Genomic DNA, 57,671 nt, shown 5'->3' with positions numbered 1-57,671 from the left:
CATCGAGAAGATGATCGCCGTCGCGGACACCCTCACCGACGACCTCGTCGACTTCGCCCGCTTCTGGCGTCCGGACATCGTGGTGCACGACACCGCCGCCGCCGCGGGCCTGGTGGCCGCCGCCGCCGTGAAGGTCCCGGCCGTCGGACACACCTGGGGCGTCTCGCTGGGCGTGCACTGCGAGAGCGAGGCGGATCTGCGCCCCTCCTACGCCCGGCTCTTCGAACGCTTCGGCGTCGAGCCCGTGGTGGGCCCCTCGGTGTGGATCGACCCCTGCCCGCCGGGACTGCGCCCGCCGCACGGGGTGCGCCGCGCCGACATGCGTTACGTCCCCTTCGCCGGCCCGGCCGCACTGCCCGGATGGCTGCGCTCGGAGCGCCCCTCGGGCCGGCCGCTGGTGTGTGTCACCGGCGGGGTGACCACCTCCGCCCTGGACGAGGTGCGCGACCACGTGATCCGCTCACTGCTCGCCCTCGACACCGACGTCGTGCTCGCCGTCACCCCCGAGCAGGCCGCGAACACCGGCCAACTCCCGGACGGCGTACGGATGGTGGAGTCCTTCCCGCTGGACGTGCTGCTCGCGCACTGCGACGCGCTCGTCCACCACGGCGGCGTCGGCAGCGGTCTCATCGCCGTCACCCACGGCCTTCCCCAGCTGCTATTGCCGCGCAACGCCTTCCAGGAGCACTGGTCGGATCTGGTGCGCGCGTCCGGTGCGGGCACCGCGCTGCCCGCCGACGCCGAGGAGGGCGCGGTCGGCACGGCCGTCCAGGACCTGTTGACCCGGCCCTCCTACCGCGAGCGGTCCCGGGCGCTGCGCGCGGAGACCGACCGGATGCCCACCCCCGACCGGCTCGTGGGCTTCCTGGAGGAGTGCGTGAGAGCCGGTCGCACCGACGTACCCACACCTGAGGAGAGAGGAAGACGATGACCGTACTCCTTGAGCCCACGACGGCGACGCGCGCCTTCGTGCGGGGCGCCACGATGCACGGCCTGTTCCAGGACGCGGCCCGCCGCTTCCCCGAGGCGATCGCCGTCTCCCACCGCGGGGCGGGCGTCTCCTACCGCGAGCTCGACGCCGCATCCGACGGGTACGCGGCGCTGCTCCAGGCCCGCGGTGTGCGCCCGGGGCACCTGGTGCCGGTGCTCATGGAGCGCGGCACCCCGCTGATCGCGGTGCTGCTCGCGCTGTTCAAGTGCGGGGCCGCCTATTCGTTCCTGGACGCCCGGTGGCCCGTCGACCGGCTCGAGGCGGTGATCGCTCAGCTCGAAGCGCCGCTCCTGGTGACCGGCGGGGAGGGCGACTGGCCGGTGCCCGTGTGGGCGCCGCCCGCCGAGGAGCTGACCGTCACCGCGGCGCGCGGTCTGAGGCCGGCGCCGGTCGCGGTGGACGGCTCGGACGCCTGCTCGGTGTTCTTCACCTCCGGCTCCACCGGCACCCCCAAGGGCGTGGTGTCCCGCCACGAGAACGTGGTGCGCCTCTTCGACGGCGACGACTTCTACGCCGAGCTCGGCCCCGGCACCGTGATGCCGCAGACCGCCCCGCCGACCTGGGACGGCTTCGCCCTCGACTGCTGGAGCATGCTCCTGACCGGCGGCCGGACCGTGCTCCTCGACGAGACGGTGCTGGTGCCGCGCACCCTGCGCGCGCTGATAGCCGAGGAGGGCGTGAACGCGGCGTTCATGACGACACAGCTCTTCAACATGCTGGTCACCACCGACGTGGGGGCCTTCGCGGGGATGAAGTGGCTGTCCATCGGCGGCGAGCGGGCCGCCCCGACGCGGGTGCGCGCCTTCCTCGCCGAACACCCCGGCATCCGGCTCCTGAACGTGTACGGGCCCGTGGAGTGCGGGGCGGTCGTCACCGGGCACCCGGTGCGCCCCGAGGACTGCGACGACCCGGCGGGCATCCCGCTCGGCCGCGCGCTCGCGCACACCGATGTGTACGTCCTGGACGGCACCCGGGTGTGCGCCCCGGGCGAGAGCGGGGAGCTGTGCCTGGGCGGCCCGGGCCTGGCCCGCGGCTACCTCGGCGACCCCGCGCTCACCGCGGAGGCCTTCGTCACGGTGGAGATCGACGGGCGGGCCCAACGCCTGTACCGCACGGGCGACTTGGGCCACCGTTCGGCGTCGGGCGTCTTCCACTACACCGGCCGCGGCGACCGCCAGATCAAGGTCCGGGGCCATCGGATCGAGCCCGCCGAGGTGGAGCGCGCCGTGGAGCGGGTGGCGACGGTGACCGGCGCCGCGGTCGTGCCGATGCCCAAGCCCGACGGCTCCTACCACGGGCTCGCCCTGTTCTACACGCGCGGCGAGGGCGGCACGGGGCCCGAGGCGCTGCGCGAGCGGCTCGTCACCCTCCTTCCCGAGTATCTGGTGCCCCGGCGCGTCCATCTCCTGGACGAGTTCCCGCAGTTGGCGAACGGCAAGGTCGACCGGCGTGCGCTGGCCGCCAGGGTCCGCCCGGCCCACGACCGGCCCGAGACGGCGCAGGAAGCGTTCGAGGGCACGGCGGCGCTCGTCGCCGACGGGTTCGCCTCGGTGCTCGACCTGGACCGGGTGCCGGGCGATGTGTCGTTCTTCGAGCTCGGCGGCAGCTCCCTGGAGGCGGCCCGCCTGTGCCAGCACCTGGACGCGGTGCTCGGCGCGGCCGTCCAGCCCTCGCAGATCTTCCGCACCCCGAGCGTGCGCCGGCTCGCCGCCTGGCTGGACGCCACCGACCGCTCCGCCCGGGCCGCCGACGCACCCGTACCGGGGCTCGCGCCCGGCGAGATCCTGCTGCCGCCCGAGCAGTCCGGGTTCCTGTTCGCCGCCGCCCACGACAAGGACGGACTCGGCGGGCTGTGCCGGATGACCTGGTGGCTCGGGGGTCCGGTCGACCTGGAGGCCCTCACGGCCGCCGTCGGCGACGTCCACCGGCGCCATCAGGCCCTGCACGCGCGGTACTTGATCCGTAACAACGAGATCGGGTACGCGGTGGTGCCGGAGCGGCCCGCCGAGGCCGAGGTGATCCGGCTGCCGGACGCCGCGGACGAGGGGGCCGCGGCCACCGCCTGGCTGGCGGCGGCGTTCACCCCGCTCGCCGTCCGCGAGGCACGGGTGTGGCGGTGCGCCGCCGTACGCGCGAAGGACACCGGGCGCACCCTGTTCGGCCTGGTCGCCCACCATGTCGCCTTCGACGGGGCGTCCGAGACGGTGCTCGCCCGCGATCTGTCGCTGGCCTACGCCGCCCGGCTCGCGGGCCGCGCCCCCGCCTTCGCGGCGCCGGCGCCGACCCTCGCCGAGGTGTCCGCCGACCACCGCCGGGCGATCTCCCGGGTGGATCTTGCGGCGCAGGCCGAGTACTGGGAGGACCAGCTGGAACTCCAGGAGCCCCTGGAGCTGCCGGGCCGCGCCGACAACGACGTCAACGCCGGACCCGGCTACTCCCCTACAGGGACCGTGACCCGGGCCGAACTGGTCCGCTGGGACGAGCGGGCCCGCGCCCTCGGCACCACCCGCTTCGCCCTGCTCGCCGCCCAATTCGGCCTGGTGCTCAGGGAGTTGACGGGACAGGCGGACATCGCGGTGAAGGTCCCGGTGGCGCGGCGGGGCAGTGAGGTGCTCGCCGGCGCCGTCACCTGCCGGGTCGATCTGCTGTTCCTGCGCTTCTGGCCGCCGCACAAGGACGACGGCTCGGGACTGCTCGAACAGGCGGTCACCCATGTCGACGAGGCGCTGGCCGCCCAGGAGACCGGCGGCGCCCGCCTCTCGCGCACCGTGGTGCTGACCGGCGGCGGCGAGTCGCTGCGCCCGATGCCCAGCTTCCTGATGCAGGACGACCCGGACCCGCTCCTCGAACTCGCCCACTGCACCGCCGAGTTGTCGCGCATCGGCGCACCCACCATGTTCACCGAGCTGGAGCTGGATGTCCGCACCACCGCGGACGGCGCCCTGATCACCGCCTCGGTACGCACCGACCGGATACCGGCCGAGATCGCCGACCGGGTGGTGACCGCCTACGCCGAGTGCCTGCGCCGCGGCCCCGGCGCCCGGGCCGAAGCCCCCGCCGCCTCCCTCACCTCCAAGGACGCCTCATGCGTGTACTGATCCTGAGCAGCCCCGAGTCCACCCACTTCACCTGCATGGTGCCGCTGGCCTGGGCGCTGCGCGGCGCCGGGCACGAGGTACTGGTCGCCGGACAGCCCGACATCATCCCGATGGCGCGTTCCGCGGGACTCAACACGGTCTCCGTGGGGCGGCAGTTCTTCGGCAAGGACCTGCTGAGCCCCCCGCTGCCGCCGAACAAGCGGCCCATCGAGATCGTCGGCCCGCTCACCCCCAAGATGACCATGATCGGCTCCCGGGTGTGGGTCCTGCACACCCGCTACATGGCGCCCAAGTACCTCGAAGTCGCCCGGATGTTCAAGCCGGACCTGGTCATCTCGGAGATCTTCGACTGGGCCGCCTGCCTCATCGGCGGCGTGCACAGGATCCCGGTGGTCTCGCACCGCTGGGGCGTCGACCCGATGAGCCATCTGATGCGGGCCACCGCCGAGGACCTGCTCCAGGGCACCTGTGAACGGCTCGGCATCGAGGGCGGTCTGCCCAAGCCCGATCTGCTGCTCGACCCGGCCCCGCCGCAGCTCCTCGTCGAGGGCGCGCCGGTCGGCGCCCCCATCCGGCACATCCCGTTCAACGGCAGCGGCGCGGTGCCCGACTGGCTGCGCCGGCGCGGCGACAGGCCCCGGGTCTGCGTGACCATGGGCCGCCAGACCATCTCGCTGGGCGGGCTCCCGATGTTCCGCGGCATCGTCCAGGCCTTCGGTGACCTGCCGGAGACCGAGGCGGTGATGACGGTGCAGGAGGAGTTCGTCGACGAGCTCGGCACCATCCCGTCCAATGTGCGCGTCATCGCGCCGACCCCCCTCAACGCCTTCCTCGACACGACGGACGCGGTGGTCACCCACGGCGGCGCCAACACCCTGCTCACGGTCGCCGGTTTCGGCGTCCCACAGCTGATCATGCCGCAGCTGGTCGACCAGTTCGAGGGCGGCGATCTGCTCGCCGCCGCGGACGCGGGCCTCACCCTGCGCACGGCCGAGGCGCAGAACGACCCCGCCCAGGTGGCCGAGGCGGTGCGCACCCTGCTCGCCGACGAGCGGATCGCCAAGGGCGCTTCCGTGCTCGCCGAGACCATGGCCGCCATGCCGAGCCCCGCCGCCGTCGTCCGTGACCTGGAGAACCTCCGATGCGCGTACTGATCATCGCCACCCCCGTCGACACGCACTTCCTGCCCATGCTGCCCCTGGTGCGGGCGCTCACCGGCGCGGGCCACGACGTGCTCGTGGCCGGGCAGCCCGATGTGACCGGGCCCGCCGAGGCGGCGGGCCTTACGACCGCCACGTTCGGCGAGGCCTTCCACTACCAGGACCTGCGCCGGGGCCGGCGTCCCGAAGGCCTGCGCCCCCTGGAGGTGGTGGGCCGCCCGCCGGCCCAGCAGATCGACGGCGCCGCCCAGATGTGGCGCAACCACGCCCCCTACTTCCTGTACGACTACCTGGAGCTGGCCCGCGAGTGGCGGCCGGACCTGGTGCTCGGCGACCACATGGAGTTCGCGGGCCCGGTCATCGCCGAGGTGCTGGGCGTCCCGAGCGTCTGGCACCGCTGGGGCACCGCCCCCACCAGCGCGTTCATGCTCGGCCAGACCCGGATGTGGCTGGGCCCGCTGTGCGAGCGGCTCGGTCTGGACTCCGTACCCGAGCCCGATCTGACGCTCGACCCGGCGCCGCCGACCCTGGCGAGCACCGAAGCACCGCCCGCCCGCCCGATCCGCCCCGAGCCGCACACCGGCGACGGCACGCCCTGGACGTACACGTCCGCCCCGGGGCGCCGGGTGGCGGTGGCGCTCGGCGGCTACACCCTGGATCTCGACGGCGCCCCGCTCCTGCGCCGCGTCCTGGACGCGCTGGCCGCGGCGGGCGGTGTGGAGGCGGTCGTCTCGGCGGCGCCCCGGCACCGGCCCGCGATCGGTGCGCTGCCCGACGGCATGACGTACACCGAACGCACCGAACCGGGCCTGCTCTTCGCGGGCGCCGACCTCGTCGTCCACCACGGCGGGCCCGGCTCCACGCTGGCCGCGGCCGCGTTCGGCGTCCCCCAGCTGGTGCTGCCGCAGCTCGACGAGACGTTCATCGCGGGCGACCGGGTCGCCGCAGCGGGCGCCGGCATCAGCCTGGACACCGCCGAGCTCCAGAACGACGACGCCCAACTCGCCTACGCCACAACGGCGTTGCTGACCGAACCCCGCTACCGCGAGGGCGCGCGGCGCCTGCGGGCGGAGGTCGAGGCCATGCCGACCCCGGCCGACACGGTCACCCTGCTCGAACAGTTGACGACACGCCAGGAGGTACTCGCGTGAGCACCGACGTGACCGCCGGAGCCGCCAGCGGCACGGCGACGGAGAAACCGGCCGCCCTCAAGGAGGCCAAGGAGGCCAAGGAGAAGAAGCCGAACCCGTACGGCATGAGCGACGTCAAGGTCCTGGTGTTCATCGCCTGCGCCATGGCCATCATGACGCTGGCCCTGCTCGACGGTTCGATCATCTCCTCGGCCGTCCTGCCCATCGTGCGCGACCTCGACCCCGCGCACGGCATCGACCGCTTCCCCTGGCTGATCACCGCGTATCTGCTGGCCGCGACGGCCGCGCAGCCGCTGTACGGCCGGCTCAGCGACAGCTACGGGCCGCGCCGGGTCTACCTCGCGGCGCTCGCCACCTTCCTCGCCGGTTCCGCGCTGTGCGCGACCGCGGGCTCCCTCACCCAGCTCATCGTCTTCCGCGCGGTCCAGGGGCTCGGCGGCGGCGGCCTGATGAGCATGACCCTGATCGTGATCGCCACCCTGTACCCGCCCAAGTCGCGGGCCGGGCGCTCCAACGCGGGCGGCGCGCTCATCGCGGCCGGCATCATCGCCGGGCCGATGATCGGCGGGCCGCTCAGCGAGAACCTGTCCTGGCGCTGGATCTTCCTGTTCAACGTGCCGGTCGCCGGTCTCGCGCTGGTGGGCGTGGCGTGGGCGCTGCGGCTCCCGGTGAAGGGCACCCGGCAGAAGGTCGACATCCTCGGCTCGGTCCTCATCGCGGCCGCCACCTGCGCGCTGCTGCTCGGGGTCAAGGAGTACGGCGAGTCCCACTCGTTCTCCGGCCCGGTACTGCCCTACTTCTACGGCGGCGTGCTGATGGCCGGCGGCTTCGTGACCCGGCAGCTGAAGGCGGCCGACCCGCTGATGCCGCTCACCCTGTTCAAGGACAAGGTGTTCCGGCCCGCCGCGATCCTCCAGTTCGTGGGCGGCTTCGCCCTGCTGTCCCTGCCGGTGTTCTTCATCAACTATCTGAACATCGTGCGGGGCGTCTCCCTGGACGCCGTGGGCCTGCACCTGATCCCGCTGGCCGTCGGCGTCGTCCTGGTCTTCCTCGGCTGGGGCAAGTTCATCGCGCGTACCGGCAAGTGCAAGTCGGTCCTGGTGGCGACGACGGCGACGGCGACGGCCTCGGTCGCCGGGCTCGGCCTGACCGTGACCGACGCGCCCGTCTGGCAACTCGACGTCCTGCTCCTGCTGCTCGGCGTGGGCCTCGGCGGGGTCACCTCGATCGCCCTGTTCATGACCCAATCGGCGGCCTCCGCCGACCAGTTGGGCGTGGTCACCACCACCTCGCGGTTCGCCACCATGCTGGGCACCACCATCGGCGGCACGGTACTCGGAGCGGTACTCAGCGCCCGCTTCGCCTCGGCCGCGGGAGCCTCGGGCATCAAGGACCCGGACACCGCCGCGGCTCAGCTCGCCGGGCTCGACGCGATCCACCGCCACCTGGTGCGGGACGCCTTCGCCCACGCCACGTCCACGCTGCTCCTGACGGCCGCCGGGCTCCTGCTGATCGCCCTGGTGACGGCCCTGGTCATGAAGGACGTCGATGTGAACGCGCTGGCCGCGGCGGCCGAGGCCGAGGCCGACCAGCCCACCGGCGCCACCCCGAGCCGGCTGAACCGGCTGAATCGGCTGAACCGGCCGAATCAGCTGAATCGGCTGAACGGGCTGAACCGGCTGAGCCGACCGAAGAGACCCCCCGAACGTCCGAGGAGGACGACGACGATGCGCGTACTGATGCTGAGCACCCCCTTCCCCACCCACTTCACCCCCATGGTGCCGCTGGCCTGGGCGCTGAGGGGAGCGGGTCACGAGGTGACGGTCGCCGCGCAGCCTGACGTCACCGACGCGGCCCGCGCCGCCGGGATCTCGGCCGTCGACATCGGCGACCGCTTCCACGGCCTGGACGTCCTTCAGCGTCATCTCCCCGACGGCGTACGCCCGTTGGAGCTGATGGGGCCGACCCCGCCGGAGAAGATGGCGGGCACGACCAAGCTCTGGGAGACCCACGCCCGCTACCTGGTGAGCTCCTACCTGGAGTTCGCCCGGGGGTGGGGCCCCGACCTGATCGTCTCGGAGCAGATGGAACTGGCGGGCCAACTCGTCGCCGGCGCGCTCGGCATCCCCTCGGTGCAGCACCGCTGGGGCGTCGACCCGCTGAGCGGCCCCTCGCGCGCCTCGGCCCGCAACTTTCTGTACGGGACCGCCGAGCGGCTCGGCCTGGACGGGCTGCCCGACCCGACCCTGCTCCTCGACCCGTGCCCGCCCGCGCTGCGCCACCCGAGCGCGGCGCCGGGCGCGCCCATCGGCTACGTCCCGTTCAACGGCACCGGCACCGTGCCCGACTGGCTGCATCAGCCGGCCGCGGACGGGGTGCGCCGCGTGGTGGTGTGCCTGGGCCGCCAGACCCTCGTCCTCAACGGCACCGGCCTGTACCGCTCGATCATCGCGGCGTTCGAGGGCCTGGAGAACGTCGAGGGGGTGGTGACCGCGGACGCCGCCTTCCATGCGGGCTTCGGTCAACTCCCCGCCAACGTAAAGGTGGTGGAGCCGGTCCCGCTCAACCTCTTCCTGCGGGACTGCGACGCCGTCATCCACCACGGGGGCGCGAACACGACCCTCACGGCGTGCTCGTTCGGCCTGCCCCAGGTGGTGCTGCCGCAGATCGTCGACCAGTTCGCCTCGGCGGAACTCCTCGCCGCGGCCGGCGCCGCGCGGGTCCTCGGCGAAGCGGCCCCGCAGAACGACTCTGCCCAGGTGCGCGAGGCGATCCGGGACGTGCTGGATGATCCGCGGTACCTGAAGTGTGCGGGGGAATTGGGGGCGGACATGGCGGAGATGCCGAGTCCGGCGGGGGTGGTGGGGGATCTGGAGCGGCTCGTGGCGGCGGCCTGAGCCCCGTCCCTTGTGAGGGCCCTCGCCCACCGGGCGGGGGCCCTCCCGCATGCGCGGAGCCCTGCGGAACCGCCTCCGGCTGCGGCCCGGCGTTGCCTTTTTGCGCAGTTCCCCGCGCCCCTCAACCCGCTCTCGGCCTGCGAGCCGTGGTCGCTTTTGCGCAGTTCCCCGCGCCCCTAAACCCTCTCGATCCTGCGGGCCGTGGTCGCTTCTCGCGCAGTTCCCCGCGCCCCTAAACCCTCTCGATCCTGCGGACCGTGCTCGCTTCTCGCGCAGTTCCCCGCGCCCCTAACTACTCGGTGCTGGCCCGCATCGGCCACCCCAGCCCGTCCGGCGATTGAGGACGAGCGCCGTTCAGGCGCGATACGGGGTCTGGGGCGGAGCCCCAGGAGGCCCGGGCCATCCAACCCTGCGCCTACGGGCGGGTGGGTGGGCAAAGGGGCTCGGGGTCTGGGGCGGAGCCCCAGGGGCCGCACCCTTCAACCCGCTGTACGGGCGGGTGGGTGGGCAAACGCCCGGGGGCTGGGGCGGAGCCCCAGGGGGCCGAACCGAGCAACCCGCTGCACGGGCGGGTGGGTGGGCAAGCGGCTGGGGCGGAGTTCCAGGCGGCCAACCCTTCAGCCCGCTGCACGGGTGGGTGGGCGGGTGCCGTCGCGCATGCGGAAAGGGCCCGCCGGACCTGGTGGTCGGCGGACCCCTTCGGGGACGGCGGCTTACGGACTAGCCGCGACGCTTCTTCAGCGCATCCCCACCAAACTTGATGACGAGGCAGACGACGACGGTGACGGCAAGACCGATGATGAGGTGGCTCATGGTGTCCTCCAACGGACGTTAAGGGGTGGGGGGTTGGATGGTGCGGCGGAAACCGGGGGTCAGGCGCGGGCGCCGGCGCGCTGCGCGGCGAGGACCGCCCACAGCGCCCCCGGAGTCGCGAAGGTCGCGCCGGTGAGCTGACCCTCGGGAATCTCCAGGTCGTACTGGTCCTCAAGACGGACCAGAAGCTCGATCGTGGCCATCGAGTCGAGGCCGACGGCCTTCAGGTCGAGCGCGGGATCCAGCGGGCTCGTGACACGCGGCAGGACCGAGGTCAGCAGCTGCTCGAAGCCGGCGTCCCACGAGACGTCAGTGGTGGTCATGGCTCAATCTCCTTACGGGAGCGGGGCGGGGCGGTGATTACTTCTGTTCGCGGCGCAGGCGCTGCTTGTCGGTCTTGCCGTTCGGGGTGAGGGGGAGCGCGTCGAGCAGATGGCACGCGGCGGGGACCTTGGCGGCCTCAAGGCGCTCGGTGAGCTGCGCGAGCACCTCGTCGGCCGAGAGCTCGGTGACGGCGTACAGCGTGAGGTCCTGGCCCTCGGCCGGGGCCAGGGCGGCGGCGGCCGTGACGCCCTCGATGTCGAGCGCCGCCGTCTCGATCTCCAGGGTGCCCATGCGGACGCCCTTGCGCTTGAACAGGTCGTCGCGCCGGCCCTCGAAGTAGAGGTGGCCGTAGGCGTCGAGATGTCCGTAGTCGCCGGTGTGCAGGGTGGTCTCGCCGGTCACCGGGTCGGGGCGGAACCGCAGGGCGGTCTGCTCCGGGGCCTGCCAGTAGCCGGTCATGATGTGCGGTCCGCGTACGCAGATCTCGCCGACCGTGCCGGACGGCAGGAGCCGGCCGTCGTCGTCCAGGATCAGCACCTCGGTGCCGTCGAGGGCGCGTCCGACAGAGCCGGGGCGTACGAGGTCGCCGTCCGGTTCGAGGACGGTGATGCGCTTGCACTCGGTGGTGCCGAACATCGGCGAGACCTGGGCCTTGGGGAACGCGGCCCGCAGTTGGGCGATGACGGGCCCGGTCAGAGCCGCGCCGGTGTTGGTGAACAGCCGCACCGGGGGCGCCTCGCGGCGGTCCCGCTTGGCGAGCGTGAGCAGCATTTCGCCGAGCGAGGGCACCAGGGGGACGACCGTGACCCCGTACTCGTGCAGCGTGGACAGCAGCCGCACATGGCGGTCCGGTGAGGTGAGCACCACCTGGGCGCCCGCGATCACGGACAGCAGGATCTGGTAGAGCCCGTAGTCGAAGGAGACCGGCACCGCGACGAGGACGACATCGTCCTCGCGGTAGTCGAGCCGGGCCTGGATGGCGCGGGCGGCGAAGACGATCGGGGCGTGCGTGCTGACCACGGCCTTGGGCGCGGAGGTGGAGCCGGAGGTGTAGATGAGCAGGCCGAGGTCGTCGGGGGCGACGGGCGCCTCGTCGGCGGCGAGGGACGCGTCGTACAGCGCCTCGGCGCCGCGGCGTACCACGTCGAGCTCGAAGACCGGACGGCCCGTCAACTTCCGTAGGATTGCGGTGTCCTGGGCGTCCTGGCCGATCACGAGGACCGGGTCGCAGTCCGGCACGACGGTGTTCAGGTGGAAGCGCTTCATCGCCGGGTTGACCGGCACGAAGGCGATGCCGCGGCGCAGCGCGCCGAACATCAGGGCGGTGAATTCCCGGGTGTTGCCGACGCGGACCAGGATCCGGTCCGCGTGTCCCACACCCTGGGCGGTGAGCCAGTCGGCGTACGCCCGTGACCAGGCGTCCAGTTCCGCGTAGGTCCATACGCCCGAGGCGTCGCGCACCGCGGGGGCGTCGGGCCGGGCGGCCACGGCGGCCGCGAGCAGTCCGTGGACGGTGTCGGTGCCGGTGTCCGCGGCAACCAGCGTCTGAGTCGTCATCCAGCAACCTCGTGGTCATCGGAACGGAATGTTGGTCACCCTGAGCGTGGGGGGGTTGTCTCGACCCCGGGTCGAGGGGCGGTGGATGCGGGCTGCGGAGCGGGGTGGTGCGGTTCGGTTTCGGCTGCGGGCCGTGCGTGGCTGGGCGCGCAGTTCCCCGCGCCCCTTAGCAGCGTTGCGCTTACCGGGTCGGGTGGTGCGGTTTCGGCTGCGGGCCTTGCGTGGCTGGGCGCGCAGTTCCCCGCGCCCCTAGCAGAGCTGCACTTAACGGTCGTGTGGGGCTGGGCGCGTAGTTCCTCGCGCCCCTGGCAGCGCTGCACTTAGCGGGCCGCCTCCTTCGAGCCTCCCTCGGATCTCGCTCGAATCCATCACAACCGAGCCGCCTCGTGCGGGACTTGAGGGCGCCTTGAGCGCCGCGGGCCTGCCCGGGACTCGAGTCCGGTGCGAGGGGGCGTCCCATGGTGTCGCCGGGCAGCAAGCCCCCATGGTGACGACCCCGCCGCGACGACGTCCGACGGGGAAGGAGGCAGCGCTAAATGAACGCGGATTCCCGGCAGACCGGCAGCCACGGTGCGGACGGCTCGGCAGGTGAGCGGCCGCTGGACTTCGGTGTCTTCTTCTTCGCCGCGGTCGGCGACCGGGCTGAGGAGACCTACCGGCTGATGCTGGACGCGGCCCGCCGCGCCGACGAGCTGGGCTTCGGTTTCGTATCGACGCCCGAGCGGCACTTCCACCGCTTCGGCGGCGCCTTTCCCAACCCGGCGGTGACCTCGGCGGCCATCGCCGCGGTGACGAGCCGCATCCAGATCCGGGCCGGCAGCGTCGTGACGCCGCTGCACCCGGCCGCCCGCATCGTCGAGGACTTCGCGATGGTGGACGGCATCTCGGGCGGCCGGGTCGCGATCTCGGTGGGCTCCGGCTGGAACGTCAACGACTTCGTGATCGCGCCGGAGAAGTACGAGACCCGGCGCGAGCAGATGATCAAGGATGTCACCGACATCCGGACCGCCTGGCGCACCGGGCACTGGACCGGGCCCAACCCGCTGGGCGTCGAGACCACGCTGCCCGTCTTCCCGCGCCCGGTGCAGGACGACCTGTCGGTGTGGGTGACCGCCTCCCGCAGCGAGGGCACCTTCCGCGAGGCGGGCCGGCTCGGCTGCAACATCCTGACGCATCTGGAGAACCAGGACGTCGAATCGCTCGGCGACAAGATCGCCCTGTACCGGTCGGCGCGCGCCGAGGCCGGCTGGGACGGGCCGGGCAAGGTCACGGTCATGATGCACACCTACGTCGCCGACGACGCGGCGACCGCCCGCGAGGTGGGCGGCGGCGCCCTGCGCGACTATCTGCTCTCCGCCATCGACCTGGAGGCCCTCGCGGTCGAGGCCGGCGGCCGCATGAGCGGCAACAAGCAGGGCCGCGAGGTGCTGTCCGCCGTGAAGGCGCAGCGCAAGCTCGCCGAGCTCGGCGTCAACCGCTACCTCTCCGGGAACTCCCTGATCGGCTCGGTCGAGGAGTGCACCGAGACCGCCCGCCGGGTGCGCGCGGCCGGCGTCGACGAGATCGCCTGCCTGGTGGACTTCGTCGCCGACCCCCGTCTGGTGCTCGCCTCCCTGGAGCGCGTCGCCGCGGTCCGCCGCGAGGCCGCGCGGGCCGCCGAGCCGGTCCTGGCCGCCTGACCCCGGGCGGCCCGCCCGCCCCCGAACCCAAGCGCCTCTCCCCATCCTTGATCAGGAGGTTGTCCATGGCGACGATCCTCGCCGTCTCCGGCAGTCCCTCGCCGGTCTCCAGCACCCACCAGGTACTCACCCTCGCGGCGGACCGGCTGGCCGACCGCGGGCACCGGGTGGAGACGCTCGCCGTACGCACCCTGCCCGCGGCCGAACTCCTGCGGGCCGATGCCCACCACCCCCAACTCGCCGAAGCAGCGGACCAGTTCGCGCGGGCCGACGCCATCGTGCTGGCCACCCCGGTCTACAAGGCGGGCTACTCGGGGCTGCTCAAGTCCTTCCTGGACGTACTGCCGCAGTTCGCCCTGGAGGGCAAGGTGGTGCTGCCGCTGGCCACCGGCGGCTCGCTCGCCCATGTGCTGGCCCTCGACTACGGGCTGCGGCCGGTGCTGATGTCGATGAAGCCGCGGGCGGTCTCGGAGTCGTTCTTCGTGCACGCGGGCGGCATCCGCAAGGGACCGGGCGGCTTCGCCGGCCTGGAGCCCGACACCGAGGCCCTGCTGCACGAGGCCACCGACACGTTCGCGGGTCTGGTGGAGAGCCTCACCCAGGCCGCCCTTTCCTCCGTCCGGCTGGTGCCCGCCGCCTGACCCACGACCGCGGGGGCGTACACGGCCTCCAACGTCCCCCATTCATCCGCCTGTTGATGCGTTGATCACGACAGAACCCGGCAAGAACCCCACAGAAGAGGACCCCTCCATGAAGGCTCTGGTTCTGAGCGGCGGTACGGGAAGCCGACTGCGCCCGTTCAGCTACTCCATGCCCAAGCAGCTCATCCCGATCGCCAACAAGCCCGTCCTGGAGCGGGTGCTCGACAACATCCGCGACCTCGGTGTCACCGAGATCGGCATCATCGTCGGCAACCACGTCGAGGAGATAGCCGAGGCACTCGGCGACGGCTCCCGGCTCGGCGTCGAGATCACCTACATCCCGCAGGAGAGCCCCAAGGGTCTCGCCCAGTGCGTGCAGCTCGCCCAGGACTTCCTCGGTGACGACGACTTCGTGATGTACCTCGGCGACAACATGCTCCCGGAGGGCATCACCGAGGCCGCCGCCGAGTTCCACGCGCTGCGCCCGGCCGCCCAGGTCCTGGTCGCCCAGGTCGAGGACCCGCGCGCCTTCGGCGTCGCGGAGGTCGACGCGACGGGCGTCGTGGAGCGGCTCGTCGAGAAGCCCCCGGTGCCGCGCTCCAACCTGGCGCTCATCGGCGTCTACTTCTTCACCCCGGCCATCCACGAGGCGGTCGACTCGATCGTGCCGAGCGCGCGCGGCGAGCTGGAGATCACCGACGCCATCCAGTGGCTGGTCACCAACGGCTCGACCGTCCGGGCCCAGGAGTACCGCGGGTACTGGAAGGACACCGGCCGCGTCGAGGACGTCCTGGAGTGCAACCAGATGCTCCTCGACGGCATCGAGCGCCGGGTGGACGGCGAGGTCGACGACCAGAGCGTGCTGATCGGCGCGGTCGTCGTCGAGGCCGGCGCGAGGATCACGCGGTCCTTCGTGGAGGGCCCGGTCGTCATCGGCGCGGGCACGGTCCTGGAGGACAGCCACGTCGGGCCGCACACGTCCATCGGCCGGGACTGTGTCCTGTCCGGCACCCATCTCGACTACTCGATCGCCCTGGACGGTGCGACGATCTCCGCGGTGCGGGGCCTGCACGGCTCCCTGCTCGGCAGGTCCGCGGCGGTCACCGGCATCGACCTGGCCAGCCGACACCACCGCCTGGTGGTCGGCGACCACACCCGCGTGGAGGTCGCGGCATGACGCACCCCGGCACGGACAAGAACGGCACGGACGAGAACGGCACGGAGAAGAACGGCACGGAGAAGAGCGGCATGAACAAGATCCTGGTGACCGGCGGCGCGGGCTTCATCGGCTCGCACTACGTCCGCACGCTCCTCGACGGCGGCTACGAGGGCTACGAGAGTGCCGAGGTCACCGTCCTCGACAAGCTCACCTACGCGGGCAACCGTGACAACCTGCCCGCCTCGCACCCCCGCCTGGCCTTCGTCGAGGGCGACATCTGCGACCTGGAGCTGCTTCTGGAGCTGTTCCCCGGCCACGACGCGGTCGTCCACTTCGCGGCGGAGTCCCATGTGGACCGCTCCCTGGAGTCGGCCGCCGAGTTCATCGCCACCAACGTCGGCGGCACCCAGAACGTGATGGAGGCCGCCCTGCGCGCCGGCGTCCAGCGCGTGGTGCACGTCTCCACCGACGAGGTGTACGGCTCCATCGACGAGGGTTCCTGGACCGAGGAGTGGCCGCTCCTGCCCAACTCCCCCTACGCCGCCTCCAAGGCGGGCTCGGACCTGATCACCCGCGCCTACTGGCGCACCCACGGCCTGAACGTGTCGATCACCCGCTGCTCCAACAACTACGGCCCCTACCAGCACCCCGAGAAGCTCATCCCGCGCTTCGTGACCAACCTCCTCGAAGGCGAGACGGTCCCGCTGTACGGCGAGGGAGCCAACATCCGCGAGTGGCTGCACGTCGACGACCACTGCCGCGCCATCCAGCTCGTCCTCACCAAGGGCCGCGCAGGCGAGATCTACAACGTGGGCGGCGGCAACGAGCAGACCAACCGCCAGATCACCGAGCGTCTCCTGGAGCTGACCGGCAACGACTGGTCGAAGGTGGTCCGGGTCGCCGACCGCAAGGGCCACGACCTGCGCTACTCGCTCAGCGAGGCGAAGATCGCCGAGGAGCTCGGCTACGCGCCGCGCATCTCCTTCGAGGACGGCCTCGCCGAGACCGCCGCCTGGTACCGGGACAACCCCGGCTGGTGGAAGGCGGTCAAGCACGCGCCGCAGGAGGGCCAGAAGTGACACAGCTCGACGCGACGGCGCCCGCACCCCAGGTGCTGGTCGTGGGCGCCGGCCCGGTCGGTCTCAGCGCCGCCCACGAGCTGGCCCGGCACGGCGTCCGGGTCCGGCTCGTGGACGCGGCGGCCGGCCCGGCCACCACCAGCCGGGCGCTCGCCACGCACGCCCGCACCCTGGAGACGTACGACCAGATGGGCATCCTGGACGAGCTGCTTCCGCGCGGCCAGCGCGTGGAGCACTTCACGCTGCACCAGAACGGCCGGCGCCTGATCCGCTTCGACACGGACTACAGCCGGCTGCCCACCCGCTTCCCCTTCACGCTCATGGTCGACCAAGTCATCACCGAGGAGGTGCTGCGGACCGCGACGGCCCGCCGGGGTGTGGAGATCGAGTGGGGCGTACGGCTCACGGAGTTCGAGGACCTGGGCTCCGACGGCGTACGGGCCCACCTCGTCCACGCCGACGGTTTCGCCGAGACGATGACGGTCGACTGGCTGGTCGGCACGGACGGCGGCCACAGCACGATCCGCAAGCAGCTCGGCCTGAAACTCGAAGGGGAGTCGAGCGAGACCTGGCTCATCGCGGACGCCACCGTCCACTGCGACCTGCCCAAGGACAGCATCCACTGGATGCGTACGCCCACCGGCACCGTGATGATGGTGCCGTTCCCCGAGCCCGGCAAGTGGCGCCTGCTCGACACGGCGGAGACGTCCTACGGCGGCGACGACGCGATGGTGGCGCGGCGCTTCTCGGCGAAGATCAGCACCGGCACGGGCAGGCCCGCGGTGGTCGAATCGCCGTCCTGGGTCTCGGTGTTCACCATCCAGCAGCGCATGATCGGCCAGATGCGCAACGGCCGTGTCCTGCTGGCCGGTGACGCCGCGCACGTCCACAGCCCGGCCTCCGGGCAGGGCATGAACACCGGTGTCCAGGACGCGGTCAACCTGTCCTGGAAGCTCGCCACGGTCCTGCGCGGCGAGGCCCCGGAGGCCCTTCTGGACAGTTACAGCGACGAACGGGTGCCGGTGGGGGCGGAGTTGCTGCGCACCACCAAGATGGCGACGATGCTGGTCCAGTTGCGCAGCCGCAGGGCGGCGGCCGCGCTGCGCGCCGCGTTCACGGTGCTGCGTTCGCTGCCGCCCGTCAAGGGCCGCATCCAGCGCAAGATCATGGGCGGCATGTCGGCGCTCGGCCTCGGCTACGCGGCGGGCCCGCTCGCCCACGCCTCGACCCCCTCCGCCGGGGTACGCCCCGGCGAGCGGGTGGCCCGGGTCACGGCACCGGACCTGGCCGCGAGCCCCGGCTGGCAGGAGCTGGTGTCCGAACTCCAGCGCCCGCAATGGCTGTTGCTCACCTTCGGCCCGGCCCCCGAGGACCACTTCGGCCCCTCGGTACGCGTCCGCACGGTCAACGCCCCCGGCCCGGACGCCCTGTCCGACCCGGCCGGCCACCTGTCCACTGCCCTGGGCGCCCCCTCGGGCACCTGGCTCCTGATCCGCCCCGACGGATATCTGGCCGCGCGGGGCACAGCGAAGGAGTCCCCGTCGACCGCCCTGACCACCCTGGGAATCCACCCTGCGCCGTCGCCCCAACTGGCCTACTGAGAACACGACTTGGGCCCGCCCTCGGCAACCCCGGAGGCGGGCCCAAGCGACGTGCGCGCCGGCAGCCGGGGCTCCGCCCCAGACCCCGGGCGCGTCTTCCCACCCACCCGCCCGTGCAGCGGGTTGGTTGGTTCCGGGCTCCCTGGGGCTCCGCCCCAGACCCCGTTCGCGCCTCAAGGGCGCTCGTCCTCAATCGCCGGACAGGCTGAAGTGCTGCCCAGCGCCAAGTGGTTAAGGGGCGCGGGGAACTGCGCGACCAGCCACCCACGGCCCGCACCCGAAAAAGGGGCCCTGGGGCTCCGCCCCAGACCCCGATCGCGCCTGAACGGCGCTCGTCCTCAATCGCCGGACAGGCTGAAGTGCTGCCCAGCACCGAGTAGTCAGGGGCGCGAGGAACTGCGCGACCAGACACGCACGGCCCGCAGACGGCAACGGGTTTTCAGGGGCGCGGGGAACTGTGCAAAAAGTGGCCGCGGCCCGCAGACGGCGTACACGCGCCCGACGGCCGAACCTACGCGGCCCGCCGAGAACCCTCGGAACCCCTCCCGTAGAGGGAAACGCACTGCGCATACGTGGGCAGCAACCCGAGCCCCGCAGCCTCACCCACCGTAGGCGCCCCCGCATCCTTCTCCGACAACACCGGCTCCCCCGTGAGCCAACGCGCCCAGGCAATCCCCAGCTCGGGGTCGAGCGCCCGCAGATCGAGCTGCGTACCCGGCACGTACTCGGTGGAGCAGAGATAGCTGATGCACGTGTCGTCGGTCAGCGCCACGAACCCGTGCGCCAGTCCCTCCGCCACGAACATGGCCCGCCCCTCCCGCGCGTCCAGGATCGTCGTGACGTGCTCACCGAAGGTGGGGGACCCCACGCGCACGTCGACGACCACGTCGAGGAGCGCCCCGCGCACACAGCTGACCAGCTTGGCCTGGCCCGGCGGGATGGTCACGCCGTGCAGCCCGCGCACCGTATTGCGCGAGGACGCCGAGTAGTTGACCTGGCGCGGCACGAACGCGTGCCCGGTCTCGGCGGCGAGCAGGTCATAGCGGTACGACTCGTGGAAACTGCCGCGGGGGTCCGTCAGCAGCTTCGGCATGATGCGGTACGCGTCCGGTACGGCGGTCTCTTCGATCCTCATGCTCCCGCACGGTAGGCGCCCCGACTCAAGTTCCGGTAGCGCCATCCACCACCTCCAGCGGTGCCCGAGCGTCACCCGTCACAGTGCCGCTCAAACCGCGCATACAGGAGGTAGCCACGGTGTCGGTGAACGACCGAAGAACAGGCGGCAGAGAAGGTGGCGGCGCCGGATCGGTGGTGGTGCTCGGCGCCACCGGGTTCGTGGGCCGGCACATCTGCGAGGTGTTCGACGCTGTGGGCTGGACGGTGACCGGCGTCGCCCGCAGCACCCGAGAGGCCTCAACTCCGTACAGCGTGCGTGCACTTGACGTGGTGAGCGCCGAGCCGGAGCACATCGCGGCGCTGTTCGGCGAGTGCGGCGCGCGGGTGGTGGTGAACGCGGCGGGCGCCGTGTGGCAGGCCACCGAGGACGACATGACGCGCGCCAACGCCGACCTGGTGGAGCGCCTGGTCGCCGCGACCGCCCCGCTCGACGCGCCGCCCCGGCTGATCCAGCTGGGCTCGGTGCACGAGTACGGGCCGGTGCCGCGTACCGGCATCACCGAGGACACCCCGACCGCGCCGGTCACCCCGTACGGCCGCTCGAAACTGGCCGGGGCCCGCGCGCTGCTCGACGCGGCGGCAGCGGGGCGGGCCCGGGGTCTGGTGCTGCGGGTCTCCAATGTGTCGGGGCCCGGCACCCACCGGGCGAGCCTGCTGGGCATGGTGGCCCACCACCTCGTCACGTCCGCCCCCGAACCCCTGCGGCTCGCCCCGCTCCTTGCCCACCGTGACTTCGTGGACGTACGCGACGTGGCGGACGCCGCGCTCGCCGCGGCCGGCTCCGAGGCGAGCGGCCAGGTCCTCAACATCGGGGGCGGGCAGGCGACGTCGGTGCGCTCCCTGGTGGCCAGGCTCACCGAACTCGCGGGCGCCACCGCCGAGATCGTGGAGGCGCCGAGCGCGGGCGGACGTCCGCCCGAGGCCGAGTGGCAGCGCATGGACATCGGCCGGGCACACCGGCTGCTCGGCTGGTCACCGCGGCGGAGCCTGGACGATTCGCTGCGCGACCTGCTGGCCCACGCCCGCCTCGCCGCGCATCGCGAGCCGTTGTCCAGTGCCTTTCAAGTCCTCCCCACAACGATGGCCGTGTCGGATCACCGCTGAGGGCTTCGTGCCGAACTGACGACCATGGAGGCAGCCAAGATGAGTGACACCAAGGCACGGATTCTCGAACAGGTGCGGGAGTACCACCTGGAGAAGGAGCCGTCCCGTGAGTTCGTGCCGGGAGTCAGCGAGATCTGGCCCTCCGGCGCGGTCCTGGAGCCCGCCGACCGGGTGGCTCTGGTGGAGGCCGCGCTGGACATGCGGATAGCCGCCGGCACCAGCTCCCGCAAGTTCGAGTCCCGCTTCGCCCGCTATATGAAGCGGCGCAAGGCCCACCTGGTGAACTCCGGTTCCTCGGCCAATCTGCTCGCCATGTCGGCGCTCCTCTCGCCGCACCTGGAGGACCGCCGTCTCAAGCCCGGCGACGAGGTCATCACGGTGGCCGCCGGCTTCCCCACCACGGTCAACCCGATCCTCCAGAACGGTCTCGTCCCGGTCTTCGTCGACGTCGAGCTGCGGACGTACAACACGACGGCCGAGCGCATCAAGGCCGCCGTCGGTCCCAAGACCCGCGCCATCATGGTCGCGCACGCGCTCGGCAACCCCTTCGAGGTCGCCGAGGTCGCGCAGATCGCCGAGGAGAACGACCTCTTCCTCATCGAGGACAACTGCGATGCGGTCGGCTCGCTGTACAACGGTCAACTCACCGGCACCTTCGGCGACTTGACGACCGTGAGCTTCTACCCCGCGCACCACCTGACGATGGGTGAGGGCGGCTGCGTGCTGACCTCGAACCTGGCGCTGGCCCGCATCGTGGAGTCGCTGCGCGACTGGGGCCGGGACTGCTGGTGCGAGCCGGGCGAGAGCGACCGCTGCTTCAAGCGCTTCCAGTACCAGCTGGGCACCCTGCCGGCCGGCTACGACCACAAGTACATCTATTCGCACATCGGTTACAACCTGAAGGCCACCGACCTCCAGGCCGCGCTCGGTCTCACCCAGCTCGACAAGGTCGACGACTTCACCGCTGCCCGCCGCCGCAACTGGCAGCGTCTGCGCGAGGGCCTGGAGGGTGTGCCGCACCTGATCCTGCCGGAGGCCACCCTCGGCAGCGAGCCCAGCTGGTTCGGTTTCGTCATCACCGTCGACCCCGACGCGCCGTTCAGGCGCAAGGAGTTGGTGAACTTCCTGGAAGAGCGGAAGATCGGCACCCGCAACCTGTTCGCCGGCAATCTGACCCGCCAGCCCGCCTATGTGGACGCACCGCACCGCATCGTGGGCGACCTGACCAACTCCGACATCATCACCGAGCAGACCTTCTGGATCGGCGTCTACCCGGGGCTCACCGACGAGCACACCGACTTCATGACGTCTTCGATCCGGGACTTCGTCGCCGGCTGGTGACGGACCCCCGACACCCCTCCACCCCAGCATCCTGACGAGGAGAGAGCGTACATGTCGTCGACACTTGCGGAGCTGACTGAGCTTCTGCCGGTGGTCCAGCCCCGTGAGCCGGTGTCGGTCGCCGACCGGATCGCGGCGTCCGCGGCCACCACGGGCGGATCCCTGTCCACGTGGGACTTCCACCAATGGTTCGCCGAGCGCAGGAGGACGGGCGGATTCCGCATCGAGCGGATTCCCTTCTCCAAGCTGCGCGGCTGGTCCTTCGAGCCGGGCACCGGGAACCTGGTGCACTCCAGCGGCCGCTTCTTCAGCGTGGAAGGGCTGCACGTCACGACCGACGACGGCCCCCACAAGGAGTGGTTCCAGCCCATCATCAAGCAGCCCGAGGTCGGCATCCTCGGCATCCTGGTGAAGGAGTTCGACGGCGTACTGCACTTCCTGATGCAGGCCAAGATGGAGCCGGGCAACCGCAACCTGCTCCAGCTCTCCCCCACCGTGCAGGCCACCCGCAGCAACTACACCAAGGTCCACCAGGGCACGGACGTGAAGTACATCGAGTACTTCACGGGCACCGGCCGGGGCCGGATCCTCGCCGATGTGCTCCAGTCCGAGCACGGCTCGTGGTTCTACCACAAGAGCAACCGCAACATGATCGTCGAGGTGGACGGCGACGTCCCGCTGGACGACGACTTCTGCTGGCTGACGCTGGGTCAGATATCCGAACTCCTGCACCAGGACAACCTGGTGAACATGGATTCGCGCACGGTCCTGGCCTGTCTGCCGGCCTACGGCGCGGGCGCCGTGCGGGGGGACGATTTCAGCCAGTCCCTGGCCCGCTCCCGCGACCCCGAGGCGGGCGCCCTGCTCACCGATGTCGACCTCTTGTCCTGGTTCACCTCCGAGCGCTCCCGCTACGACGTGCGCGCGGAGCGCATCCCGCTGGACCAGGTGCCGGGCTGGACCCGTGACGAGGCGCGCATCGGCAAGGACGACGGCCGCTGGTTCAACGTGGTCGCGGTCGAGGTCCAGGCCGGCAACCGCGAGGTGACCAGCTGGACGCAGCCCCTGATCGAGCCGTGCAGCCGGGGCATCGCGGCCTTCTTGACCCGTTCCTTCGACGGTGTGCTGCACGTCCTGGCCAACGCCAAGGTCGAGGGCGGCTTCCTCGACACGGTCGAGCTGGCCCCCACCGTGCAGTGCTCCCCGGACAACTTCGAGGGCCTCCAGGTCCGTCCGCCGTTCCTGGACCTCGTCCTGGAGGCGGCGCCCGAGCGGGTCCGCTACGACGCGATCCACTCGGAGGAGGGCGGCCGGTTCCTGTACGCGGAGAACCGCTATCTCGTCATCGAGGCCGACGAGCAGGACGCACCGATCGAGCCACCGACCGGCTACCAGTGGGTGACGGTCAGCCAGCTGACGGCGCTGATCAAACACGGACACTACGTCAATGTGCAGGCCAGGACGCTCCTCGCCTGCCTCAACGCCATGGGACATCTGACGGATGACTGAACGACCCCTGCGCATCGCCGTCCTCGGCACCGCCGACATCGCCCGCCGCCGGGTGCTGCCCGCCATGGCGGCGGACCCCGACATCGAGCTGACCGCGGTGGCGAGCCGGGACGGCGGCCGCGCTCGGGAGGTCGCGGACCAATTCGGCTGCGCGGCCGTGGAGTCCTACGACGCGGTCCTCACCCGGGACGACGTGGACGCGGTGTACGTCCCGCTGCCCATCTCCCTGCACGCCGAGTGGGCGGGCCGGGCGCTGCGCGCGGGCAAACACGTCCTGGCCGAGAAGCCGCTCACCGCCGACCGGCCCACCACCGAGGCCCTTCTCGACCTGGCGCGCGCCTCGGGTCTGGTCCTGATGGAGAACGTCATGTTCGTCCATCACCCCCAGCACTCGGTCGTACGGGAGCTGGTGACGAGCGGCGCGATCGGTCAACTCCGCGCGTTCAGCGCCGCGTTCGCGATTCCCGCGCTGCCCGCGGGCAACATCAGACACCGCCCGGAACTGGGCGGCGGCGCCCTGCTGGACGTCGGCTACTACCCGGTGCGGGCCGCGCTGTACTTCCTCGGCGCGGGCCTGGAGATCGTCGGCGCCGCGCTGGAGAACACGGGCGGCTCGATGGTGGAGACCTCGGGCGCGGTCCTGGTCCGCTCCCCCGCCGGGGTGCTCGGCCAGCTCGCCTTCGGCATGGAGCACGCCTACCGCTCGGCCTACGAACTGTGGGGCAGCGAGGGCCGGATCCGCGTCGAGCCGGCGTTCACCCCGTCCGCCGACCACAAGCCGATGGTGTGGATCACGGACGCGCACGGGCCGCGCGAACTGACCCTGGCCCCGCACGACCAAGTGGCCGCCACCGTGCGGGCGTTCGTGCGCGCGGTGCGCTCCGGCGCCCTCCAGTCGCCGGACGCCGGGGAGTGCCTGGAGCAGGCGAGCCTGCTCGACGCGGTCCGCGCGCGGGCGACTCGTACGGGGGCCCCGCGTCCATGACGCGCCACCGCGCTCCGCGTTGCCTCTCGACCCCCTTCGACTTCGGATATGGAAAGGACCGACCGTGACCGTGACTGAGCAGCCGTCGCCGGGGACCGCGGCCGTACGCGTCGCCGAACTGCACCTCCTGCGGGAGCAGGCCAGGCTCGGCCCGAGCGAGAAGGCCACCGAGGCCCAACGCGCCAAGGGCAAGCTGACCGCCCGCGAGCGCATCGACCTGCTCCTGGACCCGGACTCCTTCCAGGAGGTGGAGCAGTTGCGCCGGCACCGGGCGGTGGGCTTCGGCCTGGAGGCGAAGCGGCCGTACACCGACGGCGTGGTCACCGGTTGGGGCACGGTGGAGGGCCGCACGGTCTTCGTGTACGCCCATGACTTCCGCATCTTCGGCGGCGCGCTGGGCGAGGCCCACGCCACGAAGATCCACAAGATCATGGACATGGCCATCGCGGCGGGCGCGCCCCTGGTCTCCCTGAACGACGGCGCGGGCGCCCGGATCCAGGAGGGCGTCAGCGCTCTCGCCGGCTATGGCGGCATCTTCCAGCGCAACACCAGGGCGTCCGGGGTGATCCCGCAGATCAGCGTGATGCTGGGCCCGTGCGCGGGCGGCGCCGCCTACAGCCCCGCCCTGACCGACTTCGTCTTCATGGTCCGCGAGACGTCCCAGATGTTCATCACCGGACCGGACGTGGTGCAGGCGGTGACGGGTGAGCAGATCACCCAGAACGGCCTCGGCGGCGCGGACGTGCACGCCGGGGTGTCGGGCGTGGCCCACTTCGTCCACGACGACGAGGAGACCTGCCTGGCGGAGGTGCGGTATCTGATCTCGATGCTCCCCTCCAACAACCGCGAGATGCCCCCGGCGCTGCCCCCGGGCAACGACCCGGCCGACCGGCGCAACGACGTACTGCTCGACCTGGTGCCGGCCGACGGCAACCGCCCGTACGACATGCGCAAGGTCCTGGAGGAGATCGTCGACCACGGCGACCTCCTGGAGGTCCACGAGCAGTGGGCCCGCAACATCATCTGCGCACTGGCCCGGATCGACGGCCAGGTGGTGGGCATCCTGGCCAACCAGCCCCAGTTCCTGGCGGGCGTCCTGGACATCGAGGCCTCCGAGAAGGCGGCCCGCTTCGTGCAGCTCTGCGACGCGTTCAACATCCCGCTGCTCACCATGGTCGACGTGCCGGGCTTCCTGCCGGGCGTCTCCCAGGAGCACGGCGGCATCATCCGGCACGGCGCGAAGCTGCTGTACGCGTACTGCAACGCGACGGTTCCGCGGATTTCCCTGATCCTGCGCAAGGCGTACGGCGGCGCGTACATCGTCATGGACTCCCAGTCCATCGGCGCGGACCTCACCTACGCATGGCCCACCAACGAGATCGCGGTAATGGGCGCGGAGGGCGCGGCGAACGTCATCTTCCGCCGGGAGATAGCGGGTTCGGCCGATCCGGAGGCGGTCCGGGCGGAGAAGATCGCGGCGTACAAATCAGAACTGATGCACCCCTACTACGCCGCCGAGCGCGGCCTGGTGGACGACGTGATCGACCCCGCCGAGACGAGGAAGGTCCTCGCCGCCGCCCTGTCGATGCTGCGCACGAAACACGCCGACCTGCCGTCCCGCAAACATGGCAACCCCCCGCAGTAAGGAGCGAGCGTGTCGAGCGAACCCCTGTTCCGCGTACTGAAGGGCACCCCCACGGAGGCCGAACTGGCCGCCCTCGCGGTGGTCCTCCTCTCCCTGACGGGAGAATCCCCCGCCCCCGCCCTGGCCCCCGTAATCCCCCTGGCCGCGTGGCGCCGCCACCCCTACCACCCCCCCGTAAGCTGGCGCCGAGCAGCCTGACAACCCCCTCGACGCACCCCCGCGACTCTCACGGCCCCGCGTCCGGCTCACTGGGCGCGGGGCTTTCGGAGGGGGCCGGCGAAGCCAGGCCCTTCAGGGACGCGGGGGTGCACCGAGGGGGGCCGGCGCAGCCAGGCCCTCCAGGGGCGCGGGGAACTGCGCGACCAGCCCCGCACGACCCGCAGACGAACCGGGACTCCGCGGGACGCGAAGGCGCGGGGAGGGGGGCCGGCGCAGCCAGGCCCCTCAGGGGCGCGGGGAACTGCGCGACCGGCCCCCCACGACCCGCACCCGAACGACAGCCCAACCCTGCCCCCACACCCCGAAGGGAACCGCGCAATCAACCAGCCCGGCCCGCCCGCGCCGCCCGGGCAATCGCGACGACGGCCTTCTCCAGGGCGTACTCAGGGTCATCCCCCCCACCCTTAACCCCCGCATCCGCCTCAGCCACGGCCCGCAGGGCCAAGGACACCCCATCCGGCGTCCACCCCCGCATCTGCTGCCGCACCCGGTCGATCTTCCACGGCGGCATCCCCAACTCCCGCGCCAGATCGGCCGGTCGCCCACCCCGCGCGGAGGACAGCTTCCCGATCGCCCGCACCCCCTGCGCGAGCGCACTGGTGATCATCACCGGCGCGACCCCGGTCGACAGCGACCACCGCAGCGCCTCCAGGGCCTCCGCGGCCCGCCCCTCCACCGCCCGGTCGGCGACGGTGAAGCTGGACGCCTCGGCCCGCCCCGTGTAGTAGCGCCCGACGATCTCCTCGTCGATCGTCCCCTCCACGTCCGCGCAGAGCTGCGACGCCGCCGAAGCCAGCTCCCGCAGATCGCTGCCGATGGAGTCGACGAGCGCCTGGCACGCCTCGGGCGTGGCCGAACGCCCCAGCGCCCGGAACTCCTGCCGGACGAAGGTGAGCCGCTCGGCAGGCTTCGTGGTCTTGGGACACGCGACCTCCCGCGCCCCCGCCTTCCGGGCCGCGTCGAGAAGCCCTTTCCCCTTGACCCCGCCGGCGTGCAGCAGCACGAGCGTGATCTCTTCGGCGGGCGCGTCGAGATACGCCTTCACGTCTTTGACCGTGTCCGCCGACAGATCATGCGCGTTGCGTACGACCACGACCTTCCGCTCGGCGAAGAGCGAGGGACTGGTCAGCTCGGCCAGCGTGCCGGGCTGCACCTGCTCGGAGCTGAGGTCACGCACATCGGTGTCGGAGTCGGCGGCGCGGGCTGCCGCCACCACCTCCTGCACGGCACGGTCGAGCAGCAGGTCCTCCTGGCCCACGGCGAGCGTGACGGGGGCGAGCGGATCGTCGGTGGAATTCTTCCTGGTGGCCATCGCCGTCCAGCATCCCACGCCCCACTGACAGCCCCCTCCAGCGGCGACCCCACGCCCCCGGGCGCGACCCCGGCCCGCCCTTCGGGCCACCCCCGCATGCCGGAGAATGGCCAGGTGAACGATGTGACCCGACACGTACTGGTACTCCCGGACCGCGACGCCGCCGAGGAGGTGTCCACCGAGCTGACCGATCTGTTCGGCCTCGCCGAGGAGCCCCAGCTGGTGCGCGACGCCCTGGCCGGCGAGGACGACGCCGAGGACGCCCAATGGCTGGTGGTCGTCGAGGACCCGAGCGCCCGGTTCGATCCGAAGGCCCTGGACGCGCTGGCCGCCGAACACGACGGCTGGCTCGAAGCGCCCTGACCCGCGGGGGGGGGAGGGAGGGTGGGCGGGCACGGTGTACGGGCCCGCCCCCAATTCCCCCCGAATCAGCCCGCCTTGGGGACGACCTGAATGTCGAGGTCGATCGAGATCGAGGATCCGATCGCCGCGATCCCCCGCGCCAGCATCGTCTGCCACGTGAGCGTGAAGTCCTCGCGGTGCAGTTCGGTACTGGCCCGGCAGGCCCCCCTGGTCTCCCCGCCGAGCCCGGTGCCCAGGCCCAGGTACTGCGTGTCCAGCGTCACCGTACGGCTCACGCCGTGCAGCGTCAGGCCGCCGATGATCGCCCACCGACCGCCACCCCGGTGCACGAAGCGGTCGCTGTAGAACTCCATCGTCGGATAGCTGCCCACGTCCAGGAAGTCGCCCGACCGCAGGTGGTCGTCGCGCATCGTGACCCCCGTGTCGATGGAGGCGGTGTCGATGATGACGTGCATCGCCGACCCCTCCATGCGCTCACCGATCCGGATGGCCCCGGCGAACGTGTTGAACCGGCCGTGGATCCGGGCGAGGCCGATGTGGCTCGCGGTGAAGCCGATCTGGGAGTGCGTCGGGTCGAGCTCCCACTCGCCCGGGTCCGGCAGCGTCGGCGGGGTGGCGACCTGGAGCGTGATGTCGCCGAGCGAGGCGAGCCCGCTCGCGGTGACACTGGCGTTCCCGTGGAAGGGCGTGTACCCCTCGGCCGTGACGGCCAGCCGGTATTCGCCCGCCGGAACCGTCGTGACGACCGTCCCGAACGGGTCGGTCTCCCCCGCCACGACCTTGCGGCCCGAGGCGTCGCTGACCGTGAACTCGGCCCGCTGGACGGGTTCGCTGACCGGGTCGAGCACCCGGCAGCTGAGCACGCCCGCGGTCGGCGGGACGGAGAGCCCGGCCAGGGGCCCGGAACGAAGCGGAGAACTGGTCGAGCTCTTGCCGAACCAGCGGCTGAACACTGTGCACGCACCCCCGTGCGAAGAAGTATCTGCCGGGCGGTTCGGGTCCGGACATCGTCGTCCGCCCTCGACACCGCAGGTCCCCGGCCCCTTGACGAAGACGCATTCGATCACTGATGTGCCGTTCGAGGCAAACGCGGTACGTGTGCGCTGTTGAGGCACCTGTCACCAGAGGCCCGAATTGGCCATTCCGGTTGCCCGGGCCCCACGGACCACGTACCGGCCCCGCCCCGCCCGGCGGTCCCGTACCGGACCTGGGTCCAGCGCCGATGTCCCCCCTCCCCAACGCCCGCCAACGTGACCGGAACGTCCTTTTCGAGGCGGGCTCGTCTGACCATCAACTCGACTCAAGCGCGCGCTGGTTGGGCCTCAGGGGCCTCGCCCCCGGGGCACCGCCCTCAGCCCGTCACCGACCCCCGTCACCGCGACGGCCCCCTCGGTGTCCGTGCGCAGCACCGCCGCTCCCGCCGCGCGCAGTACGGCCACGGTGCGGGGCGCGGGGTGGCCGTACCGGTTGCCCCGTCCGACCGAGATCAGCGCCAGCCTCGGCCGTACGACCCCGAGCAGCGCGGGATCCTGGTGGGCCGAGCCGTGGTGGGCGACCTTGAGGACGTCCACGGCAGCGAGCCCCGGGTTCTGCCTCAACAGGGCGCGCTGCGACGCCGGTTCGAGATCGCCGGGCAGCAGCAGGGTCAGCCCCGAGCCGGTGCGGACGAGCAGGGTGACGCTGGCGTCGTTCGAGCCGTCCGGGGCCGGCCCCGGCTCGGGCGGCGGCCACAGCACCTCCCAGGAGAGCCCGCCGAGCACCCGCCGCTCGCCGTACCGGGCCGGCACCACCGCCACCCCGGCCGCCGCCGCGGTCCGCCGCACGAAAGCGGCCTGGTCGGGCGGCTCGGCGAACCCCGTCGTCTCGATCACCCCGACGGACCGGCCCCGCAACACCCCGCCGAGGCCGCCCACATGGTCGGCGTGGAAGTGGGTCAGCAGGAGCAGCGGGACGCGGGTCACACCCAGCTCATGGAGACACCGGTCGACCGGCTGGGGCTCGGGCCCGGTGTCGATCACCACCGCGGTCCCCGCGCCCGCGGCCAGCACCGTCGCATCACCCTGGCCCACATCGCACATGGCGTACGACCAGTCCCGCGGCGGCCACCCCGTGACGATCCTGGTCAGCGGGGCGGGCCGCACCACGGCGAGCAGCAGAAGCAGTGCGAGCGAGGCGGCCGCCCAGGGATACCGGAGCAACCTGCGCCCCACGAGCACCACGAGGCCGGTCGCGAGGGCGAGCAGCAACCCCCCGCCCCACCCTCCCGGCCACTGCGTCTGCGCCCCGGGCAGCGCCCCTCCGGTGCGGGCCACCGAGGCGATCCATCCGGTGGGCCACCCCGCGCACCAGGCGAGGACGTGGGCGAGCGGCATCGCGATGGGTGCGGCGGCGAGAGTGGCGAAGCCCAGGACCGTGGCCAGCGCCACCGCCGGCTCGGCCAGCAGATTGCACGGCACGGCGACCAGGCTGACCCGCGCCGCGAACACGGCCACCACCGGCGCACAGACCGCTTGCGCCGCTGCCGCAGCGGCCAGCACCTCGGCCATCCCGTTCGGCACCCCGCGGCGTCGCAGTACCGCGCTCCATCCCGGCGCGATCGTGAGCAGCGCCCCCGTGGCCAGCACGGAGAGCAGGAACCCATAGCTACGCGCCAGTTCGGGCGTGTAGAGCACCAGGAGCAGTACGGCGGCGGCCAACGCGGGGATCAGTGATCTGCGCCGGCCCGTGCCGATGGCCAGCAGAGTGACCAGGCCGCAGGCGGCGGCGCGTAGCACACTCGGCTCGGGCCGACACACCACGACGAAGGCGAGCGTGAGCGCCCCGCCGATCAGCGCGGTCGCCCGCAGGGAGATCCCGAGCCTCGGCGCGAGACCACCCCGCTCCGCGAGCATGGCCCGTCCCGGCGTCCCGATCAGCAGCGCGAGCATGATCGCGAGGTTGCTGCCGGACACGGCCATGATGTGCGAGAGGTCGGTCGCCCGGAACGCGGCACGCAACTCGGGAGTGACCCGAGAGGTGTCGCCGACGACGAGCCCCGGCAGCAGCGCCCGCACATCCGGCGCGAGCCCTTCCGAAGCCTTCCGCAGCCCGGCCCGCAGCTCACCGGCCATGCGCTGTAGGGATGTTGGTGGCCCGGTGACACGGGGTGGCCCGTTCGGCGCTTTCAGTACGGCGGCGACATCCCCCTCACCCGGCGCGAGCCGTCCGCTCACCCGTACCCGCGTCGACGGCAGCAGGCCCTGCCAACTCGCGGGTGCGATCACCAGGACCGGCGTATGGACCCGCTGCGTCCTGCCACCCGGCCCGAGGACCTTCTCCACCTCCGCGTCCACCGCGAACGAGGCACCGCCCCAGCCCGCCGACCGGATCGCCCGGGGATCCGCGCGGACCACCAACTCCACGTCGGCCTGCCGGAACCCGGCCGCGAGCCCGGGCAACGGCCCCCGCCGCACCTCGGCGGCATGCAGCCCTCCGGCCAAGATCCCGACCGCCGCACACGCCAACACCCCCGCGGCGGCCCCTCGATACCGCCGGCCATCTCCTCGCCCCCGATCCCGTTCATCTCGACCCCGTTCACCTCGACCCCGTTCACCTCGACCCTGTTCGTCCAGGCCCTTGCCGTCCCGATCCCTCTCATTCCGGTCCCGGCCCCTCAGAAGCTGCCGCACATCCGGCGCCACGAGGATCCCCGCCAGGGCGAGACACAGCCCGGACCACCAACTCGCCTGATCCAAGGGCCAGTTGAGCGCTGCGGCCGCGCCTCCCCAGGCGCCGAGGGCGGGGCCGATCAGGCGCAGGTCCGTCGGGCCTTCTCGGTAGGGGTTGGCCGAGCCAAGGCGGTGGCCCGCCCCGGCGTGGATCTCTGGGCGGTTCACAGCCGCACCAGGGGTTGCAGGTCGTTGAACCGTCGCGCGCCGATCCCATGGACCTCGCGCAGTTCATCGACGGAGCGAAAGCCGCCGTGCTGGGCGCGGTAGGCCACGATGTGCTGAGCGAGCACGGGGCCGACTCCGGGCAGCCCGTCCAACTGCTCCACCGAGGCGGAGTTGAGACTGATCGGCCCGCTCGCTCCCCCACCCCCCGCGGCGCCACCACCCCCGCTTCCGCTTCCACCGGAACCACTGCCCGACCCCGAGGGAGCCGCACCCGGCACCCCGGCCAGCACCTGTTCGCCATCCATGAGTGGCCGCGCTCGGTTGAGGCTCGTCAGATCGGTGCCGTCCCGCACACCGCCCGCCGCGGCCAGCGCGTCGGCCACCCGGGATCCGCTGGGCAGCCGGTAGATCCCCGGCCGCCGCACCTTTCCGCCCACGTCCACCACGAGCGCTCCCGTTGGCGCCGGCGCCGGATTCGCCAGCGGGTGGGGCATGGCGGTGGAGCTCGGGCCTCCCGCGCCGGGCGGCCCCGTCCCGTTGCCCGCGCTCTTCGCCCCGGACAGCGGGGGTGCCGACCCCTCGACGCGTTCCGACCCCTCGACGCGTTCGGGCGCCCGTACGGACTGGGGGCGCCCGGACCAGAAGTGGTGCACGGCGAACCCCGCGGCCACCAGCAGGACCAGGCACAGCGCGGCCAGACTGCGCGGAGCGAGACCGAGCCTCGTCTGGACCCACACCGGCAGCCGCTCCCGGACGGCCGCCAAGACCCGGTCCCGTACCGCCGTCAGCGCCCGGTCCCGTACCCCAGGAATGTCCGGCTCGGCCCGTACCCCGACGGCCCGCGCTCCGGCCTCGCGCCGTTCGGCGGCGTCGACCGGCTCGGTCAGGGCATCGCGGGACGCGAAGGCCAACTCGCCGAGGGTGCGCGCCGTCGGGGAGACGGGTTCGTGCGGTGGGTCCGCCGTGCCCGGTGGGGAGGGGAGGAACAGTGCGTCCGCGCGCCTGCGGGCGGTCAGGACGGTGACGGGGGCCTGGGCGGCGGCCCGGTTTCGGTGACCGCGGCCCGTGCGGGCCCGGCCGTCGGAACCGGGGGCTCGGCCCGGGCCGCTCGTGGCGGTGCGTGCTGATCGGATTGCCATGTCACGAGAGGCTAGACACCTCGGGCGTAACCCGCTGATCACCCTCAATTTCCGTGGACAACCGGCCAGTTGTGGATAACTCGGTCACCCGTAAGAGGGGGCGAGGACGGCCGGAGGAACGAGCGGTGGTAGCCAGTTGGGGGGGTGAGGGCGGCCGGAGGACGCCCGCAGACAGGCCCCCTCGAAGTGCTCGGTGAGTCGGCCCCGCTCAGCGCGGCGAGACGATGGCCCCCAGTAGACCCGGCCCCGTATGTGCCCCGATCACCGCTCCGACCTCGCTCGTGTGCAGGTCGACCAGGCCCGGTACGCGCGCCCGTAGCCGCTCGGCGAGGGTGGCGGCGCGGTCCGGTGCCGCGAGATGGTGAACCGCGATGTCGACCGGGCTGCTCCCCGCCCGCTCGACCACGATCTCCTCGAGCCGTGCGATGGCCTTGGAGGCGGTGCGCACCTTCTCCAGCAGGTCGATCCGGCCGCCGTCGAGCTGGAGGAGCGGCTTGACGGCGAGGGCCGAGCCGAGCAGGGCTTGCGCGGCCCCGATCCGGCCACCGCGGCGCAGAAAGTCCAGGGTGTCGACGTAGAAGAAGGCGGAGGTCGCGCCGGCTCGTTTCTCCGCGGCGGCCACCGCCTCGTCGAGACTGCCTCCCGCGTCGGCGACTTCGGCCGCGGCCAGGGCGCAGAAGCCGAGGGCCATCGCGACCATCCCGGTGTCGACCACACGCACCGGCACGGGGGCCTGCCGGGCGGCCAGCACCGCGGCATCGTAGGTTCCGGAGAACTCGGCCGACAGATGGAGGGAGACGATCTCGGTCGCTCCCGCGTCGGCGGCCTTGCGGTAGGCGGCCGCGAACACCTCGGGGCTGGGCCGGGACGTGGTGACGGGGCGTCTTTTTTGCAGGGCGAGCGCCAGCGAGCGGGCCGAGATCTCCGTGCCCTCCTCCAACGCCTGGTCCCCCAGGACGACGGTCAACGGCACTGCGGTGATGCTGTGCCGCTCCATCGTCTGCGGCGGCAGATAGGCCGTGGAATCGGTGACGATCGCGACATGGCGGGACATGAGCGGGAGGTTACCCGCCGATGCCGCCGCGCGGCAGTCCGGCCCTGGCGCAATGATCAGTTCGGGTCAGCTCCGACCGGGCTGCACCAGCGCTTCGACCTGGTGTTCACGGGCTCAACTCGTGGCTTCGGGGCGGGGTGCCTTCTGCCATGGGTAGGTCACCGGCGGCTTCGCCGCGTCTATCGCCGGGCCCGGGGTGTCCGAAAGGGCGTCCCAGGACGCGGGTTCGCCCGTGGTCGGCCCCTTGGTCGACCAGTCGCGCAGGGCGCCCGACTCCATCTCGATCTGCTGGCCGAGCGCGGCGAGGTCGTCGTCGGCGAACTGCCGGGCCCGGTCCCGGGCCGCCCAGCGCAGCGAATCGGCGGAGTGCGTGATCCGCTCGGTGCGCTCGCGGAGCTCCGGCATGCGTTCGGCGGTCCTGCGCTTGTCGGGCTCGCGCTCCAGGCGCCTCAGCTCGTCGTCCAGTTCATGGCCGTGCGCGCTGAGCCGCTCGAAGAGGGCGATGGACTCCCTCAGCGACTCGTCCTCGGCCAGGCGCGCGTGCAGCGCCTCCTGGGTGGCCCGCATCGAGGTGCGCAGAGAGAGCCGCAGCTGGGCGAGGTGGCCCGCTACGCCGGGCTGGCCCACGCTCTTGGCGCGCAGCGCGGTGTCCTCGACCGTCCTGCGGGCCTGGGTGACCGTGCGCTCCACTCCGCGCTTGGCGGCGCCGACCGCCTTGACCGTCACGTACACACCGAGCGCCACGAAGGCGACGAACAGCAGCGCCATGATCAGGATCGCGGCTTCCATGAACGTCCCCTCGGTCGGTCGGCTTCGTCCTCTCCACCGTAAACGGAACGGGCAGGCCGTGGGTTCCCGTGGAACCCCCAACCTGCCCGTAGGGGAAAGCCCCAGTGCCGCTTCGGCCGTTACGCGGGGACGATGTTCACCAGCTTCGGCGCGCGCACGATGACCTTGCGGATGCCCGCGCCGCCCAGTGCCGCGACCACGGCTTCGTCCGCCAGGGCCAGCTTCTCCAGCTCGTCGTCGGAGATGGCCGGCGGCACCTCCAGGCGCGCCTTCACCTTGCCCTTGACCTGGACCACGCAGGTCACGGCCTCGTCCACGACGTACGCCGGGTCGGCGACGGGGAAGGCCTGGTGCACCACCGAGTCGGTGTGGCCCAGCTTGCGCCACAGCTCCTCGGCGATGTGCGGGGCCAGCGGCGCCACCAGCAGCACCAGCTGTTCGGCGACCGGTCGCGCCAGCGGGCCGCCCGCCTTGGTCAGGTGGTTGTTCAGCTCGGTGATCTTGGCGATGGCGGTGTTGAACCGCAGCCCCGCCAGGTCGCCGCCGGCGCCGTCGATCGCCTTGTGCAGGGCGCGCAGCGTCGCTTCCTCGGGCTCGGCGTCGGTGACGGTGACCTCTCCGGTCGCCTCGTCGACGATGTTGCGCCACAGCCGCTGGAGCAGCCGGTACTGGCCGACCACGGCGCGGGTGTCCCAGGGGCGCGACACGTCCAGGGGGCCCATCGCCATCTCGTACAGGCGCAGCGTGTCGGCGCCGTACTCGGTGCAGATCTCGTCCGGAGTGACCGCGTTCTTCAGGGACTTGCCCATTTTGCCCAGCTCGCGCTTGACGGGCTCGCCCTCGAAGAAGAACTTGCCCTCGCGCTCCTCGACCTCGGTGGCCGGCACCGGGAAGCCGCGGCTGTCCCGGTAGACGAACGCCTGGATCATGCCCTGGTTGTACAGCTTGTGGTAGGGCTCGGCCGACGAGATGTGGCCCAGGTCGAACAGCACCTTGGACCAGAAACGGGCGTACAGCAGGTGCAGCACGGCGTGCTCGGCGCCGCCGACGTACAGGTCGACGCCGCCGGTCGGCATGGACTCGCTCGGGCCCATCCAGTACTGCTCGATGGCCGGGTCGACCAGCTTGTCGCTGTTGTGCGGGTCCAGGTAGCGCAGCTGGTACCAGCAGGAACCGGCCCAGTTGGGCATGGTGTTGGTCTCGCGGCGGTACTTCTTGACGCCGTCGCCCAGGTCCAGCTCGACGTTGACCCAGTCCTCGTTGCGGGACAGCGGGGTCTCCGGCGAGGTGTCGGCGTCGTCGGGCTCGAAGGTGCGCGGCGAGTAGTCGTCGACCTCCGGCAGCTCCAGGGGCAGCATCGACTCGGGCAGCGGGTGGGCGATGCCGTCCTCGTCGTAGACGATCGGGAAGGGCTCGCCCCAGTAGCGCTGGCGGCTGAACAGCCAGTCACGCAGCCGGAAGTTGACGGTGCCCTCGCCGATGCCGCGCTCGCTCAGCCACTCGGTCATCCTCGCCTTGGCCTCGACGACGCCCAGGCCGTCCAGCGAGATCTCGTCGTTGGCGGAGTTGACCAGCTCGGCCTCATAGGAGGCGAACGCCTCGTCCCACGTCGAGGCGTCGGTGCCGCGGTCGTCGGAGGGCTGTACGACGCAGCGCATGGGCAGCTCGAAGGCGCGGGCGAAGGCGAAGTCACGGGTGTCGTGCGCCGGAACCGCCATGATCGCGCCGGTGCCGTAGCCCATCAGCACATAGTCGGCGATGAAGACGGGAACCTTTTCGCCGCTCACCGGGTTGAGGGCGAACGCACCGGTGAAGACGCCGGTCTTCTCCTTGGCCTCGGCCTGGCGCTCCACGTCGGACTTGGAGGCGGCGAACGCGCGGTACTTGGCGACGGCCTCGGCCGGGGTGGCGTGCCCGCCCGTCCACACCTCGTGGGTGCCCTCGGGCCAGGCGGCGGGCACGATGGTGTCGACCAGCTCGTGCTCGGGCGCCAGCACCATGTAGGTGGCGCCGAACAGGGTGTCCTGGCGGGTGGTGAAGACGGTGATGGCGTCCGAGTCGCCGACCTTGAAGTCGACACGGGCGCCCTCGGAGCGGCCGATCCAGTTGCGCTGCTGCAACTTGATCGCTTCCGGCCAGTCCAGCGCGTCCAGGTCGTCCAGCAGGCGGTCCGCGTAGGCCGTGATGCGCATGTTCCACTGGCGCAGCTTGGACTTGAAGACGGGGAAGTTGCCGCGCTCGGAGCGGCCGTCGGCGGTGACCTCCTCGTTGGCCAGCACGGTACCCAGGCCGGGGCACCAGTTGACGGGCGCGTCCGAGGCGTACGCCAGGCGGTACTCGCCCAGGACGTCGGCGCGCTCGCCGGCGCTCAGCGCGGCCCAGTCACGGCCGCCGGGGACCTCGCGGCTGCCGTCCTCGAAGGCGGCGACCAGCTCGGCGATCGGGCGGGCCTTCTTCGCGTCGGCGTCGTACCAGGAGTTGAAGATCTGGAGGAAGATCCACTGGGTCCACTTGTAGTACTCGGGGTCGATCGTCGCGAAGGAGCGGCGCTTGTCGTGCCCCAGGCCCAGCCGGCGCAGCTGCGCCTTCATGTTCTCCATGTTGGACTCGGTGGAGATCCGCGGGTGCGTCCCGGTCTGCACGGCGTACTGCTCGGCGGGCAGTCCGAAGGCGTCGAAGCCCAGCGTGTGCAGCACGTTGTGGCCGGTCATGCGCTGGTGGCGGGCGTAGACGTCGGTGGCGATGTAGCCCAGCGGGTGGCCGACGTGCAGTCCCGCGCCCGAGGGGTACGGGAACATGTCCATGACGAACTTCTTGGGCCGGGCGGCGACGTCGGGGTCACCGGCCAGGTCGCCCGTCGGGTTGGGCGCCGCGTAGGTGCCGTCGGCGTCCCAGAAGTCCTGCCAGCGTGCCTCGATGTCGGCGGCCATGGCTGCCGTGTAGCGGTGCGGCGCGGCCGTCTCTGCGGCGGCAGCGGTGTTCGTCTCGCTCATGTCCTCAAAGCTCCATCGATCGTCTCTGCCAGCGGTTACGAGCGTTCGTCCGTCGATCCGCCATCGAATCGCCAAACGAAAAAACCCCTCGCACAGGAGGGGGCGCCGCGCCGAGTCCGACCGGATCTCTTCATCGGTCGGGAGTGTTCAGCGCGGCTCGCTAAGCAGAAGGCGTACGGCACGCATGGCGTCAGGGTACCGCAGGCCCCACAAGGCCCGCACGAAGTACCCGTGGGGGGTTCCGGAACCCGGCCGTGGGGGGTGCCGGGGCGAGGTTACTCCGCGTACCGCCCTCTACTGGGGCAACCGTTCAAACCCCGTACTGGCTGGTATGGGGCGACCTAGCATGCCGCCACGGGACCGCTTTGCCGAACCACTCGGAGTCGCCCCACCATGAAACCTCGCAATCCGCTCAACCCGCACCATCCGCGCCACAATCCCGCCCGGGGCCGTCCGGCCCGCAGGGGCGGACTCTCCGCCGCCGCACTGGGCGTCGTCGCCCTGCTCATACCGCCGCTCGCCCTCCTCTCGTCGGGGGCCCTGCGCGCCGCCGTGGACTTCACCTCCGGTGTCCTGTCCCTGGTCTCCCTGACGGCCTCCGTCGCCTGGGGCCTGCTCGCCACCGACCGGCTGTTCCTCACCCCGCGCGACCGCCTGCTGGCCCAGGGCGTCCACCGGGCGACCGCCGTGGCCTCCATCGGCTTCCTCCTGCTGCACGTCACCGTCAAAATCGCGCTCGGCCACGTGGGTCTGCTGGGTGCCGTGGTGCCGTTCGGGCTCGGCCTGACCGGCTCCTCCGGCCTCATCGGCTTCGGGTCGCTCGCCGGGGTCCTGATGGTCCTCACGGCCGCCACGGGCGCGATGCGCAGCGCCTTCACCACCCCGGGCCGCATCGCGGCGCGCTGGCGCGCGGTGCACATGCTCGCCTATCCGGCCTGGTGCTCGGCGCTGGTGCACGGCCTGTACGCGGGGCGACCGCCGGCCGCCTGGGTCGTCACCATGTACGCCCTGAGCCTTGCGGGAGTCGCCGGCGCGCTGGCCGTACGCGCGCTGCCACGCCCGGTCAAGCGCCGCATCGCCGCCCGCCTCGCCTCCTTCCGGCCGCGCCCGGAGAGCGAGCTCGCGGAAGTCCCCGTACCGCCACGGCCCACAACTCCGCCCACGTACGAGACGTCCGCGATGCCGCCGCACCAGCCGCCCTCCTACGAGGCCGCGTACGCGACGCCGTACGAAACCTCTTATGAGGCGCAGCCGACACAACCACTACGTGGTGGCGGCCCTCGCCACGAAGTCCTCGAAGAGGCGCGGCAGTTCGAGGGGGCACGGTATGAGCCCCCGCATGAGGCGCTGCCCCGCTACCGGCCCTCCGAGGCGGCCCCCAGCGGTGCGGGCACCGGCATCTCGGCCGGCTACCGCGCGGTGTCCCTCGCCCCCACCGCACCCGCGGGCCCCCGCTGGCCGGCGCCCTCGCCGCGCCCTCCGGAGTCGCTGCCCGCTTCCGCGCCGTCCACGCCCTATCAGCCGCCGGCCGCCGGCGAGCCCTGGCACACACAGCCGGGCTCCTCGGAAGAACGCCCGTGACGGTGCCCGCAACAGCAGGAGTACGACCATGAACACGCCCCTCCCCGATGTTCCCGAGGTCCGCGTCGTGGGCCTGCCCCATTTGACGGCGGGCTTCGATCTCGTCGAGCGCCTGGCCCTGCCGATGCACCTGAAGGTGCACGGCCCGCTGAAACCGGTCGACGGCGAACGGCTGGCCAAGCTCGCCGACGACATCTCCCTGAACGGTCGCGGCGGCGCCGGTTTTCCCTTCGGCCGCAAACTGCGCGCGGTGGCCTCCGCCGCGATCCGGCGCGGGATACGCCCGGTCGTCGTCGTCAACGCCAGCGAGGGCGAGCCCGCCTGCCGCAAGGACACCGTCCTGGTGTGCCGGGCCCCCCATCTCGTCCTGGACGGCGCTCTGCTGGCCGCTGAGGCGCTCGGTGCCCGCACCCTGGTCGTCGCCGTCACCCGTGATTCCACGGAGGCCTCGATCCGCGCGGCCCTCGCCGAGCGCGGCCTCACCGACAAGCGCGGGCCGGCCCTGCGCGCGCGGGTGGTGCGCACCCCCGAGCGCATGGTGTCCGGCGAAGCCTCCGCGGTGATCCGGGCCGTCGACGGCGGGCCCGCCCTGCCGCCCGGACGCCGCGAACGGGCCGCCGATTCGGGTGTCGGCGGCGCCCCGACGCTGCTGTCCAACGCCGAGACGTTCGCCCAGCTCGCGGTGGCCGCCCGGCTCGGCCCGCAGCGTTTTTGCAACACCGGCGAGCCGACCGAGCCGGGCACGGTGCTGCTGACGCTCTCCGGGGCGGTCGCCCGGCCGATGGTCGTCGAGGTCCCGACCGGGGTGCCGCTGCGCTATGTCCTCCAGTTGGCCGGGGCCCCTTCGCTGCCTCAGGGCGTCCTGACCGGCGGCTATCACGGCAGCTGGCTGAACTCGGTGGCCGCCCATGACGCGGCCGTCTCGCGTGCCTCGCTCTCCGCGCTGGGGGGTGCTCTCGGGGCCGGCGCGATCCTGCCGATCGGTCCGGGTACGTGTGCACTCGGCGAGGCGCTGCGGGTGGCCAACTGGCTGGCGGCCGAGACGGCGGGCCAGTGCGGCCCGTGCCGACTGGGGCTTCCGGCCGCGGCGGGCGGCCTCGCCGATGTGCTGAACGGCGGCGGCCCGGCGGCTCTGGAGGCGCTGCGCGAGGTGACGCGGGCGGTGAAGGGCCGCGGTGCCTGCAAGCACCCCGACGGCTCGGCCCGCTTCCTCGCCTCGACTCTGGCCTCATTCACGGACGACCTGGCGGCCCATGTGCTGGGCGGGGGCTGCGGCAGGCCGACGGTCGGCGTGCTGCCGCTGCCCGCCCCCGGCTACCAGGAGGAGGGCGTGCCGAGCGGCGAGAAGGTGCTGGTGGACTGGACGTTGTGCGAGGGCCACGGCCTGTGTGCGGACATCGTGCCGGAGCTGATCCGCCTCGGCCCCGACGGCTACCCCCTCGTCGCCGACGCCACGGTGCCGATGCATCTACGGGGGCGCGCCCAACGGGCCGTGCGCCGCTGCCCGGCGCTCGCGCTCCGGATCGAGCAGGCCCCGGCCGCGCTCCCCCAGATCAGCCGCAAGGCCCTGGGCAGCGGCCGGAGTTGACCGTTTCCATTTCCGCTTTCGACCGTTTCTGATCATTACCGCGTCCTGAAGGGAACGCGCGCACGCTGAGGTACTTCTTGGGGCCCGCCTCCCCAAGAGGTACCTCGGGCCCGGAGGACCCCGGGGAGGGGACAACGACGGGGACAACAAGGGGGACAACACGAAGGCGGGCCATCCGAATCATCGGATGGCCCGCCTTCTCACTGTGGAGCTAAGGAGAATTGAACTCCTGACCTCCTGCATGCCATGCAGGCGCTCTACCAACTGAGCTATAGCCCCTTGTTTTGTTGCCGTCCGGTTTCCCGCGGCGACATCGAGAACATTACACGGTCCCCCCGGTGCTTCACCAAATCGGTTTCCGTTCTGTACGAAGAAGGACGGTAACGTCCACCTTCGTGACCGTGAAGGTGCTCGCACACACCGCTGCCCGCTTCCCCTCGGCCCGCCGTCCCCTGCCGCTCGCCGCCGCCGTCTGCCTGCTGTCCTTCGCGCTCTTCTGGGCCGCTCAGCGGGTTGCCGGGGTCTCGATGATCGACCTGATGGTCTATCGGGCCGAGGGCCAGACCGTACGGGCCGGCGCCGATCTCTACGCGATGCGCGCGACCGAGGCACGGCTGCCCACCACCTACCCGCCGTTCGCGGCGCTGCTGTTCACCCCGCTCACCCTGTGCGGCGTCCCGGAGCTGCGGGCCCTGGCCACCATCGCCAATCTGGGGCTGCTGCTCGCCCTCGCCCATCTGTCGCTGCGGCTGGCCGGTCGGCGTCGGCCCGGCGCCGCGCTGTGGGTGGCCGCGCTCGCCGTGTGGTGCGAACCGGTGTGGACCACGCTGCGCTACGGCCAGATCAATCTGCTGCTCGCCGTCGCGGTGCTGTGGGACCTCACCCGCGAGCGGGGCCACCGCTGGGCCGGTACCGGCATCGGGCTCGCGGCCGCGGTGAAGCTCACCCCGGCCCTGTTCGCGCTGTTCCTGCTGATCGGCGCGGCCGTCCGGGCGAGGAGCGGCTCCGGCAGGGACCTGCTGGCCATGACCGTGCGGGCCGCCGCGGTGTTCTGCGCCGCCACGGTGGCGTCCGCCGTCGTGCTCCCGTACGACTCGCTGCGTTTTTGGACGGCGACGGTGTTCGAGGCGGGCCGGGTCGGTCACGCCGAGGACACCGCGAACCAGTCGCTGCGCGGGGTGCTGGCCCGGCTGCTGCACACCGGCGAGCCGGGGCCGTGGTGGACGGTGGCCGCGGCCCTCACGGCGGCCCTGGGCCTCGCCGTCGCCGTCCGCGCGGAGCTGCGCGGGGAGCGGGCCTGGGCGGTGGTGGCCTGCGCGGTGACGGCGCTCCTGGTGAGCCCCGTCTCCTGGTCGCACCACTGGGTGTGGTGCGTGCCCGCGGTGGTGCTGCTCGTCGTGGAGCGATCGCGCTGGGCGCTGCTCGGGACCGTCTTCTGCGCGTACGCGCTGTGGTGGGTCCCGCACGGCACGAGTCGGCCCGAACTCGCCCAGAGCGGCGGCCAGATGGCGCTCTCGGCGCTGTATCCCGCGGCCGGGGCGGGACTGCTCGTCCTGGCGGCGCTCAGGCCGTGGCGAAGGAGTAGAAGCGCTTCAGCGTGCAGTGCGCCTCCAGGAGACGGCCGTAGATCGGCTCCCCCTCCAGCTCCCGATAGGTCTCGATCGGGTCGCCCTTTATGATCAGCGCCCTGGCGCATTCCTCGCACCAGTACTGGTAGTCGGTGTTGACCGGATCCATGTCCCTGACGATGGGCGTACCACTGCCGCACCAGTCGCATTTCCGCCTGTGTGCACCCATGTTCAGCTCCAGCTGTGGCCGCAGGCCGTGCACACGTAGGACACGCCGCCGTTGTCGCCGAGCATCTGGGCGACGTGGGCGGAGCCGCAGGAGGGGCAGCTCAGGTGGGCGCCGGACGCCGGGGCTCGCGGACCGCCGGACGGCTGTGGGAATGCGTCGCTCGCGGGCATCGCGCACTCCCTCCCGTTCGGTCCGTCGTCCCCCTCCGGCCGTCCCGATTCTGCCATGCCCTCGCAAGAGGGTCAGTGCTGTCACCGTACGAGACCGGACACGCCGCCCAGGACGGACCCGACCGCGGGAGCGAAGGGGTACTCCTGGGCGCACGGACACCAGCGTGCGCCCCCGTGCCTCGCGACCACCGGGCGGAAGTATCCGTTCAGGGCCCACCCCGGACAACAAGAAGATCCCGCCCCCACGAGGGGACGGGATCCGATTGTGGAGCTAAGGAGAATTGAACTCCTGACCTCCTGCATGCCATGCAGGCGCTCTACCAACTGAGCTATAGCCCCGCTGCTCGCCGTGTTTCCGCCTCTTCGGCGGTCCCGCGCTGCGAACAAGAAGAACTTTAGCCTGTGACCTGCCGGAAAGTGAAATCCGGCCCGCACCGCCTCTGAGCAGCGGTTAGTCGTCGTCGCCGAGGACCGGCTCGGGGAGCGTGCCGGCGTTGTGTTCCAGCAGGCGCCAGCCGCGCGCGCCCTCGCCGAGGACGGACCAGCAGCAGTTGGTGAGGCCGCCCAGGCCTTCCCAGTGGTGCGCCTCAAGACCGAGGAGTCGGCCGATGGTGGTGCGGATGGTGCCGCCGTGACTGACGACGACGAGGGTGCCGCCGTCGGGCAGCTTGTCGGCGTGGCGCAGCACGACCGGGGCGGCCCGGTCGGCGACCTCGGTCTCCAGCTCACCGCCGCCCCGGCGCACCGGCTCGCCGCGCTTCCACGCCGCGTACTGCTCGCCGTAGCGGGCGACGATCTCCTCGTGCGTGAGCCCCTGCCAGGCGCCCGCGTACGTCTCCCGCAGCGCCGAGTCGTGCTCGACCGGCAGGCCGGTCACGGCCGCCAGCTCGGCGGCGGTGGCGGCGGCCCGCTGAAGGTCGGAGGCGACGATCGCGTCGGGCTTGAGCGCGGCCAGCAGGCGCGCGGCGCGATGCGCCTGCCCGATGCCCGTCTCGGTCAGCGCGATGTCCGTGGAGCCCTGGAAGCGGCGCTCCAGGTTCCAGGCCGTCTGGCCGTGCCGCCACAGGACTATCCGGCGGCCCCTGCCGCCCTGGGTGGTGCCGTTCAGCTCAGCTCACCGTCCGTCTCGTCGGCGCCGGTCAGCGCGGCGTGCTCGGCGGCCTTGCCGCGGGTCTTCATGGCGTCGTCCGGGAGGGGCAGCTCGGGGCAGTCCTTCCACAGGCGCTCGAGGGCGTAGAAGACGCGCTCCTCACTGTGCTGGACGTGCACGACGATGTCGACGTAGTCGAGCAGGATCCAGCGGGCGTCGCGGTCGCCCTCGCGGCGCACCGGCTTGGCGCCGAGCTCCTTGTTGAGCCGCTCCTCGATCTCGTCGACGATCGACTTGACCTGGCGGTCGTTGGGCGCGGAGGCGAGCAGGAAGGCGTCGGTGATCGACAGCACATCACTGACGTCGTACGCGATGATGTCGTGCGCGAGCCGGTCGGCAGCCGCCTGAGCGGCGGCGGTGATGAGCTCGATGGAACGGTCCGTGGCGGTCACAAGCAGGCTTTCGTCGGCGGTCAGATCGGATCAGATCGAATTCCAGGATCTCACGGACCGCCGACACTCCCGAAAGGGTTGCTCCCGGGAGTGCCCGGTGCCTCACTTCGTGATCTTGTAATCCTTGCCGATGACGACCGACACGTCGGCGTTGGCGGCCGCCTTGCCCTGCTTGACGGCGCTGTCCGGCAGATTGAGCGTCTTGGCGACCTCGACCGCGCTCGCCCTGTTCGCCGCGTCGCCGTACAGGACCTGGGAGGTGGCCTGCGCGCCGGCGCTTCCGGCGTCGACGAACCCGTAGCCGCCGTTGATCAGGGCGACCCGGGCGGCCTCGGAGGCCTTGGCGTTGCCGCTGGCGTTCTTGACGCCGACCCGCAGCGCGGAGCCCTTGTCGGCCCCGGCGCCGAGCTTGCCGCCCAGGACGTCCTTGACCACGCTGTCGCTGGTCTGCTGGCTGAGCGTGCCGTCGGGCTGCACCGGGAGGAGCGCCGTCTTGTACGCGCCCACCTTGGCGTGTTCGGCGAGCTTGGCCAGCGCGGCCCCCAGGTCGCTGTCCGGCAGCGACGGGTCGAGGATCTGCGCGAGCGTCTGCACGGTGACGGTGGCGGCCTTCGGATCGTCGGAGATCTTGCGCAGCACCCCGTACATCACCGTGCCGAACCGCTGGAGCTGCTTGGTCTCGGGCTCGCCGGGGCCCCGGTAGGTGGCGTAGGCGACGGCCATCTGACCGGTGAGCGTCTGGTCGTCGCCCTTCTTGACCAGCGGATCGCCGCCCTGCTTGGCACCGGGAACGTCCACATCCGTACTGATGTCGATGTTTCCGACGAGGTCGACCAGGTTTTCGAGATACGGGGTGTCAAGGCGCCAGGAGCCGGTGATCTTGGCGCCGAGGAGGGTGGAGAGCGACTCGCGGGTGCTCTGCGAGCCGTCGGCGTCCACCGACTTGCCCAGGGTGGTGCGGTTGCCCTCGTCGTCGGAGACCGCGAGCGAGTTGGGCAGCAGCACGGTGGTGCCCTGCTTGGTGGTCACGTTGTTGACGAGCAGCGCCGTGGAGGTGCCGCCCGCCTTGGTGTTGTGCAGATGGACCACGATGACGTCGCGCTGCTGGGGGCCGGCCGGGGTGGCGGCGCCGTTCTTGGTGTCCGAGGAGGACGAGAGTCCGGGCAGCTTGCCGGCGAACCACAGGTAGCCGATGCCGCCGACCGCGATCAACGCGACGGTCACGATCAGCGCGATGACACGGTGGCGGCCGCGGCGCTTGGCTTCCTCGCGACGCTCGCTGCGGCTCTCGGTGAACTTGAGCCAGTCGATGACGTCTTCGGAGTCCTCGTCGGGTTCCTCGATGAACGAGAACTGCTCGGTGCGGTAGTCGCGTTCGGCGCCGGCACCGTGGTCGTCCCGCCGCTGCTGCGGCACCACGGGCGGGTCCTGCGGCTCGGCATCCGGCGCCGGGGCGGCCGGGACGACCGGCTGCTGCGCGGTGCCGTAGTCGTGCCCGTGGCCCTGCTGCGGAAACTGCTGAGCGCCCTGGAACTCCTGTGCCTGCTGGGCCTGTTGGTGCGCTTGAGCCTGCTGGTGCGTCGGCTGCTGCTGATGCTGGTGCGGCTGTTGTTGCTGCCCGTAGGGGTCGTACGTCGACTGCTGCGGGACATGGGTCTGGTCGTACCCGTACCCCTGTTGCTGTTGCTGCTGCTGGGGCTCCTGGAGTTGGCCGTACGGGTCGTACGCCTGCTGCGGCTGGACCTGCTGGTACACCGGCCGGCCGTACTCGTCGTACCCGACCAGCTGCACCTGCGGCGCATACGGGTCGTACTGGCGGTCGTTCACCGGTGGCCTTCTTCCACTCGCCGACGTACAGGCGGTACAGCTGGACTCACTCGCCGCGATACAGCTGGCGCTTGTCGATGTAGCGGACCACACCGTCGGGAACCAAATACCAGACGGGGTCGCCCTGCGCGACCCGTGCCCGGCAGTCCGTCGAGGAGATCGCGAGGGCCGGCACCTCCACCAGCGAGACCCCGCCCTCGGGCAGCCCGTCGTCCGTCAGGACGTGGCCGGGCCGGGTCACTCCGATGAAGTGGGCCAGCGAGAACAGCTCCTCGGCGTCGCGCCAGGTGAGGATCTGGGCGAGCGCGTCGGCCCCGGTGATGAAGAACAGGTCCGCGTCGGCGTTGAGGTCGCGCAGATCCCGCAGGGTGTCGATGGTGTACGTCGCCCCGCCGCGGTCGATCTCGATGCGGCTGACCGAGAACTGGGGGTTGGACGCGGTCGCGATGACCGTCATCAGATAGCGGTCCTCGGCCAGGGAGACCAGTTTGTGGCTCTTCTGCCACGGCTGCCCGGTCGGCACGAACACGACCTCGTCCAGGTGGAACTGCGAGGCCACCTCACTGGCGGCCACGAGGTGTCCGTGATGGATCGGATCGAACGTTCCGCCCATCACACCGATGCGTCGCTTCACCGGACCGGTAGGCACTTCCTGCTCTCCCATGCGTGCAGAGCCTACTGGCCCGGCTTTTCGGCCCCGACTCAGCGGTCGCGGTTGAAGCGGGTGGTGATCCAGAGCAGGAGGAGCAGGGCGAGCAGCGCACCGCCGCCGGTCATCCAGGGCTGGAGGCTTTCGTGGTTGCCACCGTGCTCGGCGCCGCCTTCGGCGAGCGAGACCAGGTTGGCGGCGGTGCTGTGGAGGCTCATCTTCGGCAGGACCTATCCGGGAGTCGGGGCGGAGACTTCGCGCACATCGTATGCGGGCGGCCCGGGCACGCTCACGCCGACTCAGTCGTTGTGGTTGTCGTCGCCGCCGTTCGAGCGGTATCCGCGCAGCAGGAACCAGGCCAGGAGGGCGGCGCCGACCATGGAGGCAAGCAGCAGGATCCTCAGCAGGGCGCCCGGGCCCTGGCCCGAGGCGTCGGCGAGAGCGGTGACGGCGTCCGGCAGTACGCCCGGAGTTGCGTCCGACATGGCAGGTCTCCTCGAAAGTTATCCACAGGCCCCCGGGCCACGGTATCCCCACCGCCTAGGGTGGATGTCGTCAGGGGGACGAGCCGACGACTCGAACGACAGGGGGCACCCATGACCGAGGACTTCAACGACAACGTGCCGAGCAGGCAGCGGCGCAGGTTTCCCGGGATCTCCTCCCGGGCCTACGAACACCCCGCCGACCGCTCGGCGCTGGTCGCGCTGCGCAGGCTGACCGGCTTCGACACCGTCTTCAAGGCGCTCAGCGGGCTGCTGCCCGAGCGAAGCCTGAGGCTGCTGTTCCTCTCGGACTCGGTACGGGTGAGCGACGCCCAGTTCGCCCATCTCAACTCCATGCTGCGGGACGCCTGTTACATCCTGGACCTGGAGAAGGTCCCGCCGATGTACGTCACTCAGAACCCGCAGCCGAACGCGATGTGCATCGGTCTCGACGAGCCGATCATCGTGGTGACGACGGGTCTGGTCGAACTGCTCGACGAGGAGGAGATGCGCGCGGTCGTCGGCCACGAGGTCGGCCACGCCCTCTCCGGCCACTCCGTCTACCGCACGATCCTGCTCTTCCTCACCAACCTCGCCCTCAAGGTCGCCTGGATCCCGCTGGGCAATGTCGCGATCATGGCGATCGTGACGGCGCTGCGCGAGTGGTTCCGCAAGTCGGAGCTGTCCGCGGACCGGGCCGGGCTGCTCGTGGGCCAGGACCTGAAGGCCTCGATGCGGGGGCTGATGAAGATAGCGGGCGGCAACCACCTGCACGAGATGAACGTGGACGCCTTCCTGGAGCAGGCCGAGGAGTACGAGTCCGGGGGCGACCTGCGTGACTCCGTGCTGAAGATCCTCAATGTGCTGCCCCGCACCCATCCGTTCACCACGGTCCGTGCCGCCGAGCTGAAGAAGTGGGCCGAGTCCCGGGACCACCAGCGGATCATGGACGGCCACTACCCGCGCCGCGACGAGGACAAGGACACCTCGGTCACCGACTCCTTCCGCGAGTCCGCGGCCTCGTACGCCGACGCGGTCAAGAGCAGCAAGGACCCGCTGATGAAGCTCGTCGGGGACATCGCGGGCGGCACGGCCGACCTGGGCGGCAAGCTGCGCGACAGGTTCACCGGCACGGCGACGCGGCCGTCGCCCTCGGACCCGGCACCCGGTCCCGACGCCGAACCGCCGACGGACCAAAAGCCGGGGCAGAACGGGCAGGGCCAGGGCTGAGGGGGCGCCCTCACGGGGGCGATGAAAGGGGGGCGAGCCAAGGGGGGGGCGCGGGCCGGACGTCATCCGCCCGATGACGGCTGGGCCCCGGTGGCCAGGGTGCCGCAGAGCGCCTCGGGGGCGGGGCCGGTCGCGTACGGGTCGGTGCCGGCCGGGCCCCGCGCACTCGCCCGCTCCCCCGCCAGCAGCGGGCGCAGCCGGCTCGCGACCTCGGCCGAGCAGGCCTGCGGACCGGCCTCGACGGTGCTGGACTGGATCTCGGTGCGGTTGACCCGTAGGTCTTCGCGGTCGAGCCGGAAGTGCAGCTCGCGGCGGACCGTGAAGAGCGAGGCGCCGGGCGGGTGCGGGGCGTTCCCGGCGGGCCGCAGGGCGTACACGAAGACGTAGTCGGCGGCGACGGTGAGTGCGTCCGTGCCGGACTCCGCGTAGCTCATCGCCCCCTGGACCCGGATCCGGGGATCGGCGAGGGCCACCTCGGCCGGATCGAAGCGCACCAGCCAGCCGGTCGCGGAGTGCCGGCCGTCACCGGCCGGAGTGGCCAGGCTCTGGTCGAACTGGGCCATCAGATCGGGGTCGAGCAGTACCCGGATCTGGTGGTCGGGGCCGCCGGCGAGGACGTCCGGGTCGAGGGAGGACTTGATCAGGTAGTCCTTGGCGATGGACAGCGCGTTCATCACCTGCGATTCGGAGAAGTGCGCGGTCTTGGCGGCCGACGGCAGGCTGATCCCCGATCCGCCGATCCGGAACTGGGCGGCCGGGCTGTGCGCGAAGAGCCGCTCGGCGTCACCGCCCGGGACCGGGCCCTCGGGGGCCAGCGGGATGACGGTCATCCGCAGCGGCTCGGGGTGGCCGGTGAGCGGCGGCTGGTAGGGGTGGCGGATGCCCATGTAGATGGCGGTGCTGAAGGCTATGAGGAGCAGCAGCACCAAGGCGACGGCGGGTTTGGAGGAGGGTCTGAGGGACCAGCTCGAACGGGACCGCACGGCCCGGGCGTGCTCGCCCATCCGCTCCTGGGCGGAATACTCCTGGAGGCGTGCAGCGCGGACGAACGATTCGTCGAAGACGACGGACCGGTACTCGTCGTCGCCACCGCCGGGGAGGCCCTCCGGTGTCCCCTCGGGTGGCTCTCCGCGCCCTGCCATACCTTCAGGGTAGGTCCGGCGGGGGGTGGGTAAACGCGCTGGTCCACGACAACTTCTGACGATTCCCGACGCGACGGTTCTCGGGTTGTTCAGACGGGCGGGTGGGGCCCGAGGGGCAGCGAATCGGCCGGGGCCAAACCCTCACCCGGCGCCAGGGCCCCCTGTGGTCCCTCAGCACCGCCCGAGGCCGCCCCGCCGACCGACCCCGAGCTCCCCGCCGCGCCGCCGGCACCCCCCGCGCTCCCCGCGCTCCCCGTGCCGGCCGCGATCGTCGGGTTGTCGACGTTGCTCGTGGCCGGGGGCGAGGGCGGGATCTTGTCCTCGTGGTCGGAGGAGGCGCCTCGGTAGACGGCGGAGAAGGCGAGGGCGACCATGCCGATGCCCATGATCACGGCCAGGAGCCAGGCGATGGGCCGGTGCCAGCGGGCGTGCCCGCGGTAGGGGCGCAGGGCGCCGCCGAAGCGGCCGTAGGGGCCGGCTTCGGCGCCGCCGGACAGGCCGGGGCCGCCGAGGTCGCCCGGGTCGCGGCCGGGGCGGTAGGGGTCGGATTCGTAGCCGTCGTCGTAGGGCTCGTCGTCGGGGGCTCCGGCGCCCGCGCGGGCGCGGGCCGCCTCGGCTTCGGCGCGGGCCTGGGCGGCGGCGAGCAGCCGCTCGACGGCGCTGGGTTCATGGATTTCGGCGGCTCGTACGAAGTCCTCGTCGAAGACCACGGAGGCGAATTCATCGTCCGCGCCCCCGCGGTCGTCGTCGGGCTCCCAGCCGTCCGGGAACGGCCCGCCCCCTGCGTCGTCCGGCACCCGTTCAGGGTAGCCGTGGGCGGGCCGGTTTGGGCAGCCGGTGACGGAACTCGCCTGCCGGGAAAGGGAGTCGGGGTGGCTAGCGGATGTGGCCGTCGCCGGTGACGATGTACTTCGTCGAGGTCAGTTCGGGCAGTCCCATGGGGCCGCGGGCGTGCAGCTTCTGGGTGGAGATGCCGATTTCCGCGCCGAATCCGAACTGGCCTCCGTCGGTGAACCGGGTGGAGGCGTTGACGGCGACGGTGGTGGAGTCCACCAGCTGGGTGAAGCGGCGGGCCGCGGCCTGGGAGGTGGTGACGATGGCCTCGGTGTGTCCGGAGGTCCACCGCCGGATGTGGGCGACGGCCGCGTCCAGGGAGTCGACGACGGCCGCGGCGATGTCGTACGAGAGGTATTCGGTCTCCCAGTCCTCGGTCGTGGCTTCCACGACGGTGGCCTTGGAGGCGTCCGCGTAGGCCCGCACGCGTTCGTCGGCGTGGACGGTGACGTTGGCCTCGGCGAGCGCGTTCAGGGCGCGCGGCAGGAAGGCGTCCGCGATGTCCCGGTGGACGAGGAGGGTTTCGGCGGAGTTGCAGACCGAGGGCCGCTGGGCCTTGGAGTTGATCAGGATGTCGACGGCCATGTCGAGGTCGGCCTGGGCGTCGACGTAGACGTGGCAGTTGCCGGTGCCGGTCTCGATGACGGGGACGATGGATTCCTCGACGACGGTGCGGATCAGCGAGGCGCCGCCGCGCGGGATGAGGACGTCGACGAGGCCACGGGCGCGCATCAACTCCCGTACGGAGTCCCGGGATTCGCCGGGTACCAGCTGGATGGCGTCGGCGGGCAGGCCCGTGCCCTCGACCGCGTCGCGCAGGACGCGTACGAGGGCGGTGTTGGAGGCGTAGGCGGAGGACGAGCCGCGCAGCAGGACGGCGTTGCCGGACTTGAGGCAGAGGGCCGCGGCGTCCACGGTCACATTGGGCCGGGCCTCGTAGATGATGCCGACGACGCCGAGCGGGACGCGGATCTGGCGCAGGTCGATGCCGTTGGGCAGGGTGGAGCCGCGGACGACTTCGCCGACGGGGTCGGGCAGGGCCGCCACGTCGCGCACGTCGGAGGCGATGGCGCGGATCCGCTCGGGGTCGAGGGTGAGCCGGTCGATGACGGTTTCGCTGGTGCCGGCCTCGCGGGCCTTGGCGACGTCGAGGGCGTTGGCCTCGACGATCTCGGCGGTCCGCGCTTCGAGGGCGTCGGCGATCGCGAGCAGCACCTCGTCCTTGACCGCGCGCGGAAGTGGCGCGATCTCGGCGGCCGCGGCGCGCGCCCGGTGGGCGGTGCGCGTGACCGGGGACATGTCGTCGTGGGCGGGAGCCGGCGTGGGCGAGGAGTGCGAAGCCATGTCCGCAGGGTAATGCGCGCGGGCCGGGCGTTTCGCCCCGGTTCCACTGACCGAGACGGGGTGGACGGTCGGGTCAGAAGGGGTGGACGCCCACGGGTGCGGCCGGTGGTGGCCCGTACCCCTCGGCGAGCCGCTGGTGGTAGGTGCCGCGGTCGATGACTTCCAGGCCGACGATCTCCCAGGGCGGGAGCTTGGCGGTCGAGCGGTGTTCGCCCCACAGGCGCAGCGCGACGGCTGCCGCGTCATGGAGGTCGCGGGCCTCTTCCCAGTAGCGGATTTCGGCGTGGTCACCGGCGTAGCGGCTGGTCAGCAGAAAGGGATGGTCGTGGGCGAGCTGTTCGAGGCCGCGGCGGACCTCCGTCAGCGGCGCCTCGGCTCCGCAGACGCTGAGCGTGATGTGCCACAGCCTGGGGGTGTCCCCGGCCTTTTCGGGTACCTCTGTGGCTTCGACGTCGGCCCCCGTCCCCACACTGGTCAGGGTCCGCTCAGCCGTCGTCCCTCGGGGCGCCGCCCCCGGGCGCGCTCGTCTCACCGGCGGCCTCCTGTGCTGCTGTGTGCGATGCGGTGCGGTACTGCGCGGGTTCCGGTCCGCGCGTACCCCCGTCTTCAAAGTTGACCAGCCCGAGGCCGGGCGCGGGGTGGTTTTCCTGAAGGTGTCTGTCTTATGGCTGGACTTTCAGCCGTTTCAGGGGTGCAGGACGACCAGATCGTCCCTGTGTACGACTTCGCGCTCGTAGCCGGGGCCGAGTTCTCGGGCGAGGTCGTGGGTGGAGTGACCGAGGAGCCGGGGCAGTTCCTTGGCGTCGAAGTTGACGAGGCCGCGGGCGATGGCGCGGCCCTGGAGGTCGCGCAGCTCGACGGGGTCGCCCGCGACGAAGTCGCCTTCGACGGCGGCGATCCCGGCGGGGAGCAGCGATTTGTGGCCGTCGACGATGGCGCGGACGGCTCCGTCGTCGAGGATCAGGGCGCCTTGCGGGGTGGAGGCGTGGGCGAGCCACAGCAGGCGGTCGGCGGAGCGGCGCCCGGTGCGGTGGAAGTGGGTGCCTGTGGCGCGGCCGGCCAGGGCGTCGGCGGCGTGGCTGGCGGAGGTGAGGACGACGGGGATGCCGGCGGCCGCCGCGATGCGGGCGGCCTCGACCTTGGTGACCATGCCGCCGGTGCCGACGCCGGCCTTGCCGGCGCTGCCGATCTGGACGTGGGCGATGTCGTCGGGGCCGCGTACTTCGTCTATCCGCGAGGTGCCGGGTTTGGCGGGGTCGCCGTCGTAGAGGCCGTCGACGTCGGAGAGCAGGACGAGCAGGTCGGCGCGGACGAGATGGGCGACCAGGGCGGCGAGGCGGTCGTTGTCACCGAAGCGGATCTCGTCGGTGGCGACGGTGTCGTTCTCGTTGACGACGGGCAGGGCGCCCATGGCCAGCAGCTGGTCGAGGGTGCGGTAGGCGTTGCGGTAGTGGGCGCGCCGGCTGGTGTCGTCGGTGGTGAGCAGCACTTGTCCCACGCGTACGCCGTAGCGGGCGAACGAGGCGGTGTAGCGCGCGACGAGGAGGCCCTGGCCGACGCTGGCGGCGGCCTGCTGGCGGGCGAGGTCCTTGGGCCGGCGGCGCAGGCCGAGCGGGGCGAGGCCGGCGGCGATGGCGCCGGAGGAGACGAGCACGATCTCCTTCTCGCCGCCGCTGCGCGCTTTGGCGAGCACGTCGACGAGGGCGTCGACCCGGTCCGCGTCGAGTCCACCGGAGGCGGTGGTGAGCGAGGACGAACCGATCTTGACTACAATCCTGCGGGCCTGTGCCACCTGCTGCCTTGCCACTGTCACACGGTGAAATCTATGTCAGGACGGGCGGTGGGCGCTTGGAGGTTCCAGTCGGCGGACAGTCTCATCAAGGCCGTGCACCTGACCTTTAAGCTCGAAAAAGTGTGAAAACTGGGGATGTCGTGGTGGGACGGGGTGCTGAAGCCCACACGTCCGTACCGTGCGGTTTTATACCGGCCGGGCAAATTTCGCGGCGGAAGTGAAACCTGGGGAGCCGCTACGCCCTCCCTCCTGATGACTGTTCGAACAACTCCATGGCGGACGCCCGGGGGACTCGGGGCACATGGATGCGACAAGGAGCGTGCCGAATGCCGTCGTCACCATCTCGCCGACGTCTGCTACAGGTCGCCGGGGGCGGCCTGGTGGCGGCGCCGTTGGCCTACGGCGGATGGCAGTGGCTGGCACCGCGGGGCGGGGGCGGTCTCGCGAGTCCGTCCACGGGGACGACGACGGGCAAGCCGGCGTCCGATTCGGCCAATCAGGCGTATCTGCATGTGATCGCGCACGCCGACGACAGCATCTACTTCATGAACCCCGACCTGGAGCAGTCGATACGCAGCGGCGCCCTGTCGGTGACGGTGTGCATGACGAGCGGCGAGTCGGACGGACGCAACGCGCCGGGCAAGTCACCGCAGTTCAAGACGGCGAAGACGGACCGGCCGGGTTTCGCGCGGGCGCGCATAAACGGGCTGCGGGCCGCCAACGCGATGATGGCGACGGGTGACGACAACAGCCCGTGGACGGTGGAGCCGGTGGAGCTGCTGCCGGGCTTCCGTTCCGAGCTGCACTATCTGCAATCGGCCCCCCATGTGCAGTTGATCTACATGGGGTTGTGCGAGGCGCGCTATGTGAGCGTGCCGCGCCCGGTGAGCCTGCGGGGTCTGTGGCTGGGCGCCGTCAAGGAGTTGCCGACGCTTCCGGGCACGGGCAGCACGGTGCGGATGCCGCGCGCCTATACGCGTGACCAGATCATCGACGCCCTGGTGGCGACGATCGCGCGGGTGGATCCGACGGTGATACGGACCCTGGATCCCACTCCCCTGCACGCGCCGCGGGAGACGGTGGCGATGATGAGCGCGCCGACGATACTGCGCGGTCTGAGCTATCTGGACCATCAGGACCACACCTCCTCGGCCCAGTTCATGCAGGCCGCCATGGAGCGGTACTGGGGCGGCGGCAAGCGGCGTGCGGCGTCGGTGTCCAGCTACATCGGCTACCCGACCAACTACACGCCGCCGTCGCTGGACGCGGCGACCACGCGGCGGACGGCCCAGTTGTTGAACGCGTACGGCTGGGTGGACCGCCGGGACTGCGGGGACGCCGCGGGCTGCGGTGACCTCAAGGTGGGGGCGAACGGGTTGAAGGGGGGCGGGGCCGGCTGGGCGCGCGGCACCCGTACCCGCGCGCCGGGCACCTCGCGTTGGCTGGCGCCGCTCAAGGACGGCCGGCTGGCCGCGTTCGCGGTGCTCAACGGCGCGGTGCGCTGCTGGGTGGAGCGCGAGGCCGGCAAGGGGCCCTGGGCGGGGCCGTTCGACGTGGTGGGCAGTGCGGGTGGTCCGCTGGATCCGCAGGTGGAGGTGGCGCGTCACCCTGATGGAACGCTTCAGCTGTTCGCCACGCGTACCGTGCTGCCGTTCAAGGGCCAAAAGCACCACAAGGAGTTGGTGTGCGTCCTCCAGAACGGTGTGGGCCCCGAGGGGGCGCCCACGTTCGGGGCGTGGTCGTCGCTGGGCACACCGGATGCGGCTCCCGAGAAGTCGTTGGAGACGGGCTATCCCGCGATCGCCGTCTCCCCGGACGGCACCGTGCACGTGCTGGCCAGGAACTGGGCGGGTGACATCGCGCTGCGCAGCGGCAAGGGCGGCAAGGGCTGGGGGGCGTGGCAATTGCTGGACCACCCGCCGGGCAAGGAGCCCGTGCACCCGCTGGTGGTGGAGGGCATCGACGCCCTTGTCGACACCTCGGGCCGCCTCCATGTGGCGGCTCCGACCGCCCAGACGGTGTTGCACTGGGTCTCTCCGGCCCCCGGCCAGGTGCCGAAGCTGTCGGCGCCGACGGGTCTGACGCCGTCGGGCAGCGCGGTGAGCCTGGTCGCGGACGGCAAGGGCGGCGCGCTCGCCGTCTACCGCCAGGCGGGCACCGCCCAGGTGGCGGTGGCTTCTCCCGAGGCCGCTCCGGGTGTGTCGGGCGTGGCGTGGAAGGTGGCGCGGCGCACTCCGGCGGGCGGCTACGGGCGGGTTTCGGCGTACCGGCTGAGCGGGAACGGCGGGGCGCTGGTGCTGGCGGCCAGGGACGAGCAGGGCCGGGTGGTGCCGGCGTCGGACGGCTCGGGCCGGCAGGCAGGCTGGGAGGCTCCGGGCGTGCAGTTCGTGGGGATACCGGGGATGGCGCAGGACGTGGAGGGCCGCGCGGTGCTGGCGGCGCTCGGTACGGACGGCCAGCTGTACGCGGCCCGGCAGTCGCGGCCGGGAGCGCAGTTCGGCGAGTGGGCGCCGGCGGGGCAGGAGAGCGCCGGCAGCCGCGTCTAGGGCCTGTCCTGAGGTATGCGAAAGGGGGCGGACACCGTGGGTGTCCGCCCCCTTTCGTCGTGGGGTGGTGGCCGCCTACTTGACCGGGATCTTCGGCGCGCCGCTCGGGGTCTCGTCCGTCTCGTCCGGCTCGGGCTGCTTGGGCACCAGGATCCGGCGCGACAGCACATAGGTGAAGGGGATCGCCACCACGGCGGCGACCAGCGGGGCGATCGTCTTGTTCATCCCGACCCAGTGCACCAGGGCGAACAGGCCTGCGCTCTGCACCACGAAGTTGGTGACGTTGGTGAGCGGGAAGAGCAGGAACTTCTTCCAGCTCGGCTTGGTGCGATAGGTGAAGTAGGTGTTGAGGAAGAACGAGCCGACCATGCTGAGCAGGAAGGCGATGGTGTACGCGACGAAGTAGGGCAGCTTCGCCAGGTGCAGCAGGGGCCAGTAGAAGGCGTAGAAGGTGCAGGTGTTGACTCCGCCGACGAAGCCGAATCTGATCACCTGCCCGAGCTGACTGGGCATCAGAGGACCTTGTCCCCCTGCTTGGAGCGGTACACCTCGCGGCGCTGGACGCCCTCGGGCTTGCCGGGGAAGCCGTGCGCCTCCTTGACCAGGAAGTGCGGGCGGCGCTTGGTCTCGTAGTAGATGCGGCCGATGTACTCGCCGATCAGGCCCAGCATCACCATCTGCACCCCGCCGAGGCCGACGATGATGGCGACGAGGGTGGTGTAGCCCGGCTGGCCCGGACCGTTGGTGATGGCGTCGATGACGATCCACAGCGCATAGGCGGCGCCGACCCCGGTCAGGAGCGCGCCGAGCCAGATCGCCAGGCGCAGCGGCCGGTTGTTGAACGAGATCAGGCCGTCCATGCCGTAGTTCAGCAGCGAGCCGAACTTCCACTTGGTCTCGCCGGCCTCGCGCTGGGCGTTCTGGTAGTCGAAGGTGACGGTGTCGAAGCCGATCCAGGAGAACAGGCCCTTGGAGAAGCGGTTGTACTCGCCGAGCGACAGCAGCGCGTCCACGGCGGGCCGCGACAGCATGCGGAAGTCGCCGACGCCGTCGGTGAGTTCGACGTCGACCCACTTGTTGACCGCGCGGTAGTAGATGCGGCTCAGGGCGGAGCGGACCTTCTTGTCGCCCTCGCGGGTGCGGCGGGCGATGATCTGGTCGTGGCCCAGCTGGTAGAGGTCCAGCATCTGCTCGATGAGCTCGGGCGGGTGCTGGAGGTCGGCGTCCATGATGACGACGGCGTCGCCGGTGGCCTCGCGCAGCCCGGCGAGCATGCCGGCCTCCTTGCCGAAGTTGCGGCTGAAGGAGACGTAGCGGGTGGCGTCGGGGTGGGTGTCGGCGAGCGCGCGCAGGTGCTGGAGCGTCTTGTCCCGGCTGCCGTCGTCCACGTAGCAGATCTCGTACTCGATCCCGAGGGCGTCGAGCACGCTGCGGGTCTTGGCGTCGAATTGGTCGATGACCGCTTCTTCGTTGTAACAGGGGACGACGACCGA

General features: G+C 71.7%; 46 protein-coding genes, 2 tRNA genes and 1 pseudogene (2 of these 49 only partly in view). 22 read left to right on the top strand and 27 right to left on the bottom strand.

All coding sequences use genetic code 11. The annotated features are described in order from the left end of the window. The 5 genes in view from DWB77_RS25540 to DWB77_RS25520 are tightly spaced (each overlapping or abutting the next) and all read left to right on the top strand, a layout consistent with a single transcriptional unit that may run on beyond the window. Positions 1–931 carry the 3' portion of a nucleotide disphospho-sugar-binding domain-containing protein gene (locus DWB77_RS25540; RefSeq protein ID WP_120723458.1) on the top strand. It extends 272 nt beyond the left edge of the window, so only the last 931 of its 1,203 coding nucleotides appear in the window; the start codon falls outside the window, past its left edge; its stop codon occupies positions 929–931. Then, a complete protein-coding gene (locus DWB77_RS25535) occupies positions 928–4,089 on the top strand; it encodes a non-ribosomal peptide synthetase (protein WP_120723457.1) in 3,162 nt (1,053 codons plus the stop codon). Before DWB77_RS25540 ends, DWB77_RS25535 begins: the two co-directional genes overlap by 4 nt. Beyond that, entirely contained in the window at positions 4,077–5,243 is a 1,167-nt protein-coding gene (locus DWB77_RS25530) for a nucleotide disphospho-sugar-binding domain-containing protein (RefSeq protein ID WP_120723456.1), read from the top strand. The genes DWB77_RS25535 and DWB77_RS25530 overlap by 13 nt, the downstream gene beginning before the upstream one ends. After that, positions 5,231–6,400, top strand: a complete 1,170-nt coding sequence (locus tag DWB77_RS25525; RefSeq protein ID WP_120723455.1) for a nucleotide disphospho-sugar-binding domain-containing protein — start codon at positions 5,231–5,233, stop codon at positions 6,398–6,400. The genes DWB77_RS25530 and DWB77_RS25525 overlap by 13 nt, the downstream gene beginning before the upstream one ends. Then, positions 6,397–9,297 (top strand): MFS transporter, encoded by a 2,901-nt coding sequence (locus tag DWB77_RS25520; RefSeq protein ID WP_120723454.1) that lies wholly within the window; start codon positions 6,397–6,399, stop codon positions 9,295–9,297. The genes DWB77_RS25525 and DWB77_RS25520 overlap by 4 nt, the downstream gene beginning before the upstream one ends. Positions 9,298–10,169: 872 nt before the next feature. Here the strand turns inward: DWB77_RS25520 and DWB77_RS25515 are convergent. Together DWB77_RS25515 and DWB77_RS25510 are read right to left on the bottom strand one after the other, a co-directional pair. Then, entirely contained in the window at positions 10,170–10,433 is a 264-nt protein-coding gene (locus DWB77_RS25515) for a phosphopantetheine-binding protein (protein ID WP_120723453.1), read from the bottom strand. A 37-nt stretch (positions 10,434–10,470) separates the two neighbouring features. Further along, positions 10,471–11,991: a class I adenylate-forming enzyme family protein gene (locus DWB77_RS25510; RefSeq protein WP_120723452.1), complete on the bottom strand. Its 1,521-nt coding sequence runs from the start codon at positions 11,989–11,991 to the stop codon at positions 10,471–10,473. A gap of 536 nt (positions 11,992–12,527) precedes the next feature. Between DWB77_RS25510 and DWB77_RS25505 the strand changes: the two genes are divergently transcribed. The 5 genes from DWB77_RS25505 (at position 12,528) to DWB77_RS25485 (ending at position 18,150) form a co-directional block, all read left to right on the top strand. Continuing rightward, positions 12,528–13,670 carry a MupA/Atu3671 family FMN-dependent luciferase-like monooxygenase gene (locus DWB77_RS25505; RefSeq protein WP_120723451.1) on the top strand — a complete coding sequence of 381 codons (1,143 nt, stop codon included), beginning with the start codon at positions 12,528–12,530 and terminating at the stop codon, positions 13,668–13,670. A gap of 65 nt (positions 13,671–13,735) precedes the next feature. Continuing rightward, positions 13,736–14,311: an NADPH-dependent FMN reductase gene (gene ssuE / locus DWB77_RS25500; protein ID WP_120723450.1), complete on the top strand. Its 576-nt coding sequence runs from the start codon at positions 13,736–13,738 to the stop codon at positions 14,309–14,311. A gap of 109 nt (positions 14,312–14,420) precedes the next feature. Continuing rightward, positions 14,421–15,488 (top strand): glucose-1-phosphate thymidylyltransferase, encoded by a 1,068-nt coding sequence (locus DWB77_RS25495; protein ID WP_120723449.1) that lies wholly within the window; start codon positions 14,421–14,423, stop codon positions 15,486–15,488. Positions 15,489–15,559: 71 nt separating this feature from the next. Continuing rightward, the gene (gene rfbB, locus DWB77_RS25490) at positions 15,560–16,549 is read left to right on the top strand and encodes a dTDP-glucose 4,6-dehydratase (RefSeq protein WP_120728230.1); all 990 of its coding nucleotides are present in this window, start codon (positions 15,560–15,562) and stop codon (positions 16,547–16,549) included. Then, complete coding sequence (locus DWB77_RS25485; RefSeq protein WP_120723448.1) at positions 16,546–18,150, top strand: FAD-dependent oxidoreductase; 1,605 nt, start codon at positions 16,546–16,548, stop codon at positions 18,148–18,150. The genes rfbB and DWB77_RS25485 overlap by 4 nt, the downstream gene beginning before the upstream one ends. A 511-nt stretch (positions 18,151–18,661) precedes the next feature. Here DWB77_RS25485 and DWB77_RS25480 read toward each other — a convergent pair. Further along, on the bottom strand, positions 18,662–19,285 hold the full coding sequence (locus tag DWB77_RS25480; protein ID WP_120728228.1) for a dTDP-4-dehydrorhamnose 3,5-epimerase family protein: 624 nt from the start codon (positions 19,283–19,285) through the stop codon (positions 18,662–18,664). Positions 19,286–19,404: 119 nt separating this feature from the next. Between DWB77_RS25480 and DWB77_RS25475 the strand changes: the two genes are divergently transcribed. The 6 genes from DWB77_RS25475 to DWB77_RS25450 all read left to right on the top strand — a co-directional run bounded on the left by DWB77_RS25475 (position 19,405) and on the right by DWB77_RS25450 (position 26,108). Next, on the top strand, positions 19,405–20,430 hold the full coding sequence (locus DWB77_RS25475; protein WP_162952613.1) for an NAD-dependent epimerase/dehydratase family protein: 1,026 nt from the start codon (positions 19,405–19,407) through the stop codon (positions 20,428–20,430). Positions 20,431–20,469: 39 nt separating this feature from the next. Then, positions 20,470–21,771, top strand: coding sequence for a lipopolysaccharide biosynthesis protein RfbH (gene rfbH / locus DWB77_RS25470; protein ID WP_120723446.1), 1,302 nt, complete (start codon positions 20,470–20,472; stop codon positions 21,769–21,771). A 51-nt stretch (positions 21,772–21,822) separates the two neighbouring features. Next, the gene (locus DWB77_RS25465; protein WP_120723445.1) at positions 21,823–23,280 is read left to right on the top strand and encodes an NDP-hexose 2,3-dehydratase family protein; all 1,458 of its coding nucleotides are present in this window, start codon (positions 21,823–21,825) and stop codon (positions 23,278–23,280) included. Beyond that, complete coding sequence (locus DWB77_RS25460; RefSeq protein WP_120723444.1) at positions 23,273–24,265, top strand: Gfo/Idh/MocA family protein; 993 nt, start codon at positions 23,273–23,275, stop codon at positions 24,263–24,265. The genes DWB77_RS25465 and DWB77_RS25460 overlap by 8 nt, the downstream gene beginning before the upstream one ends. A gap of 64 nt (positions 24,266–24,329) precedes the next feature. Further along, positions 24,330–25,910 carry an acyl-CoA carboxylase subunit beta gene (locus DWB77_RS25455; RefSeq protein ID WP_120723443.1) on the top strand — a complete coding sequence of 527 codons (1,581 nt, stop codon included), beginning with the start codon at positions 24,330–24,332 and terminating at the stop codon, positions 25,908–25,910. Between the two features lie 9 nt (positions 25,911–25,919). Continuing rightward, positions 25,920–26,108, top strand: a complete 189-nt coding sequence (locus DWB77_RS25450; RefSeq protein WP_120723442.1) for an acyl-CoA carboxylase subunit epsilon — start codon at positions 25,920–25,922, stop codon at positions 26,106–26,108. Between the two features lie 340 nt (positions 26,109–26,448). Here DWB77_RS25450 and holA read toward each other — a convergent pair whose 3' ends face one another. After that, positions 26,449–27,441, bottom strand: coding sequence for a DNA polymerase III subunit delta (holA, locus tag DWB77_RS25445; protein WP_120723441.1), 993 nt, complete (start codon positions 27,439–27,441; stop codon positions 26,449–26,451). A gap of 114 nt (positions 27,442–27,555) precedes the next feature. On the opposite strand from holA, the gene DWB77_RS25440 reads away from it, so the two are divergent. Beyond that, positions 27,556–27,804 carry a hypothetical protein gene (locus tag DWB77_RS25440; RefSeq protein WP_174248620.1) on the top strand — a complete coding sequence of 83 codons (249 nt, stop codon included), beginning with the start codon at positions 27,556–27,558 and terminating at the stop codon, positions 27,802–27,804. A 65-nt stretch (positions 27,805–27,869) separates the two neighbouring features. Here DWB77_RS25440 and DWB77_RS25435 read toward each other — a convergent pair whose 3' ends face one another. The 6 genes from DWB77_RS25435 to leuS all read right to left on the bottom strand — a co-directional run bounded on the left by DWB77_RS25435 (position 27,870) and on the right by leuS (position 37,654). Next, positions 27,870–28,757 carry a YceI family protein gene (locus DWB77_RS25435; protein ID WP_120723439.1) on the bottom strand — a complete coding sequence of 296 codons (888 nt, stop codon included), beginning with the start codon at positions 28,755–28,757 and terminating at the stop codon, positions 27,870–27,872. A 369-nt stretch (positions 28,758–29,126) separates the two neighbouring features. Then, positions 29,127–31,679 carry a ComEC/Rec2 family competence protein gene (locus tag DWB77_RS25430; protein ID WP_120723438.1) on the bottom strand — a complete coding sequence of 851 codons (2,553 nt, stop codon included), beginning with the start codon at positions 31,677–31,679 and terminating at the stop codon, positions 29,127–29,129. Then, complete coding sequence (locus tag DWB77_RS25425; protein WP_120723437.1) at positions 31,676–32,818, bottom strand: ComEA family DNA-binding protein; 1,143 nt, start codon at positions 32,816–32,818, stop codon at positions 31,676–31,678. Before DWB77_RS25425 ends, DWB77_RS25430 begins: the two co-directional genes overlap by 4 nt. Before the next feature lie 208 nt (positions 32,819–33,026). Beyond that, positions 33,027–33,872: a DegV family protein gene (locus DWB77_RS25420; RefSeq protein WP_120723436.1), complete on the bottom strand. Its 846-nt coding sequence runs from the start codon at positions 33,870–33,872 to the stop codon at positions 33,027–33,029. 114 nt (positions 33,873–33,986) lie between these two features. Then, positions 33,987–34,661 (bottom strand): hypothetical protein, encoded by a 675-nt coding sequence (locus DWB77_RS25415; protein WP_120723435.1) that lies wholly within the window; start codon positions 34,659–34,661, stop codon positions 33,987–33,989. A gap of 119 nt (positions 34,662–34,780) precedes the next feature. Then, positions 34,781–37,654: a leucine--tRNA ligase gene (gene leuS, locus DWB77_RS25410; protein WP_120723434.1), complete on the bottom strand. Its 2,874-nt coding sequence runs from the start codon at positions 37,652–37,654 to the stop codon at positions 34,781–34,783. A gap of 393 nt (positions 37,655–38,047) precedes the next feature. Between leuS and DWB77_RS25400 the strand changes: the two genes are divergently transcribed. Both DWB77_RS25400 and DWB77_RS25395 read left to right on the top strand, forming a co-directional pair. After that, positions 38,048–39,235 (top strand): ferric reductase-like transmembrane domain-containing protein, encoded by a 1,188-nt coding sequence (locus DWB77_RS25400; protein WP_120723433.1) that lies wholly within the window; start codon positions 38,048–38,050, stop codon positions 39,233–39,235. 28 nt (positions 39,236–39,263) lie between these two features. Continuing rightward, the gene (locus tag DWB77_RS25395; RefSeq protein WP_120723432.1) at positions 39,264–40,823 is read left to right on the top strand and encodes an NADH-quinone oxidoreductase subunit NuoF family protein; all 1,560 of its coding nucleotides are present in this window, start codon (positions 39,264–39,266) and stop codon (positions 40,821–40,823) included. A gap of 206 nt (positions 40,824–41,029) precedes the next feature. On the opposite strand, the gene DWB77_RS25390 is transcribed toward DWB77_RS25395, so the two are convergent. Beyond that, a tRNA-Ala gene (locus DWB77_RS25390) sits at positions 41,030–41,102 on the bottom strand. Positions 41,103–41,218: 116 nt separating this feature from the next. Between DWB77_RS25390 and DWB77_RS25385 the strand changes: the two are divergent. Beyond that, positions 41,219–42,493 (top strand): annotated as a pseudogene (locus DWB77_RS25385) (glycosyltransferase 87 family protein); the annotation flags it as partial. Here the strand turns inward: DWB77_RS25385 and DWB77_RS25380 are convergent. From DWB77_RS25380 to DWB77_RS25350, 9 genes are all read right to left on the bottom strand, one after another. Next, the gene (locus DWB77_RS25380) at positions 42,387–42,620 is read right to left on the bottom strand and encodes a hypothetical protein (protein WP_053726163.1); all 234 of its coding nucleotides are present in this window, start codon (positions 42,618–42,620) and stop codon (positions 42,387–42,389) included. The pseudogene DWB77_RS25385 and the gene DWB77_RS25380 sit on opposite strands and share 107 nt — an antisense overlap. 2 nt (positions 42,621–42,622) lie before the next feature. Next, a complete protein-coding gene (locus tag DWB77_RS37970) occupies positions 42,623–42,790 on the bottom strand; it encodes a hypothetical protein (protein ID WP_162952612.1) in 168 nt (55 codons plus the stop codon). Positions 42,791–43,056: 266 nt separating this feature from the next. Then, a tRNA-Ala gene (locus DWB77_RS25375) sits at positions 43,057–43,129 on the bottom strand. Between the two features lie 112 nt (positions 43,130–43,241). After that, the gene (locus tag DWB77_RS25370; protein WP_120723431.1) at positions 43,242–43,898 is read right to left on the bottom strand and encodes a histidine phosphatase family protein; all 657 of its coding nucleotides are present in this window, start codon (positions 43,896–43,898) and stop codon (positions 43,242–43,244) included. Continuing rightward, on the bottom strand, positions 43,895–44,332 hold the full coding sequence (rsfS, locus tag DWB77_RS25365; protein ID WP_100578254.1) for a ribosome silencing factor: 438 nt from the start codon (positions 44,330–44,332) through the stop codon (positions 43,895–43,897). The genes DWB77_RS25370 and rsfS overlap by 4 nt, the downstream gene beginning before the upstream one ends. A 102-nt stretch (positions 44,333–44,434) precedes the next feature. Next, positions 44,435–46,159, bottom strand: coding sequence for an LCP family protein (locus DWB77_RS25360; protein ID WP_120723430.1), 1,725 nt, complete (start codon positions 46,157–46,159; stop codon positions 44,435–44,437). A 46-nt stretch (positions 46,160–46,205) separates the two neighbouring features. Continuing rightward, on the bottom strand, positions 46,206–46,823 hold the full coding sequence (nadD, locus tag DWB77_RS25355) for a nicotinate-nucleotide adenylyltransferase (protein WP_120723429.1): 618 nt from the start codon (positions 46,821–46,823) through the stop codon (positions 46,206–46,208). 38 nt (positions 46,824–46,861) lie between these two features. Continuing rightward, on the bottom strand, positions 46,862–47,026 hold the full coding sequence (locus DWB77_RS37965; RefSeq protein ID WP_162952611.1) for a hypothetical protein: 165 nt from the start codon (positions 47,024–47,026) through the stop codon (positions 46,862–46,864). 81 nt (positions 47,027–47,107) lie between these two features. Next, positions 47,108–47,293 (bottom strand): hypothetical protein, encoded by a 186-nt coding sequence (locus tag DWB77_RS25350; RefSeq protein WP_120723428.1) that lies wholly within the window; start codon positions 47,291–47,293, stop codon positions 47,108–47,110. Between the two features lie 111 nt (positions 47,294–47,404). Here DWB77_RS25350 and DWB77_RS25345 point away from each other — a divergent pair, with 111 nt between their 5' ends. Then, positions 47,405–48,520, top strand: coding sequence for a M48 family metallopeptidase (locus tag DWB77_RS25345; RefSeq protein ID WP_120723427.1), 1,116 nt, complete (start codon positions 47,405–47,407; stop codon positions 48,518–48,520). A 62-nt stretch (positions 48,521–48,582) separates the two neighbouring features. On the opposite strand, the gene DWB77_RS25340 is transcribed toward DWB77_RS25345, so the two are convergent. From DWB77_RS25340 to proB, 5 genes are all read right to left on the bottom strand, one after another. Then, positions 48,583–49,662 carry a hypothetical protein gene (locus tag DWB77_RS25340; RefSeq protein WP_120723426.1) on the bottom strand — a complete coding sequence of 360 codons (1,080 nt, stop codon included), beginning with the start codon at positions 49,660–49,662 and terminating at the stop codon, positions 48,583–48,585. An 89-nt stretch (positions 49,663–49,751) separates the two neighbouring features. After that, the gene (locus DWB77_RS25335) at positions 49,752–50,459 is read right to left on the bottom strand and encodes a hypothetical protein (protein WP_246033629.1); all 708 of its coding nucleotides are present in this window, start codon (positions 50,457–50,459) and stop codon (positions 49,752–49,754) included. A 79-nt stretch (positions 50,460–50,538) separates the two neighbouring features. Beyond that, complete coding sequence (locus DWB77_RS25330) at positions 50,539–51,840, bottom strand: glutamate-5-semialdehyde dehydrogenase (protein WP_120723425.1); 1,302 nt, start codon at positions 51,838–51,840, stop codon at positions 50,539–50,541. Positions 51,841–51,913: 73 nt separating this feature from the next. Beyond that, positions 51,914–52,372, bottom strand: a complete 459-nt coding sequence (locus tag DWB77_RS25325; protein WP_120723424.1) for a hypothetical protein — start codon at positions 52,370–52,372, stop codon at positions 51,914–51,916. A gap of 153 nt (positions 52,373–52,525) precedes the next feature. After that, entirely contained in the window at positions 52,526–53,653 is a 1,128-nt protein-coding gene (gene proB, locus DWB77_RS25320) for a glutamate 5-kinase (RefSeq protein WP_120723423.1), read from the bottom strand. Between the two features lie 305 nt (positions 53,654–53,958). Here proB and DWB77_RS25315 point away from each other — a divergent pair, with 305 nt between their 5' ends. Then, positions 53,959–56,178 (top strand): PIG-L family deacetylase, encoded by a 2,220-nt coding sequence (locus tag DWB77_RS25315; RefSeq protein WP_120723422.1) that lies wholly within the window; start codon positions 53,959–53,961, stop codon positions 56,176–56,178. A gap of 75 nt (positions 56,179–56,253) precedes the next feature. Here the strand turns inward: DWB77_RS25315 and DWB77_RS25310 are convergent, their stop codons facing one another. Next, a complete protein-coding gene (locus DWB77_RS25310) occupies positions 56,254–56,691 on the bottom strand; it encodes a GtrA family protein (RefSeq protein ID WP_120723421.1) in 438 nt (145 codons plus the stop codon). Next, positions 56,691–57,671: the 3' portion of a glycosyltransferase family 2 protein gene (locus DWB77_RS25305; protein ID WP_120728224.1), read on the bottom strand. It continues 9 nt past the right edge of the window; only the last 981 of its 990 coding nucleotides appear in the window; the start codon falls outside the window, past its right edge; its stop codon occupies positions 56,691–56,693. The genes DWB77_RS25310 and DWB77_RS25305 overlap by 1 nt, the downstream gene beginning before the upstream one ends.

Origin of the sequence: Streptomyces hundungensis (assembly GCF_003627815.1) — a bacterium.
Classification (GTDB): Bacteria; Actinomycetota; Actinomycetes; order Streptomycetales; family Streptomycetaceae; genus Streptomyces; species Streptomyces hundungensis_A.
Note: the sequence above shows the minus strand (reverse complement) of the source record. Positions and strands in the feature narration are given on the sequence as shown.

What these genes read in the sequence shown, in the direction of transcription:
- DWB77_RS25465 (WP_120723445.1), top strand. Translation starts at nt 21,823, where the DNA reads ATGTCGTCGACACTTGCGGAGCTGACTGAGCTTCTGCCGGTGGTCCAG.
- holA (WP_120723441.1), bottom strand. Translation starts at nt 27,441, where the DNA reads ATGGCCACCAGGAAGAATTCCACCGACGATCCGCTCGCCCCCGTCACG.
- DWB77_RS25460 (WP_120723444.1), top strand. Translation starts at nt 23,273, where the DNA reads ATGACTGAACGACCCCTGCGCATCGCCGTCCTCGGCACCGCCGACATC.
- DWB77_RS25315 (WP_120723422.1), top strand. Translation starts at nt 53,959, where the DNA reads ATGCCGTCGTCACCATCTCGCCGACGTCTGCTACAGGTCGCCGGGGGC.
- DWB77_RS25495 (WP_120723449.1), top strand. Translation starts at nt 14,421, where the DNA reads ATGAAGGCTCTGGTTCTGAGCGGCGGTACGGGAAGCCGACTGCGCCCG.
- nadD (WP_120723429.1), bottom strand. Translation starts at nt 46,823, where the DNA reads ATGGGAGAGCAGGAAGTGCCTACCGGTCCGGTGAAGCGACGCATCGGT.
- DWB77_RS25345 (WP_120723427.1), top strand. Translation starts at nt 47,405, where the DNA reads ATGACCGAGGACTTCAACGACAACGTGCCGAGCAGGCAGCGGCGCAGG.
- rfbH (WP_120723446.1), top strand. Translation starts at nt 20,470, where the DNA reads ATGAGTGACACCAAGGCACGGATTCTCGAACAGGTGCGGGAGTACCAC.
- DWB77_RS37970 (WP_162952612.1), bottom strand. Translation starts at nt 42,790, where the DNA reads ATGCCCGCGAGCGACGCATTCCCACAGCCGTCCGGCGGTCCGCGAGCC.
- DWB77_RS25505 (WP_120723451.1), top strand. Translation starts at nt 12,528, where the DNA reads ATGAACGCGGATTCCCGGCAGACCGGCAGCCACGGTGCGGACGGCTCG.
- DWB77_RS25340 (WP_120723426.1), bottom strand. Translation starts at nt 49,662, where the DNA reads ATGGCAGGGCGCGGAGAGCCACCCGAGGGGACACCGGAGGGCCTCCCC.
- DWB77_RS37965 (WP_162952611.1), bottom strand. Translation starts at nt 47,026, where the DNA reads ATGAGCCTCCACAGCACCGCCGCCAACCTGGTCTCGCTCGCCGAAGGC.
- rfbB (WP_120728230.1), top strand. Translation starts at nt 15,560, where the DNA reads ATGAACAAGATCCTGGTGACCGGCGGCGCGGGCTTCATCGGCTCGCAC.
- DWB77_RS25535 (WP_120723457.1), top strand. Translation starts at nt 928, where the DNA reads ATGACCGTACTCCTTGAGCCCACGACGGCGACGCGCGCCTTCGTGCGG.
- DWB77_RS25480 (WP_120728228.1), bottom strand. Translation starts at nt 19,285, where the DNA reads ATGAGGATCGAAGAGACCGCCGTACCGGACGCGTACCGCATCATGCCG.
- DWB77_RS25530 (WP_120723456.1), top strand. Translation starts at nt 4,077, where the DNA reads ATGCGTGTACTGATCCTGAGCAGCCCCGAGTCCACCCACTTCACCTGC.
- DWB77_RS25330 (WP_120723425.1), bottom strand. Translation starts at nt 51,840, where the DNA reads ATGGCTTCGCACTCCTCGCCCACGCCGGCTCCCGCCCACGACGACATG.
- DWB77_RS25310 (WP_120723421.1), bottom strand. Translation starts at nt 56,691, where the DNA reads ATGCCCAGTCAGCTCGGGCAGGTGATCAGATTCGGCTTCGTCGGCGGA.
- DWB77_RS25515 (WP_120723453.1), bottom strand. Translation starts at nt 10,433, where the DNA reads ATGACCACCACTGACGTCTCGTGGGACGCCGGCTTCGAGCAGCTGCTG.
- DWB77_RS25380 (WP_053726163.1), bottom strand. Translation starts at nt 42,620, where the DNA reads ATGGGTGCACACAGGCGGAAATGCGACTGGTGCGGCAGTGGTACGCCC.
- leuS (WP_120723434.1), bottom strand. Translation starts at nt 37,654, where the DNA reads ATGAGCGAGACGAACACCGCTGCCGCCGCAGAGACGGCCGCGCCGCAC.
- DWB77_RS25400 (WP_120723433.1), top strand. Translation starts at nt 38,048, where the DNA reads ATGAAACCTCGCAATCCGCTCAACCCGCACCATCCGCGCCACAATCCC.
- ssuE (WP_120723450.1), top strand. Translation starts at nt 13,736, where the DNA reads ATGGCGACGATCCTCGCCGTCTCCGGCAGTCCCTCGCCGGTCTCCAGC.
- DWB77_RS25420 (WP_120723436.1), bottom strand. Translation starts at nt 33,872, where the DNA reads ATGTCCCGCCATGTCGCGATCGTCACCGATTCCACGGCCTATCTGCCG.
- DWB77_RS25510 (WP_120723452.1), bottom strand. Translation starts at nt 11,991, where the DNA reads ATGACGACTCAGACGCTGGTTGCCGCGGACACCGGCACCGACACCGTC.
- DWB77_RS25395 (WP_120723432.1), top strand. Translation starts at nt 39,264, where the DNA reads ATGAACACGCCCCTCCCCGATGTTCCCGAGGTCCGCGTCGTGGGCCTG.
- DWB77_RS25350 (WP_120723428.1), bottom strand. Translation starts at nt 47,293, where the DNA reads ATGTCGGACGCAACTCCGGGCGTACTGCCGGACGCCGTCACCGCTCTC.
- DWB77_RS25525 (WP_120723455.1), top strand. Translation starts at nt 5,231, where the DNA reads ATGCGCGTACTGATCATCGCCACCCCCGTCGACACGCACTTCCTGCCC.
- DWB77_RS25425 (WP_120723437.1), bottom strand. Translation starts at nt 32,818, where the DNA reads ATGGCAATCCGATCAGCACGCACCGCCACGAGCGGCCCGGGCCGAGCC.
- DWB77_RS25415 (WP_120723435.1), bottom strand. Translation starts at nt 34,661, where the DNA reads ATGGAAGCCGCGATCCTGATCATGGCGCTGCTGTTCGTCGCCTTCGTG.